At 71.7% G+C, this 55,631-nt stretch carries 56 protein-coding genes (2 of these 56 only partly in view); 38 read left to right on the top strand and 18 right to left on the bottom strand.

Annotated features, from left to right (window positions below; genetic code table 11):
• Positions 1-439, top strand: partial view of a TetR/AcrR family transcriptional regulator gene (locus ACIOD2_RS42515; RefSeq protein WP_400551059.1) — the 3' portion only. Its footprint begins 158 nt before the window's first position; only the last 439 of its 597 coding nucleotides appear in the window; its start codon lies off the left edge, out of view; the stop codon is at positions 437-439.
• Here ACIOD2_RS42515 and ACIOD2_RS42510 read toward each other — a convergent pair.
• Positions 400-1,194, bottom strand: a complete 795-nt coding sequence (locus tag ACIOD2_RS42510; RefSeq protein ID WP_400551058.1) for a helix-turn-helix transcriptional regulator — start codon at positions 1,192-1,194, stop codon at positions 400-402. The genes ACIOD2_RS42515 and ACIOD2_RS42510 overlap by 40 nt on opposite strands.
• An 82-nt stretch (positions 1,195-1,276) precedes the next feature.
• On the opposite strand from ACIOD2_RS42510, the gene ACIOD2_RS42505 reads away from it, so the two are divergent.
• The 5 genes from ACIOD2_RS42505 to ACIOD2_RS42485 all read left to right on the top strand — a co-directional run bounded on the left by ACIOD2_RS42505 (position 1,277) and on the right by ACIOD2_RS42485 (position 6,414).
• A complete protein-coding gene (locus ACIOD2_RS42505) occupies positions 1,277-2,350 on the top strand; it encodes an alcohol dehydrogenase catalytic domain-containing protein (protein WP_400551057.1) in 1,074 nt (357 codons plus the stop codon).
• A gap of 53 nt (positions 2,351-2,403) precedes the next feature.
• Positions 2,404-2,961 (top strand): PadR family transcriptional regulator, encoded by a 558-nt coding sequence (locus tag ACIOD2_RS42500; RefSeq protein WP_400551056.1) that lies wholly within the window; start codon positions 2,404-2,406, stop codon positions 2,959-2,961.
• Positions 2,958-4,283, top strand: coding sequence for an FAD-dependent monooxygenase (locus ACIOD2_RS42495; RefSeq protein ID WP_400551055.1), 1,326 nt, complete (start codon positions 2,958-2,960; stop codon positions 4,281-4,283). Before ACIOD2_RS42500 ends, ACIOD2_RS42495 begins: the two co-directional genes overlap by 4 nt.
• A 113-nt stretch (positions 4,284-4,396) precedes the next feature.
• Positions 4,397-5,704 (top strand): lipase family protein, encoded by a 1,308-nt coding sequence (locus tag ACIOD2_RS42490; RefSeq protein ID WP_400551054.1) that lies wholly within the window; start codon positions 4,397-4,399, stop codon positions 5,702-5,704.
• Between the two features lie 65 nt (positions 5,705-5,769).
• A complete protein-coding gene (locus tag ACIOD2_RS42485) occupies positions 5,770-6,414 on the top strand; it encodes a TetR/AcrR family transcriptional regulator (protein ID WP_400551053.1) in 645 nt (214 codons plus the stop codon).
• Here the strand turns inward: ACIOD2_RS42485 and ACIOD2_RS42480 are convergent.
• The gene (locus tag ACIOD2_RS42480; RefSeq protein ID WP_400551052.1) at positions 6,404-7,279 is read right to left on the bottom strand and encodes a LysR family transcriptional regulator; all 876 of its coding nucleotides are present in this window, start codon (positions 7,277-7,279) and stop codon (positions 6,404-6,406) included. The two genes, ACIOD2_RS42485 and ACIOD2_RS42480, sit on opposite strands and share 11 nt — an antisense overlap.
• 102 nt (positions 7,280-7,381) lie before the next feature.
• Here ACIOD2_RS42480 and ACIOD2_RS42475 point away from each other — a divergent pair, with 102 nt between their 5' ends.
• Complete coding sequence (locus ACIOD2_RS42475) at positions 7,382-8,281, top strand: TIGR03620 family F420-dependent LLM class oxidoreductase (protein ID WP_400551051.1); 900 nt, start codon at positions 7,382-7,384, stop codon at positions 8,279-8,281.
• 34 nt (positions 8,282-8,315) lie between these two features.
• Here ACIOD2_RS42475 and katG read toward each other — a convergent pair whose 3' ends face one another.
• The 3 genes from katG to ACIOD2_RS42460 form a co-directional block, all read right to left on the bottom strand.
• Entirely contained in the window at positions 8,316-10,535 is a 2,220-nt protein-coding gene (gene katG / locus ACIOD2_RS42470) for a catalase/peroxidase HPI (RefSeq protein WP_400551050.1), read from the bottom strand.
• 28 nt (positions 10,536-10,563) lie between these two features.
• On the bottom strand, positions 10,564-10,986 hold the full coding sequence (locus ACIOD2_RS42465) for a Fur family transcriptional regulator (protein WP_400551049.1): 423 nt from the start codon (positions 10,984-10,986) through the stop codon (positions 10,564-10,566).
• A gap of 75 nt (positions 10,987-11,061) precedes the next feature.
• On the bottom strand, positions 11,062-11,544 hold the full coding sequence (locus ACIOD2_RS42460) for a pyridoxamine 5'-phosphate oxidase family protein (RefSeq protein WP_400551048.1): 483 nt from the start codon (positions 11,542-11,544) through the stop codon (positions 11,062-11,064).
• Between the two features lie 128 nt (positions 11,545-11,672).
• Here ACIOD2_RS42460 and ACIOD2_RS42455 point away from each other — a divergent pair, with 128 nt between their 5' ends.
• Complete coding sequence (locus ACIOD2_RS42455; RefSeq protein ID WP_400551047.1) at positions 11,673-11,975, top strand: hypothetical protein; 303 nt, start codon at positions 11,673-11,675, stop codon at positions 11,973-11,975.
• Entirely contained in the window at positions 11,975-12,118 is a 144-nt protein-coding gene (locus tag ACIOD2_RS42450; protein ID WP_400551046.1) for a hypothetical protein, read from the top strand. Before ACIOD2_RS42455 ends, ACIOD2_RS42450 begins: the two co-directional genes overlap by 1 nt.
• A gap of 45 nt (positions 12,119-12,163) precedes the next feature.
• Here ACIOD2_RS42450 and ACIOD2_RS42445 read toward each other — a convergent pair whose 3' ends face one another.
• A complete protein-coding gene (locus tag ACIOD2_RS42445; protein WP_400551045.1) occupies positions 12,164-12,982 on the bottom strand; it encodes an IclR family transcriptional regulator in 819 nt (272 codons plus the stop codon).
• Positions 12,983-13,076: 94 nt separating this feature from the next.
• Here ACIOD2_RS42445 and ACIOD2_RS42440 point away from each other — a divergent pair, with 94 nt between their 5' ends.
• The 4 genes from ACIOD2_RS42440 to ACIOD2_RS42425 are packed head-to-tail and all read left to right on the top strand — an operon-like array spanning position 13,077 to position 17,683.
• Complete coding sequence (locus ACIOD2_RS42440; protein WP_400551044.1) at positions 13,077-14,186, top strand: mandelate racemase/muconate lactonizing enzyme family protein; 1,110 nt, start codon at positions 13,077-13,079, stop codon at positions 14,184-14,186.
• A complete protein-coding gene (locus ACIOD2_RS42435; RefSeq protein ID WP_400551043.1) occupies positions 14,174-15,679 on the top strand; it encodes an aldehyde dehydrogenase family protein in 1,506 nt (501 codons plus the stop codon). The genes ACIOD2_RS42440 and ACIOD2_RS42435 overlap by 13 nt, the downstream gene beginning before the upstream one ends.
• A gap of 2 nt (positions 15,680-15,681) precedes the next feature.
• Complete coding sequence (locus tag ACIOD2_RS42430) at positions 15,682-16,818, top strand: iron-containing alcohol dehydrogenase family protein (RefSeq protein ID WP_400551042.1); 1,137 nt, start codon at positions 15,682-15,684, stop codon at positions 16,816-16,818.
• Between the two features lie 40 nt (positions 16,819-16,858).
• Positions 16,859-17,683: a siderophore-interacting protein gene (locus ACIOD2_RS42425; RefSeq protein WP_400551041.1), complete on the top strand. Its 825-nt coding sequence runs from the start codon at positions 16,859-16,861 to the stop codon at positions 17,681-17,683.
• 1 nt (position 17,684) lies between these two features.
• Here ACIOD2_RS42425 and ACIOD2_RS42420 read toward each other — a convergent pair whose 3' ends face one another.
• A complete protein-coding gene (locus ACIOD2_RS42420) occupies positions 17,685-18,113 on the bottom strand; it encodes a VOC family protein (protein WP_400551040.1) in 429 nt (142 codons plus the stop codon).
• Between the two features lie 157 nt (positions 18,114-18,270).
• Here ACIOD2_RS42420 and ACIOD2_RS42415 point away from each other — a divergent pair, with 157 nt between their 5' ends.
• The gene (locus ACIOD2_RS42415) at positions 18,271-19,044 is read left to right on the top strand and encodes a PIG-L deacetylase family protein (protein WP_400551039.1); all 774 of its coding nucleotides are present in this window, start codon (positions 18,271-18,273) and stop codon (positions 19,042-19,044) included.
• Positions 19,045-19,052: 8 nt separating this feature from the next.
• Here the strand turns inward: ACIOD2_RS42415 and ACIOD2_RS42410 are convergent, their stop codons facing one another.
• Both ACIOD2_RS42410 and ACIOD2_RS42405 read right to left on the bottom strand, forming a co-directional pair.
• Positions 19,053-19,769: an SDR family oxidoreductase gene (locus ACIOD2_RS42410; RefSeq protein ID WP_400551038.1), complete on the bottom strand. Its 717-nt coding sequence runs from the start codon at positions 19,767-19,769 to the stop codon at positions 19,053-19,055.
• 2 nt (positions 19,770-19,771) lie between these two features.
• Positions 19,772-20,659 (bottom strand): DUF427 domain-containing protein, encoded by an 888-nt coding sequence (locus ACIOD2_RS42405; RefSeq protein ID WP_400551037.1) that lies wholly within the window; start codon positions 20,657-20,659, stop codon positions 19,772-19,774.
• A 102-nt stretch (positions 20,660-20,761) separates the two neighbouring features.
• Between ACIOD2_RS42405 and ACIOD2_RS42400 the strand changes: the two genes are divergently transcribed.
• The 5 genes from ACIOD2_RS42400 (at position 20,762) to ACIOD2_RS42380 (ending at position 25,263) form a co-directional block, all read left to right on the top strand.
• Positions 20,762-21,265, top strand: coding sequence for a CGNR zinc finger domain-containing protein (locus tag ACIOD2_RS42400; RefSeq protein ID WP_400551036.1), 504 nt, complete (start codon positions 20,762-20,764; stop codon positions 21,263-21,265).
• A gap of 4 nt (positions 21,266-21,269) precedes the next feature.
• Complete coding sequence (locus ACIOD2_RS42395; protein ID WP_400551035.1) at positions 21,270-22,973, top strand: MOSC domain-containing protein; 1,704 nt, start codon at positions 21,270-21,272, stop codon at positions 22,971-22,973.
• Between the two features lie 44 nt (positions 22,974-23,017).
• The gene (locus ACIOD2_RS42390; RefSeq protein WP_400551034.1) at positions 23,018-23,479 is read left to right on the top strand and encodes an SRPBCC family protein; all 462 of its coding nucleotides are present in this window, start codon (positions 23,018-23,020) and stop codon (positions 23,477-23,479) included.
• Between the two features lie 192 nt (positions 23,480-23,671).
• Positions 23,672-24,640, top strand: coding sequence for a ferritin-like domain-containing protein (locus ACIOD2_RS42385; protein WP_400551616.1), 969 nt, complete (start codon positions 23,672-23,674; stop codon positions 24,638-24,640).
• 134 nt (positions 24,641-24,774) lie between these two features.
• Positions 24,775-25,263: a beta-class carbonic anhydrase gene (locus ACIOD2_RS42380; protein ID WP_400551033.1), complete on the top strand. Its 489-nt coding sequence runs from the start codon at positions 24,775-24,777 to the stop codon at positions 25,261-25,263.
• Between the two features lie 7 nt (positions 25,264-25,270).
• Here ACIOD2_RS42380 and ACIOD2_RS42375 read toward each other — a convergent pair whose 3' ends face one another.
• The 3 genes from ACIOD2_RS42375 to ACIOD2_RS42365 all read right to left on the bottom strand — a co-directional run bounded on the left by ACIOD2_RS42375 (position 25,271) and on the right by ACIOD2_RS42365 (position 27,291).
• Positions 25,271-26,044 carry an IclR family transcriptional regulator gene (locus ACIOD2_RS42375; protein WP_400551032.1) on the bottom strand — a complete coding sequence of 258 codons (774 nt, stop codon included), beginning with the start codon at positions 26,042-26,044 and terminating at the stop codon, positions 25,271-25,273.
• A gap of 33 nt (positions 26,045-26,077) precedes the next feature.
• Entirely contained in the window at positions 26,078-26,461 is a 384-nt protein-coding gene (locus ACIOD2_RS42370; protein ID WP_400551031.1) for a DoxX family protein, read from the bottom strand.
• Positions 26,462-26,526: 65 nt separating this feature from the next.
• The gene (locus ACIOD2_RS42365) at positions 26,527-27,291 is read right to left on the bottom strand and encodes a MurR/RpiR family transcriptional regulator (RefSeq protein WP_400551030.1); all 765 of its coding nucleotides are present in this window, start codon (positions 27,289-27,291) and stop codon (positions 26,527-26,529) included.
• Between the two features lie 216 nt (positions 27,292-27,507).
• Here ACIOD2_RS42365 and ACIOD2_RS42360 point away from each other — a divergent pair, with 216 nt between their 5' ends.
• The 13 genes from ACIOD2_RS42360 to ACIOD2_RS42300 all read left to right on the top strand — a co-directional run bounded on the left by ACIOD2_RS42360 (position 27,508) and on the right by ACIOD2_RS42300 (position 43,109).
• Positions 27,508-28,641, top strand: a complete 1,134-nt coding sequence (locus tag ACIOD2_RS42360) for a C45 family autoproteolytic acyltransferase/hydolase (protein WP_400551029.1) — start codon at positions 27,508-27,510, stop codon at positions 28,639-28,641.
• 14 nt (positions 28,642-28,655) lie between these two features.
• Positions 28,656-30,290, top strand: coding sequence for an ABC transporter substrate-binding protein (locus ACIOD2_RS42355; protein ID WP_400551028.1), 1,635 nt, complete (start codon positions 28,656-28,658; stop codon positions 30,288-30,290).
• 4 nt (positions 30,291-30,294) lie between these two features.
• Positions 30,295-31,245: an ABC transporter permease gene (locus tag ACIOD2_RS42350; protein ID WP_400551027.1), complete on the top strand. Its 951-nt coding sequence runs from the start codon at positions 30,295-30,297 to the stop codon at positions 31,243-31,245.
• Positions 31,242-32,087, top strand: a complete 846-nt coding sequence (locus ACIOD2_RS42345; protein WP_400551026.1) for an ABC transporter permease — start codon at positions 31,242-31,244, stop codon at positions 32,085-32,087. Before ACIOD2_RS42350 ends, ACIOD2_RS42345 begins: the two co-directional genes overlap by 4 nt.
• Positions 32,088-32,091: 4 nt before the next feature.
• Complete coding sequence (locus ACIOD2_RS42340; RefSeq protein WP_400551025.1) at positions 32,092-32,874, top strand: ABC transporter ATP-binding protein; 783 nt, start codon at positions 32,092-32,094, stop codon at positions 32,872-32,874.
• Complete coding sequence (locus tag ACIOD2_RS42335) at positions 32,867-33,730, top strand: ABC transporter ATP-binding protein (protein ID WP_400551024.1); 864 nt, start codon at positions 32,867-32,869, stop codon at positions 33,728-33,730. The genes ACIOD2_RS42340 and ACIOD2_RS42335 overlap by 8 nt, the downstream gene beginning before the upstream one ends.
• Positions 33,727-34,563, top strand: coding sequence for an alpha/beta hydrolase (locus ACIOD2_RS42330; RefSeq protein ID WP_400551023.1), 837 nt, complete (start codon positions 33,727-33,729; stop codon positions 34,561-34,563). Before ACIOD2_RS42335 ends, ACIOD2_RS42330 begins: the two co-directional genes overlap by 4 nt.
• On the top strand, positions 34,560-35,717 hold the full coding sequence (locus tag ACIOD2_RS42325) for a DUF4149 domain-containing protein (RefSeq protein WP_400551022.1): 1,158 nt from the start codon (positions 34,560-34,562) through the stop codon (positions 35,715-35,717). Before ACIOD2_RS42330 ends, ACIOD2_RS42325 begins: the two co-directional genes overlap by 4 nt.
• Positions 35,714-38,416 (top strand): aminotransferase class III-fold pyridoxal phosphate-dependent enzyme, encoded by a 2,703-nt coding sequence (locus ACIOD2_RS42320; RefSeq protein ID WP_400551021.1) that lies wholly within the window; start codon positions 35,714-35,716, stop codon positions 38,414-38,416. The genes ACIOD2_RS42325 and ACIOD2_RS42320 overlap by 4 nt, the downstream gene beginning before the upstream one ends.
• Positions 38,406-39,164 carry an SDR family NAD(P)-dependent oxidoreductase gene (locus ACIOD2_RS42315; protein ID WP_400551020.1) on the top strand — a complete coding sequence of 253 codons (759 nt, stop codon included), beginning with the start codon at positions 38,406-38,408 and terminating at the stop codon, positions 39,162-39,164. Before ACIOD2_RS42320 ends, ACIOD2_RS42315 begins: the two co-directional genes overlap by 11 nt.
• Entirely contained in the window at positions 39,161-41,971 is a 2,811-nt protein-coding gene (locus ACIOD2_RS42310) for an aminotransferase (protein ID WP_400551019.1), read from the top strand. The genes ACIOD2_RS42315 and ACIOD2_RS42310 overlap by 4 nt, the downstream gene beginning before the upstream one ends.
• 31 nt (positions 41,972-42,002) lie before the next feature.
• A complete protein-coding gene (locus tag ACIOD2_RS42305) occupies positions 42,003-42,302 on the top strand; it encodes a hypothetical protein (RefSeq protein ID WP_400551018.1) in 300 nt (99 codons plus the stop codon).
• Between the two features lie 72 nt (positions 42,303-42,374).
• A complete protein-coding gene (locus ACIOD2_RS42300; RefSeq protein WP_400551017.1) occupies positions 42,375-43,109 on the top strand; it encodes a hypothetical protein in 735 nt (244 codons plus the stop codon).
• A gap of 37 nt (positions 43,110-43,146) precedes the next feature.
• On the opposite strand, the gene ACIOD2_RS42295 is transcribed toward ACIOD2_RS42300, so the two are convergent.
• Together ACIOD2_RS42295 and ACIOD2_RS42290 are read right to left on the bottom strand one after the other, a co-directional pair.
• Entirely contained in the window at positions 43,147-43,506 is a 360-nt protein-coding gene (locus ACIOD2_RS42295; RefSeq protein ID WP_400551016.1) for a nuclear transport factor 2 family protein, read from the bottom strand.
• Between the two features lie 27 nt (positions 43,507-43,533).
• A complete protein-coding gene (locus ACIOD2_RS42290; protein WP_400551015.1) occupies positions 43,534-44,241 on the bottom strand; it encodes an SDR family NAD(P)-dependent oxidoreductase in 708 nt (235 codons plus the stop codon).
• A 136-nt stretch (positions 44,242-44,377) separates the two neighbouring features.
• On the opposite strand from ACIOD2_RS42290, the gene ACIOD2_RS42285 reads away from it, so the two are divergent.
• The gene (locus ACIOD2_RS42285; protein ID WP_400551014.1) at positions 44,378-45,307 is read left to right on the top strand and encodes a LysR family transcriptional regulator; all 930 of its coding nucleotides are present in this window, start codon (positions 44,378-44,380) and stop codon (positions 45,305-45,307) included.
• Positions 45,308-45,311: 4 nt separating this feature from the next.
• Here ACIOD2_RS42285 and ACIOD2_RS42280 read toward each other — a convergent pair whose 3' ends face one another.
• From ACIOD2_RS42280 to ACIOD2_RS42265, 4 genes are all read right to left on the bottom strand, one after another.
• Complete coding sequence (locus ACIOD2_RS42280; RefSeq protein ID WP_400551013.1) at positions 45,312-46,451, bottom strand: Gfo/Idh/MocA family protein; 1,140 nt, start codon at positions 46,449-46,451, stop codon at positions 45,312-45,314.
• Between the two features lie 7 nt (positions 46,452-46,458).
• Positions 46,459-47,235, bottom strand: coding sequence for a sugar phosphate isomerase/epimerase family protein (locus ACIOD2_RS42275; RefSeq protein ID WP_400551012.1), 777 nt, complete (start codon positions 47,233-47,235; stop codon positions 46,459-46,461).
• Positions 47,236-47,295: 60 nt separating this feature from the next.
• On the bottom strand, positions 47,296-48,237 hold the full coding sequence (locus ACIOD2_RS42270) for a glycoside hydrolase family 6 protein (RefSeq protein ID WP_400551011.1): 942 nt from the start codon (positions 48,235-48,237) through the stop codon (positions 47,296-47,298).
• Between the two features lie 111 nt (positions 48,238-48,348).
• Entirely contained in the window at positions 48,349-50,565 is a 2,217-nt protein-coding gene (locus ACIOD2_RS42265; RefSeq protein WP_400551010.1) for a glycoside hydrolase family 9 protein, read from the bottom strand.
• A gap of 303 nt (positions 50,566-50,868) precedes the next feature.
• On the opposite strand from ACIOD2_RS42265, the gene ACIOD2_RS42260 reads away from it, so the two are divergent.
• The 5 genes from ACIOD2_RS42260 to ACIOD2_RS42240 form a co-directional block, all read left to right on the top strand.
• Complete coding sequence (locus ACIOD2_RS42260) at positions 50,869-52,158, top strand: extracellular solute-binding protein (protein ID WP_400551009.1); 1,290 nt, start codon at positions 50,869-50,871, stop codon at positions 52,156-52,158.
• A gap of 63 nt (positions 52,159-52,221) precedes the next feature.
• Positions 52,222-53,181, top strand: a complete 960-nt coding sequence (locus tag ACIOD2_RS42255; protein WP_400551008.1) for a carbohydrate ABC transporter permease — start codon at positions 52,222-52,224, stop codon at positions 53,179-53,181.
• Entirely contained in the window at positions 53,181-54,002 is an 822-nt protein-coding gene (locus ACIOD2_RS42250; RefSeq protein WP_400551007.1) for a carbohydrate ABC transporter permease, read from the top strand. The genes ACIOD2_RS42255 and ACIOD2_RS42250 overlap by 1 nt, the downstream gene beginning before the upstream one ends.
• Positions 53,999-55,321, top strand: a complete 1,323-nt coding sequence (locus ACIOD2_RS42245; protein ID WP_400551006.1) for a GH1 family beta-glucosidase — start codon at positions 53,999-54,001, stop codon at positions 55,319-55,321. Before ACIOD2_RS42250 ends, ACIOD2_RS42245 begins: the two co-directional genes overlap by 4 nt.
• A 55-nt stretch (positions 55,322-55,376) precedes the next feature.
• Positions 55,377-55,631 carry the start of a LacI family DNA-binding transcriptional regulator gene (locus tag ACIOD2_RS42240; RefSeq protein ID WP_400551005.1) on the top strand. The gene runs 747 nt beyond the window's last position, so only the first 255 of its 1,002 coding nucleotides appear in the window; its start codon is at positions 55,377-55,379; its stop codon lies beyond the right edge, outside the window.

Below are 55,631 nucleotides of genomic sequence, written 5' to 3'. Positions count from 1 at the left end.
GCCGAACCGCGCCGCGCTCGGCGTCGCCGCCTACCGGCACCTGGCCGAGGACACCCGGCGCCCGCCCGACACCGGCACCCTGCGCGGGGACGCCCTCGGGTTGCTGCGCGCCGTCAACTGCGACAGCTCCTCCCCCACCGCGCGGATCCTGCGCGGCCTGCTGGCCGGCGTCAGCGACGACCCGGAACTGCTGGCCCAGCTGCACGAGCAGGCCGGTGACGGCGGCACCGCCGCGTGGCTCACGCTCCTCGATCGCGCGGTGGCCCGCGGCGAGGCACCGCCGGAGGCCCGCCACCCGCGCGTCGCGACCGCCGCGCTCACCCTGCTGCGCAACGAATACCTCACGCGCGGACTGACCACAGTGGATGACGACGTGCTCGTGGAGATCGTCGACGAGGTCTACCTGCCGCTGATCCGCGGCCGCCGCACCGGCGCGTAGAGCGTCAACCGCAGCGCCGGGTCCTCGTTGGCCTGGAACGTCGCGTACTCGTACACCGATGGCTCCGGACGGTACAACGTCTTCCGGCCGGGTCCACTGTGGACGACGTCGTGGCGCTCCCACCAGCCCGCGAACTCGCGGCAGCCCGCGCGCAGGCGGTCGGCCAGCGCGGTGAACGCCGGGTCCGGCGCCCACAGGTCGTACGCGGCGTGAAACTGCGCCACCGTGTGCTCGGCCTGGGTCGCCCAGCCGGGCCCGAACAGCCGCCGCCCCCGGTCGCCGAGCAGCAGGAACACCAGCACGTTCCGGTCCTCTTCGGGCACCTTGCCGAAGTCGGTGAACAGCGCGACGGCCGCGCGGTTCCAGGCCAGCACGTCCCAGCGGCGGCCGGTGACGTACGCGGGCTGCGACAGGTTCTCGATCAGCCCCCGCGTCGCGTCGGGGACGGTCTCGCGGGTGAACGCCGTCCGCGCCGGGTTGCGGGCCAGTTCCCGCAGGTGGGCGCGCTCAGCATCGTCCAGCCGCAGAGCGCCGGCCAGCGCCTCGACCGTCTCGGCCGACGGGCTGACCGTGCGGCCCTGCTCGAGCCGGATGTACCAGTCGACGCCGATGCCGGCGAGTTCGGCGACCTCTTCGCGGCGCAGCCCGGGTGTCCGGCGGCGGCGCCGGTCCGGCAGCCCCAGCGTCACCGGGCTCAGCCGTTCCCGCCGGGACCGCAGGAACTCCCCCAGCCCGGCGCGGGCCACGTCCGCCATCGACGACCTCCGGGTGGCACGCAACAGTCCCAGGATGATACCAGGCCTGGCTACGGCGTCCGGGAACGCGAAGGCTGGTCTCATGAAAGCTGCGGTTCTCGAAGAATTCGGTACGTTGCCGTCGGTGCGCGAGTGGCCCGACCCGGTACTGGGCACCGGCGAGGTGGTCGTCGACGTCGTCGCGGCGCCCGTGCTGCCCTACGCCGGGGAGGTGTTCCGCGGCGAGCGGAACTACCTGCTGACGCTGCCGGTCGTGCCCGGCGCCGGCGCGGTCGGCCGGGTGCGCGCGACCGGCCCGGACGCGACCCGGCTCAAGCCCGGCGACTGGGTGCTGTGCGATCCGACCATCCGCGCCCGCGACGACGCTCGCACGCCGGACATCACGCTGCAGGGCCTGAGCGCGCGCGGTGAAGGCGGCCTGTTCCTGCAACGCCATTACGGCCATGGTGCCTACGCCGAGCAGGTGCTGGTCCCGACCGAGAACGCCGTCCCGCTCGGCCCGATCGACGCCGCGGACGCCGGGCGGTGGGCCGCGCTCTCCCTCTGCCTCGTGCCTTACGGCGGCCTGCTCGCGGCCCAGCTGCAGCCGGGCGAAACAGTGCTCGTCAGCGGCGCGACCGGCAACTTCGGCAGCGCCGGAGTGGCCGTCGCGCTCGCGATGGGCGCCGCGTGCGTGCTCGCGCCGGGTCGCAACACCGAGGTGCTGGCCGACCTGGAACGCCGGTTCGGCGCGCGTGTCCGGACGGTCCGGCTCACCGGCGACGACGACACCGCGCGCATGCGAGACGCGGCACCGGGCCCGATCGACGTGGTCCTCGACCTGCTGCCGCCGTCGGCGGGGGCGGCCGTCACGCGGACCGCGGCGATGACGGTGCGCGAGTACGGCCGGGTCGTGCTGATGGGCGGCGTCGGCATGCTCGGCGGTGACGACCTCGCGCTGCCCTACCCGTGGCTGATGCGCAACAACATCACCGTGCGCGGGCAGTGGCTGGCCCCGCGCGAGGCGAACGGCAGCCTGATCGCGCTGGCCCGCGTCGGCCTGCTCGACCTGGGCGGCTTCGCCGTCACGGAGTTCGGGCTGGACGAGATCACCGACGCCATCGGCCACGCGGCGAAGGAGCAGGCGCGGTTCGCGCTCACCGTCGTCCGGCCGTGATTACCGACTACTCGCGTTTGACTAGTTCCTAGTACTCGTGTTTGAGTAGTCACATGGGAGCAGTTCGGTTGTTCATCCTCGGCGCGCTGGCGCGGGGCGGCCCGATGCACGGGCACCAGATCCGGCGGGCGGCGCAGGTCGACCGCACCGAGCTCTGGGCGGACGTCAAACCCGGCTCGCTCTACGGCGCGCTGCGGCGGATGGCGGACGAGGGTGTCATCGAGGCGCTGCGCACCGAACGCGTGGGGAACATGCCCGAACGCACGGTCTACACGATCACCGACGAGGGCCGGCGCGAGCTTTCCGTGCTGCGCCACACCATCCTCACCACCACCAAGCTGCGCCCGGACCCGGTCGACCTCGCGCTGGCCTACACCGAAGACCTCGACGAGCCGGCCCTGCGGGCGTTGATCGAAGACCGCCGGGCCGCGCTCGTCGCGGAGCTGGCGTCCTGGCAGCACCTGCAGGAACACGCCGCGCCGTACCTCGGCGGCCTGGAGCCACTGGGGTTCGACCACGTGCTCATCCGCCTCGAAGCCGAGGTGACCTGGCACGACCGGGTGCTGGAAAAACTGACGGATCTGCTGGCCAACCGGGGAGAACGGACATGAGAGTACTGATCATCGGCGGCGGGATCGGCGGGCTCGCGACGGCCCAGGCCCTCACGGCGGCCGGCGTGGACGTCCAGGTCCACGAGCGCCACAACGAGGCGGCCGACTGGCTGCAGGGCTACCGCATCCACCTCAACCGGTTCGGCTGCCGCGCGCTGCGCCGCTGCCTGCCGGCCCCGCTCTGGGACGCCTTCGCCGCCACCGCCGGCGACCCGGGCGCGGGCATGAGCTTCCAGACCCACCACCTGCGCGAGCTGCTCTTCGTCGAGGAAGAGCTGATGACCGGCGGGACCGGCGACCACCGCGCGGTCAGCCGGATCGCGCTGCGGCGGCTGCTCCTGGCCGGCCTCGGCGCGAACGTCCACTTCGGACAGACCTTCGAGCGGTACGAGGTGAACCCGGACGGCACGGTGACGGCGCATTTCGCCGGCGGCGCCACCGCGACCGGCGACCTGCTGATCGGCGCGGACGGCGCCAACTCCCGGGTCCGCGCGCAGCTCCTGCCGCACGCGCACCGGGTGCCGACGGGCGCGGTGGGCGTGGCCGGACGGCTGGCGCTGACCGACGAAACCCGCGCTTGGCTGCCGCCGCGGATCCGCGGCGGGCTGAACATCGTGCTGCCGCCGGCCGGCAGTTTCCTGTTCACCGCGGTGTTCGACGGCCGGACGCGCACCACCGAAGCGGTCGGCGACGGCATCGACTTGACGGCGTTCGGCCTGAGCGGCCAAGACCTCCTCGACGACGTCCAGGACTACGTGCTCTGGGCGTTCGCGGCGAAACGGGCCGGTTATCCGTCCGATGTGGAGGATCTGGCGGGGACCGCGCTGAAGGACGTCGTGGGCGAGCACATCCGCGGCTGGCACCCGGACCTGCGCCGGATGGTCACCGAGTCCGATCCCGAAGGCGTGCACGCGATCGCGTTCAAGGCCGCCACCCCGGTCGAACCCTGGCCGACCGGCCCGGTCACCGTCCTCGGCGACGCCGTGCACAACATGACCCCGGTGATGGGCCTGGGCGCCAACACGGCGTTGCGGGACGCGGCACTGCTGGCCCACCAGATCAAGGCCGTGCACCGCGGCGAAGCCGGGTTGACCGACGCGATCGGCGAGTACGAGCGCCGGATGCTGGCGTACGGCTTCGAGGCCGTGAACACCTCGCGCTCCTTCGCCGACCGGTTCACCTCGGGCAACGTGCTCGCCCGCCAGGGGATGAAGACCTGGCTCCGGGTGTGCTCGGCCGTGCCGCCGGTGAAGCGGAGCAGCTTCACCGACGAGTGGACCGACGACCTCCCCGCGGCGAGCGGCGCGCTCGTCCGACCGTAACCGCAGGTCACCCGACCCGGACCCGAATGGTGTACGCCTCTGTACTTCATTGCTACTGGCTGGTAGGTTACCGATTCACCATTGTGATCCACTTCATGATTCAAAGGGGAGTCATGATCAAGCCTGCCCGCTTGCTGGCCGTCGCCGCGGCTCTCACGCTGACCGTCGCCGCGGCGCCGGCGGCGTCCGCGGCCCCGGCGGCCGATTCCTTCTACACCTACAGCGGCAGCGAACCGCTGTCGTCCTACGCGCCGGGTGCTGTGCTCAAGACCCGGACGCTGAGCTACCACATCGTCGGCATCCCCACGCCGCTGACCGCGATCCAGCTGCTCTACCGGACCACCGACGCGCAGGGGAACCCCGCCGCCAACGTGACGTCGGTGGTGCGCAGTCCCAACGGGGACAACAAGAAGGCCATTTCGTACCAGTCGGCCTACGACTCGCTCAACCCGGCGGACAGCCCGTCGCGGGCGATCGCCGGCGACGTCACCCTCGGCGGGCTGCTGCCCAACGGGGAGTCCCTGCTCGTCACGCCCGCTTTGCTGCTGGGCTACAACATCCTCATCCCCGACACCGAGGGGCAGGACGCGAACTTCGCGGCCGGGCCGGAGTACGGCACCAACACGCTCGACTCGATCCGCGCCGCGACCAAGGCGGGCGAGACGGGGCTGAACGACAGCACCAAGTTCGGTCTCATCGGCTACTCGGGCGGCGCCATCGCGACCGGGTGGGCGGCCGCGCTCGCGCCGAGCTACGCACCGGAGGTCAACAAGAACCTGGTGGGCTTCACCGAAGGCGGTGTGCTCGTCGCGCCGTCGCACAACCTGAAGTACGTCGCCGGCAGCCCGGTGTGGTCCGGCGTCATCCCGATGGCGCTCGTCGGGGTCGCCCGGTCCTACGACATCGACCTCAAGCCCTACGCGAGCGACTACGGCCTGAAGGTGCTCGCCGAGGTCGAAGGCGCGTCGATCATCAACGCGCTGGGCCGCTACCCGGGGCTGACGTGGGAGAAGCTCGTCAAGCCGCAGTATGCGAACCCGAACTCGGTGCTCCCGTTCGTCGACGCCGTCAACAAGGTCAACATCGGCTCGGCGCCGACGCCGTCGGTGCCCGGGTTCATCGCCCAGGGCAACAACGGGCTCCTGGAAGGGACCTTCGGCAACCCGCCGGGGATCGGGACCGGTGACGGCGTGATGGTCGCCGGCGACGTCCGGGCGCTGGCCCGGCAGTACTGCGCCGACGGCAACCGCGCCATCAAGTACGAGCAGTACGACCTGCTCAGCCACGTCGGCGGGGCGGTGCGCTGGGCACCCGGCGCGATCGGCTGGCTGAACGACCGGTTCGCCGGGAAGGCCGCGCCGTCCAGCTGCGGGCACATCGCGGCGGGCAACTCGCTCGCCCCGGAGGTCCCGACTTCCTGACACTCACGAGCTGACGATCACTGTGCCCGGCCGGGTCTTCCGGCCGGGCACAGTACGGTCTGCACGTGACAGCGCACCGGAAGCTGCCGAAGGGCCCGCACAGCCTCAGCCGTGACGAGGTCGCCGGCACGCAGCGCGCCCGGCTGGTCGACGCCGTGCTGGAGAACGTCGGCGCCCGGGGGTACCTCGGCACCACCGTCGGGCACATCACGGCGACCGCCGGTGTCTCGCGCACCTCGTTCTACCAGCAGTTCACCGACAAGCAGGACGCCTTCCTCGCGGCGTACCGCGTGCTCAGCAACGACTTCATCGACCAGGGTGTCGCGGTGGCCGCCGCGGCCCCGGACCCGCTCGCGGCGGTCGCGGCGTGCGGGGACTTCCTCGTCGACTACGTGCACCGCCGCCCGACGGCCGTCCGGGCCGTCCTGCTCGAGATCTTCGCGCTCGGCGACGCCGGGCTCCAGGCCCGCGAAGAGGTTCTGCGGGCGGGCGAGGCCGTGTTCGACCGGACCGTCCTTTGGTTGCGCAGCACCGAACCCGCGCTGCCGGCGCCACCGCCGTTCACCGCGCGCGCCGTGGTCGCCGCCACGATCGAGCTGATCACCCAGGCCATCTGGCAGGCCACCGAAGACGCCTACGACCAGGCCAGGGAAGCCGTCCGCCACGTCTGGCTGCTCGGGCTGTTCGGCCACCAGAGCCTCACCCGGTGAGACACGCTTCGGCGCACTTGCGGAAGGCCGCCACCAGCCGGTTGCGGTCGCCCGCGCGGGTCGCCACGGCCACGTGCCCCGGCTCGACGTCCGCCAAGGGGACGATGGTCAGGTCCGGGCGCAGGCCGGTGCCGCCGACGGCGGGACCGGCCGGGATGATCGCCACCGCCTGACCGCTCGCCACCAGCTCGATCTTGTCCTCGATGGCGGTGATGAGCGGCCCGTCCGGCGCCGGGCGGCCGTCCGGGCGGGGGTCGACGCGCCAGAACGCGTCCCACTCGGTGTCGGACGCGCGGGGCAGCGGCTCGTCGGCGATGTCGTCCAGCGTCACCGATTCCTTGCCCGCCAGGCGGTGGTCGCTCGGGATCAGGAGGACACGCGGCTCGTCGTAGAGGACGGTCACGTGCAGCCCGGTGCTGGGCAACGGCAGCCGGACCACGGCCGCGTCGACGCGGTGGTCGAGCAACGCCGCCCGCGCGTCGTCCCAGTGCAGGTGCAGCGCCCGCACGTCGGCGTCGGGGTGGCGGTGGCGCAGGGCGCGGACCGCCGGGGTGACGATCAGGTTGCCGGTGTAGCCGACGGTGATCCGGCTCGGCCGCGCGATCGACCGGGTGTGGGCCACCGCCGAAGCGGCCGAACGCAGGACGTCGGCAGCGAGCGGCAGGAAGGCTTCGCCGGCCTCGGTGAGGCAGGTGCCCTGCGGGGTGCGGTCGAGCAGCCGCGCGCCGACCTGCTGTTCCAGCCGGGTGATCTGCCGGCTCAGCGACGACTGCGTCAGGTGCAGCTCGGCGGCCGCGCGGCCGAAGTGCCGGTGCCCGGCGACGACGGTGAAGCTGCGCACCAGCCGGAGATCGAGGTCGTCCACCGGGCCAGTCTAGCGCCGTGAACTGCGGTGATGCACAGATCGCAACACGCGGCGCGAAACAGTCATTGGACGGTGGCGGTCCGGCGGCGCCACCGTGGAGGCATGGACCACATCACGACGGCTCGCGCGGCGCTCGGCCCGCTCGGCGTCTACCTGCCGATCTCGTTCACCCGTTCCGACTCGGCCGACGACCAGCGAGAAGGCGCGCGACGGCTGGAGCGCGCCGGGTACCGGGCCGCCTGGACCAACGAGGTCGTCGGCGGCAAGGACGCCCTGGTGCAGCTCGGCGTGCTGCTCGCCGCGACCGAGCGGCTCACGTTCGGCACGGGCATCGCGAACATCTGGGCCCGCGAACCGCAGACGCTGCACGCGGGCGCGGCCCAGCTGGCCGACGCGTACCCGGGGCGGCTCGTGCTGGGGATCGGCGTCGGCCACGCGCCGCAGGCCGCCGGGGTCGGCCGCGAGTACGGCAGTCCGGTCAAGACGCTGCGCGACTATCTGGAGCGGATGACGGCGGAGACCTGGCCGCCGGCGCCGTCCGCGACCTACCCGCGGATCCTCGGCGCGAACGGCCCGAAGATGCTGGCGCTGGCCGGCGAAGCCGCCGACGGCGCCTACCCGGCGAACCTGCCCCCGGCGTACACGACCGAAGCGCGCAAGACACTAGGCGCGGACAAGCTGCTGGTGGTCGGCCTGACGGTCGTCACGGAAGCCGACCCCGCGGCGGCGCGCGTCGCAGCGAGGGAAAAGGTGTCCGCCAGCCTGGGCCTGCCGTGGTACGGGAAAGCCATGGAGCGCCTGGGTTTCGACGTGTCCGACCAGGACACGCTGGCGGACGCGGTCGTCGCCCACGGCGGCCCGGACGCGATCGCGGCGAAGGCCCAGGAACACCTGGCTGCGGGCGCAGACCACGTCCTGCTGATGCCCCCGACGACCGACGACTTCCTCGCCGACGTCGCGGAGCTGGAACGACTCGCGCCCGCGTTCGGCACCCTCGGATGAAGGCACCGGACGCGGGCGCGGTGAATCAGTCAGCTCAGACCAGGTCGTACCGGTCGGCGTTCATGACCTTGTGCCACGCGGCCACGAAGTCCCGGACGAACTTGTCCTTGGCGTCGTCGCTCGCGTAGACCTCGGCCAGCGCGCGCAGCTCCGAGTTGGAGCCGAACACCAGGTCGGCGCGGGAGCCGGTCCACTTGACCTCGCCGGTCGCGCGGTCGCGGCCCTCGAAGGTCTCCTGGTCCTCCGACGTCGACTTCCACTCGGTCTCCATGTCGAGGAGGTTCGCGAAGAAGTCGTTCGTCAGGGCACCCGGCGTCGAGGTCAGGACACCCAGCGAGGACTGGCCGTGGTTGGCGCCCAGCACCCGCAGGCCGCCGATGAGGACGGTCAGCTCCGGCGCGCTCAGGTCGAGCAGGTTCGCGCGGTCGATCAGCAGGAACTCCGACGGCAGGCGGTGGCCCTTGCCGCGGTAGTTGCGGAACCCGTCGATCGTCGGCTCGAGCGGCGCGAAGGACTCCGCGTCGGTCTGCTCCTGCGTCGCGTCGGTGCGGCCCGGGGTGAACGGCACCGTGATCTCGACACCCGCGTCCTTGGCGGCCTTCTCGACGGCGGCCGCGCCACCGAGCACGATCAGGTCGGCCAGCGAGATCTTCTTGCCACCGGCGGAGAAGGACTCCTGGACGCCGGCCAGCGTGCGCAGCACCTGCGCGAGCTGGTCGGGCTCGTTGACCTCCCAGCCGCGCTGCGGCTCGAGGCGGATGCGGGCGCCGTTCGCGCCGCCGCGCTTGTCGCTGGCGCGGAACGTCGAGGCCGACGCCCACGCGGTCGAGACGAGCTGGGCGACGGTCAGGCCCGAGTCGAGCAGCTTGGCCTTGAGGTCGGCCACGTCGGCGTCGGAGACCAGCTCGTGGTCGACGGCGGGGACGCGGTCCTGCCAGATCAGGGCTTCCTGCGGCACCAGCGGGCCGAGGTAGCGCTGGATCGGGCCCATGTCGCGGTGGGTGAGCTTGTACCAGGCGCGGGCGAAGGCGTCCGCGAACTGGTCCGGGTTCTCGTGGAAGCGCTTGGAGATCTGCTCGTAGACCGGGTCGACGCGCAGCGCCAGGTCGGTCGTCAGCATGGTCGGCTTGCGCGCCGGGTCACCGGCCTCCGGGCCGGGGATGGTGTCCTCGGCGTCCTTGGCCACCCACTGGTGGGCGCCGGCCGGGCTCTTCGACAGCTCCCACTCGTAGCCGAACAGGTTGTCGAAGAACTGGTTGCTCCACTGCGTCGGCGTGGAGGTCCAGGTGACCTCGAGACCGCTGGTGATGGCGTCGCGGCCCTTGCCGGAACCGAAGGTGTTGTTCCAGCCGAGGCCCTGCTCCTCGAGGCCGGCGCCCTCGGGCTCCGGGCCGACGTGCTCGTCGGGGTCGGCCGCGCCGTGGGTCTTGCCGAAGGTGTGGCCACCGGCGATGAGGGCGACGGTCTCCTCGTCGTTCATCGCCATCCGGCCGAACGTCTCGCGGATGTCGCGGGCCGAGGCCAGCGGGTCCGGGTTGCCGTTCGGGCCCTCGGGGTTGACGTAGATGAGGCCCATCTGGACCGCGGCGAGCGGGTTCTCGAGGTCGCGGTCACCGGTGTAGCGCTCGTCGCCCAGCCAGGTGCGCTCCGGGCCCCAGTACACGTCCTCGTCCGGCTCCCACACGTCGGCGCGGCCGCCGGCGAAGCCGAAGGTCTTGAAGCCCATGGTCTCCAGGGCGCGGTTGCCCGTGAAGATCATCAGGTCGGCCCACGAGATCTTCTGGCCGTACTTCTTCTTGACCGGCCACAGCAGGCGGCGGGCCTTGTCCAGGTTCCCGTTGTCCGGCCAGCTGTTCAGCGGCGCGAAGCGCTGCATGCCGGCGCCCGCTCCCCCGCGGCCGTCGTCGATGCGGTAGGTGCCGGCGCTGTGCCACGCCATGCGGATCATGAACGGCCCGTAGTGCCCGAAGTCGGCGGGCCACCACTCCTTCGACGTGGTCAGCACCGCGTCGACGTCCGCGGCGAGCGCGTCGAGGTCGACGGTCTTGAACGCGGCGGCGTAGTCGAAGTCCTCGCCCAGGGGGTTGGCCACGGCGGGGTGCTTGCGCAGGATCTTCAGGTTGAGCTGGTTCGGCCACCAGTCGCGGTTTCCCGCGCCCTCGGTCGGGTGGTTGCGACGCCCGGCCGAGACCGGGCAGCCGCCCGCGGTCTCCTCGTTCATCTCGCCAACAACGGCGTCAGGGCTGTCAGACACAGGAATCCTTCCGGGAATCAAACGGTGTTCAGGAACTCGAGCAGGCGGGGCACAGGCCCCGGTAGACGACCTCGGCCTCGTCGATGACGAAACCGTGGGCCTCGGACGCGGTCAGGCAGGGCGCACTGCCGACGGCGCAGTCGACGTCGGCGATGGCCCCGCAGGACCGGCAGACGACGTGGTGGTGGTTGTCGCCGACACGGGCTTCGTAGCGCGCCACGGAGCCCGGCGGCTGGATGCGCCGGAGCAGCCCGGCGCCGGTGAGTGCCCGCAGGACGTCGTAGACGGCCTGGTGGGACACTTCCCCGAGATCGTCCCGCACGACCCCGATGATCGAGTCGGTGTCGGCGTGCGGGTGGACGTGTACCGCGGTCAGCACCGCCAGCCGTGGACGCGTGACGCGCAGGGAGGCCCCGCGCAGCATCCGCTCGAACTCCGAAGTGGTGGGCACGGCGGCGAGTCTGCCCGATAATCTGGAATGAATCAAGATTGAGTTCGCGGAAGCCACCCGTCCGGGTCTTGACCGCTACAGCTCGGCCCGGTGGTCGTCACCCCGGCCGTGCAGCGCGCACGGCTGCCCGGGCTCGCGCGGGCACAGCACCCACATCTCCGCCGCGGTCACTTCGTAGAGCCGGTACGACGACGGCTCGATCACGTCGTCGAGGCCGATCGGCGACGCACCCCGGGCGTCGTTCCGGGGGTAACTCCCGAGTGCCCGGTCGAGGTCGTCGCCGGCCAGCGCCCGGGCCTCGCCGGACGCGTAGACGGCGCGGCCGTGGTACGGCGCCACCGTCGAGTCGAAGACGACCAGGCTCACCGCCGGGCGCTCGGCGAGGTTGCGGGAGTGGCGCGCCTCGACGTCGGAGACCCAGAGGAACGTGCGGTCGCCGGAGGGGGCGAAGTAGACCGGCGCCAGCCACGGACGGCCGTCCGGGTCGACCGTGCCCAGCGTCAGGTAGAGGTTCGCGTCGATGAGTGCCCGCGCGTGGGCCCGGAGGTCGTCGGTCATCGGGCCATCCTGCCGCACCACCCCGATCCGGTGAGACGGAGATCACCAGTGCCCGCGTTTACCCCGGATCGGGCCGGGTAACCGGTTACCGTTCGAGTTGGTTTTACCGCTCTCCCAGGAGTTGCCTGATGACCAGCGTGCTGTCCGGTGCCCGCCGCGTACCCCCGCTGCAGCGCCGTCCGGACGGGGGCGACCCCCTCGCCGACCTGGCGCGGTATTCGGCCGCGGCCGACCTCGCCCGGCGTTCGACGCCGCCGCTGCTGCACCGCGCGATCCTCGCCGGCGCCGACCCGGTGAGCGTGGCCGCGGCCGCGAAGCTCGGTGTCGGCCAGGCCCACATCCGCTGGCACGAGTGGGCGGTCACGACGGTCCCCCTCGACGAGTACCTCCGGGTGCACACCGCCTTCGCCGACGCCCTCCAGGAGATCTGATGCCCCCGACGACCGACGCCCCGCCCGCTCCCCCGGCCCGGGCGACGCTGGCCGAGCTGGCGGCCCTGGGCGAAGCCGCGACGGGGCTGCTGGCGGAGATCACCGAGCACCTGGCGCAGCTGGACCCGCCCGCGAAGGGCTGAGGGCTCGGTTCGCACGCCCAACCGGCCGTCCACAGTGGACGGCGCTCAGGTGAGCCGGGTCCGGGGTGGCGGGGGTTTGCTCGCCGCCGAGAAGCCCAGGTGTTCCGACACCTGCGCGGCCGCCTCCGCGGTGCTGCGACCCGCGGCCTCCAGCTGATCCGCCAGGCGGGCGGCGGGGGCCGAGATGTTGACCGCCGCCACCACGCGGCCGCGGAAGTCGCGAACCGGGGCCGAGACGCCGACCAGGCCCTCCTCGAACTCCTCGTGGACGCGCGCGAAGCCGTCGCGGCGGCACTCCTGGATCTTCGCCCACAGCTGCGGCAGCGTGCGGACCTCGGAACGCGGGTCGTCGGCGTCGAAGTCGGGGAAGCGGACGTACAGCTCGTCCGGGCTCGCGTCGAGCAGCAGGACCCGCCCCGCCGACGTGCAGTACGCGGGGACGCCGCGGCCCTCCCAGTCGTGCGCGCGGAACGAGTGCCCGGACACCGAGAGCAGCGTCAGCACCTCCTGCTCCCGCAGGACGCACAGGTGGCTGGTCTCCTCCAGCTCCGCCGACAGCGTGTGCATCACCGGCTCGGCGGCGCGCACCAGCCGATCCTCCACCGTGCGCGCGACCAGGGAGAACAGCCGCCAGCCCAGCCGGTAGCCGAGGGTGTCCGGGTCGCGCTCGACGATGCCCTCCTCGGCGAGGGCCTTGAGCGCCCGCGAGACCTGGCTCTTCTCCCGGCCGGTCAGCTGCGCCAGCCGGACGACACCGAGCCCGCCGGCCCGCTGGGCCTCGGGCGAGGCCAGCGCCTCCAGCAGGTCCAGGTCACGGCGCAGGCCGTGGCCCGGGGGCCGGGCCGCGTCGTCCGGGAGCGTCATCTCCGGACGCTAACAGTTGGTCTCAGCGCAACGCGCGTTGCGATGTGCCGCCGGTGCTTGCCGCGGCTCGCGGCGGCTCTTAACGTCGAGATCGATGAAGATCACCGACATCGTCCTGGACCGGCTGCGGCTCGACCTCGACCCGCCGCTGCGCGCGGCGTGGGACCCGCGGCCGCGGCGCCACTTCGACGCGACGATCGTGCGCGTCCACACCGACGAGGGTGTCACCGGCATCGGGTCCGGCGACACGATGGCCGGGTTCGACGCCGTCAAGGACCTGTTCCTCGGCGAAGACCCGCTCGACATCGTGCGGCACGTGAAGGCCATCGAGACGGCCAACTTCCACGGCGGCCGGTTCTGGCCGCTGGAGGCCGCGCTCTGGGACGTCATCGGCCAGGTCGCCGGCCTGCCCGTCGCGACCCTGTTCGGCAACACGGCCCAGGCGGTCCCGGCGTACGCGTCCTCGGCCGAGCTGAAGCCGCCCGCCGAACGCGCCGAGACCGCGCTGCGGGCGCGGGAAGCCGGGTTCCGGGCGATGAAGATCCGCATCGACCGGGACCACGTCGCCGACGGGATCGCGGCCGTCACCGCGGTGCGCGACGCGCTCGGGCCGGACTTCGCGATCATGGTCGACCTCAACCAGTCCTGGCGGATGGCCGGGGACACGGCCCCGGCGTCCGATCTCGCCAAGACCCGCGGGATCGTGCGGCGGCTGGCCGAGCTGGACGTCTTCTGGGTCGAGGAACCGCTCCCCTACGAGGACGTCGACGGCTTCCGGACGCTGCGCGCGGAGAACCCGGGTGTCCGGATCGCGGCCGGCGAGATGCACCACTCGGTGCCGGAGCTGCTGCGGTACCTGGAGCACGACGTCCTCGACGTCTACCAGATGGACGTCGTGCTCGCGGTCGGCATGCACCGGGCACGCACGCTGGCGGAGGTGGCGCAGCTGAAGCACCGGGCCTTCACCCCGCACAGCTGGACCAACGGCATCGGCGTGCTGGCCAACCTGCACGTGGCCGCCGGGGTCGGCGGCGGGCCGTTCTTCGAGTTCCCGTGGGACCCACCCGGTTGGACGCCGCAGCGGCGTGACTTCATGCTGGCGGAGCCGCTGATGATCACCCCCGAAGGCACCCTTGAGGTCCCGGCGCGACCGGGGCTCGGCATCGAACTGGACGAGGAGGCGGTGGCCCGGTGGCGGATCTGACGCACCAGGACTGGCAGGCACTGGCGGGCAAGCTCACCTTCGAGGCGCGGCCGTTCGTCGGCGGCCGGGCGATCGAGTCCACTTCGGACACGACGTTCGCCAGCACGTCCCCGCGCGACGGCCGGGAGCTGACGCGGATTCCCTCCGGCAGTGCCGAAGACGTCGACCGCGCGGTGCGTGCGGCACGTGAGTCCTTCGAGGACGGCCGGTGGCGCGACCTCGCACCGCGGGAGCGCAAACGCATTCTCCTGCGGTGGGCCGAGTCCATCATGGACAACGCGAACGAGCTGGCGCTGCTCGACTCCCTCGAGATGGGCAAGCCGGTCGGCGAGGCGCGGCGGGTCGACGTCACCAAGGCCGCCGAGACGATCGCCTGGTACGCCGAGACGATCGACAAGACCTACGACGAGGTCGCGCCCACGCCCGGCGACGCGCTGGCGTGGATCACCCGGGAGCCGCTCGGCGTGATCGGCGTCGTCGTCCCGTGGAACTACGCGCTGCTCATCACGTCCTGGAAGCTGGGCCCGGCGCTGGCCACCGGCAACTCCGTCGTCGTCAAGCCCGCCGAGCAGACGACGCTGGCCACGCTGCTGCTGGCCCGGCTGGCGAGCGAGGCCGGGCTGCCCGGCGGCGTGCTCAACGTCGTCCCGGGCCGCGGCGAGGTCGTCGGCCAGGCCCTGGGGCGGCACCCGGACGTCGACAAGATCGCGTTCACCGGCTCGGCGGAGGTCGCGCGGCTGTTCCAGGTCTACGCCGGGGAGTCCAACGGCAAGCAGGTCGCCGTCGAGGCGGGCGGCAAGTCGCCGCAGCTGGTGCTGCCCGGCGCCGATCTCGCGGCAGCGGCTTCGGCGGTCGCGTGGGGCATCTTCTACAACGCCGGGCAGACCTGCAACGCGGGTTCGCGCCTGGTCGTGCCCGCTTCGCTGAAGGACGAGCTGCTCGCCGAGGTCGTCTCGATCACCGACGCGACGTTCCGGATCGGTGACCCGCTGGACCCGGCGACCGTGCTCGGCCCGCTCGTCGACGACGTCCAGCTGGACCGCGTCCTGGGCTACCTCGACGGTGCGCGGGCCGACGGCGCGACGATCGCCCACGGCGGCGGCCGGGTCCTCACCGAGACCGGCGGCACGTACCTCGAACCGACCATTGTGGATGGTGTGCGGCCCGGGATGGCCATCGCCCGCGAGGAAGTGTTCGGGCCGGTCCTGTCGGTGCTCACCTACGACGGTGACGTCGGCGAGGGCGTCCGGCTGGCCAACGACAGCGACTTCGGGCTGGTCGCGTCGGTCTGGACGCGGGACGTCACCACCGCCCACCGCGTCGCCCGGCGGCTGCGCGCCGGGACGGTGTGGATCAACACCTTCGACGCCAGCGACGTCGTCACCCCGTTCGGCGGCTTCAAGGCGACCGGCGCCGGCCGCGACAAGTCGTTGCACGCCTTGGACGCCTACACCGCCCTCAAGACCACCTGGCTCGCGCTCCCGGAGGACTAGCCGTGCGACTCAGCATCGAACCGACCGCCCGGACCGAGTTCGGCCCCGGTGTGGTCACCGATCTCCCCGCCTACGTCGACACCCTGACCCGCACCCGCGCGTTCGTGGTCACCGACCGCGGCCTGCGGGCCACCGGGATCGTCGGGCGCGTCGAGAAGATCCTGGCTTCGGCCGGGCTCGAGCACGCCGTCCACGAGGACGTCGGCCCGAACCCGTCGACGGCCGAACTCGACCGCGGCGCCGCGCGGCTGCGCGAGTTCGGCGACGCCGCCGTGATCGCCCTCGGCGGCGGCTCGGCGCTGGACGCGGCCAAGGGCATCTCGCTGCTGGCCGGCAACCCCGGCGCGGCCGCCGCCGACGCGGACCGGCTGTGGGAAGCCCAGGCCGGGCTGCCCCTGATCGCCGTGCCGACGACGTCGGGCACCGGCGCCGAGACCAACGGCTTCGGCGTCACCGAAGACCCGTGCGCGCGCCGGAAGGTCTACATCGGCCACCCGTCGGTGAAGCCGCGGATCGCGGTGCTGGACCCCGAGCTCACCATCAGCCTGCCACCGGCGGTGACCGCGGCCACCGGCCTGGACGCGCTCGTGCACGGCATCGAATCGCTCGCCTCGCGCGGGTCGAGCCCGGTGTCGGCGGCCTACGCGGCCCAGGCGGTCACGCTGATCGGCCGCTGGCTGCCGGTCGCCCACCGCGACGGCGGCGACCTGGAGGCGCGGTCGCAGCTGATGCTCGGGGCCCACCTGGCGGGGCACGCGCTGACGCTGTCCGGTCTCGGGCTGGTCCACGGCCTCGGGCACGCGCTGACGGCGCACACGGGCACTCCCCACGGCGTCGCGCTGGCGGCGGTGCTCGAGGAGGTGCTGGCCTTCAGCGCCCCGTCGGCCCCGGCCGCGTTCGAGGCGGTGGGCCGCGCGCTCCACGTGACGCCGGAGCCGGATTGGGCGGAAGCGTCGATCGCGGCGGTCCGGGAGGTCTCGGGCGCGCTCGGGATCAAGCGCCCGCTGCGTGAGCTGGGTGTCACGGCGGACCTGGTCCCGGCCATCGCGGCGGGCGCGCTGGCCGACGCGGTGACGAAGAACGCCCCGCGGCAGCCGTCCGAAGGGGAGACGGTGGACCTGCTGCGCTCGGTGTTCTAGGCTGAAAGAAAGGGCAGCCTAACCTAACCGGGGAGTCGAGATGGCGCGGCAGAACCTCACGGCCACCCGGGTCAAGCCGGAGACCGCCGAGCTGCTCACCCTCCGGGTGCTCCGCAGCGAACGGCTCTCGCCGCACTTCGCGCGGGTGACGATCGGGCAGGACGACATCGGCTCCTTCACGCCGATGGGGTTCGACCAGTGGTTCCGGCTGTTCATCCCGGTGGCCGAAGGGTCCCTCGAACGGCTGCCGAACAAGCTCAACGCGCTGGCGTACGCGAAGTACCTGACCATCGCCAAGACGAGCCGGCCGGTGCTGCGCAACTACTCGGTCCGCGCCTATCGCTCCGACGGCCCCGACGGGCCGGAACTCGACGTCGACTTCGTCCTCCACGGCTCCGCCGAGGACGGCACCGCGGGTCCCGCCGCGACCTGGGCGCAGCACTGCGCGCGGGGTGACGCCGTCGCGATCCTCGACGAAGGCATCGGCTTCAACCCCGCACCCGGCCGCGAGCACTTGCTCCTCGTCGCGGACGAAACCGGCCTGCCGGCGATCGCGGGCGTGCTGGCCTCCCTCCCCCGCGACGCCACGGGGCACGCCCTGATCGAGCTGCCCGACGCCGAAGACCGGCAGGTTCTCGACGCCCCGCCCGCCGTCGAGGTCACCTGGCTGCCCCGCAGCCGCGGGGCCGTCGCCGGCCGGGCCGCGCTGGCGGCCGCCCAGGACCTGCCCGTGCCGCCGGCCGCGGCGCACGGCTGGGTCGTCGGGGAATCGGCCATGGCGGCAGCCCTGCGCCGGCACTGGGTGCGAGCCGGGATCCCCAAGAACGACATCATGTTCTGCGGTTACTGGAAAGCACGGCACTGAGTCACCGGCGTTCCTGGACGACCCACGTGTTGCCGTCCGGGTCGGCGAAGTCCAGGAAGCTGGCGTAGTCCCGCCGCCGCGGATCCGGCCCCGGCGCGAAGTCCCCTTGCCAGTCCGCTTGCCGGTCCACGGTCTTCTTGTGCCGGATCGCGCCGACGGGGACACCGCGGCCGGCCAGCTCACGGTGCGCGGCTTCGATGTCGGCCACCACCAGGTAGCCCGCGCGGGCCGAACCGGGGGCCGCGTCGGTGAGGCCGGTCCCGAACTGGATCGAGCACGCCGACCCGGGCGGGGTCAGCTGCACGACGCGGAACTCCTCGTTCGGCCGGTAGTCGACGTCCAGGGTGAAACCGGCCTGCTCGGTGTAGAAGCGGGCCGCCCGGTCGACGTCGGCGACGGGCAGGGTGAGGACTTCGATGCGGTAGTCCATCAGGCACCGCCCTTGGCCAGGCGGCGAAGCACGCGCGCAGGCAGCGTGGGTTTCCGTGTGCGCCGCCGCGGCACGTGCACAGCCGGGCTCAACAGGGACATGAGTACTCCTCCTTGCGGTTCGAGGTCTGTGGTCTCGGAGACAGCCGTGCGGCAGGATGCCGGGCATGCCAGCAAAGGTGCCCGCCCTGCCCGAGGACTCCTTCCGGCGCGTGCTCTGCGTCGTCGCGCACCCCGACGACATGGAGTACGGCCTGTCCGCGGCCGTCGCCCGCTGGACGGCCCGGGGCATCGCGGTCGGCTACCTGCTGCTCACGCGGGGCGAGGCGGGGATGCCCGACCCGCCCGAGGAGACGGCCCGGCTGCGCCTGGCCGAGCAGCAGGCGGCGTGCGAGATCGTGGGGGTCGAGGACCTGACCGTGCTCGAGCACCCCGACGGTGTGCTCGTCTACGGCCTGGACCTGCGCCGCGACATCTGCCGGGAGATCCGCCGCTTCAAGCCCGACCTGGTGCTCAGCTACGGGCCCGAGGTCGAGACGCCGATGGGCTTCAACCACGCCGACCACCGGGTGGTGGCCCTCGCGACCCTCGACGCCCTGCGGGACGCGGCCAACCGGTGGGTCTTCCCGGAGCAGATCGGCGAACTCGAGCCGCACGACGTGCGCCTGCTCGCCTTCCCCGGGCTCCCCGGCTACCCGAACGTCACCCACGGGGTGGACGTCACCGGCGAGCCGCTGCGCCGCGGTGTCGCCTCCCTCGAGGCCCATGCCGCGTACCTGGCCGCGCTCCCCGGCCACCCCGCGCCCGCCGAGTTCATCCCCGAGTTCACCGCCCTGAGCGGCAAGGCCATGGGTGTCGACCACGCGGTGCTCTTCCGCGTCGTCGATCTCCAGGCGGCGCCGGAGTTCGCCGGGCCGGACATGGACTACTGAGCGCGGACTCAGACAAGAGGCTCACCTCCGTCGACACCGAGTGTCACGCCCGTCAGGAAACCGGCGGTGAGCGCGAAGACGACCGCGTCGGCGATGTCTTCGGTCCGGCCGATCCGGCGTGCCGGGTTGGTGGCGGTGCGCGCCGCGAACAGCTCGGCCTTCTTCTCCGTGCCGAGGCCGTCGTAGGCGCCGGTGTCGATCGTGCCCGGCGAGACCGCGGTGACGCGGATCGGCGCCAGCTCGACCGCGAGGCCGCGGGTCACCACGTCGACCGCCGCGTTGGTCGCGCCCACGGCGAGCATGCCCGGGGCCGGTTTGCGGGCGGACGAGCCCGAGAAGAAGACGAACGAGCCGTCCTCGGGCATCCGTGGTGCGAGGTACTTGGCCAGCAGGATCGGGCCGAGGACCTTGACCTCGAACGACTTCAGCACGGTGTCGTGGCCGAGGTCGCCGAGCGCGCCGCGGGCCCGGGCCGACGCCGTCGACACCACGTGGTCGACCCGGCCCAGCCGTTCGGCCAGCGCGGCGACGCCGGCTTCGTCGGTGAGGTCGACCTGCTCGGCCGTGACGCCCGGGTCGTCGTAGGCCGCGGCGAGGGCCTCCGGGTCACGGCCGGCGACGACGACCGCGGCGCCGGCCTCGCGCAGGGCCAGGGTGACGGCGCGGGCGATCCCGCTGCCGCGGCCGACGACGAGCACGCGGCGGTCTTTCAAGGTGGTGGACATGGTCACTCCGTTCCGGTGAGGACGCCCGCGGCACGCGACCGCAGCTCGTCGGGATCGAGGCCCCGGTCGATGCCGTGCGGGGTCACGGCCTGGCCCGGTTCGAGGGCCAGCTTCCGGTCGTCGAGCCACACGTCGACGACGTCCGGTTCGAACGAGACGAACCCGGACACCCGGGCCACCTCGGGCCAGGCCTCGGGGTAGGACCAGGCGGCGCGCCCGCGCGAGCCGATGTCGAAGTAGCCGGCCAATCCCTTGTAGGGACAGAAGGTCTGGCCCTCGACCGGTGTCAGTGCCGTCTGGTCGATGTCTTCGCGTGGCACGTACCAGCGCGGGGCGAAGCCGGACTCGTAGAGCACCACGGGGCGCCGGGTCTCGGCGACGACGCGGTCGCCGTCGCGCACCACGAGGTGCCGGGACGTCTGCCGGATGTCGACGCGGTGGTACGGGTCGGCCGCGTGCCCGAGGATCCGCTCGTCCTCTTCGTAGAAGGCGTCCATCGCCCGCCAGGCGAAGGCGACGCGGTCACGCAGGACACCGGCGTGGTCCGGCAGGCCGGTGTACGCCCAGGCCGCCCGCGGTGCCTCCTGCTCCCCCGCCCGCACGGTGAACCAGGCGGCCGGGCCGAGGTCGCGGTGGGTCGTCGTGCGCGGCTCGGCGTCGAGCACCCCTTCGGCCACGTCGGCGCGCGGGAAGTACGCCACCGGGTAGCGGTTCGGCTCGTGCAGGAGCACGACGTCCTCGCTGTCGGCGACCCACTGCCCGCCGAAGCGCACGCGCATCCGGCGGCGGAGCGGCTCGGCGAACAGCAGCCGCTCCGGCAGCGGCTGCGGCACCAGGAAGTGCCCGACCGAACGCTCCGAGAGCGGTCCTTGCTGCCATGCCAGTCCCATGACCTGCCCCTTTCCGGCTAACCGTTCTGAATTGCCTTACTGGTTAGACACAGAACCACGGCAGGGTGTAACCTGTCAAGCACGAGTTGGGAGGTTAGACCGATGAGCTACGAGAAGCTGCTGCTCGACCTGCTGAACAGCACCCCCGTGCGCAACGGCGCACCCGAGGACGACCTGGCCGACGCGGCATCGGGCCGCGGCTGGCTCGCCGCCCACGACCAGCCGGACTCCGAAGAGGAGTGGCACGCGGTGCGCGAGGCGCGTGCCGTGCTGCAGCGGATCGTGCGCGGCCAGGACGCCCCGGTGGCGGCCGCGCCGTTCGTCGAAGGCCTGAGCTACAAGGCGCACTTCGCGGACGACGAGATCCAATGGGAGCTCGATCCGGCGCCGGGCCACGCCGCCGCGTCCCGGGTCGTCCTCGCCTGGGCTGAGCTCACGAAGGCGGGCGGGAACCGGCTGCGCCCGTGCGCCAACCCGGACTGCCGGCTGTTCCTGATCGACCACAGCAAACCCAACAGCGCGCGCTGGTGCTCGATGGCGGTCTGTGGCAACCGCATGAAGGCACGCCGGCACTACCAGCGCTCCCGCGCCGAATCCACGGAGTGAAGCCGTGCCGAAACTGCTGTCCCTCAACGTCGGGAAACCGAAGGACGTGCCCTGGCAGGGCCGGACCGTCCACACCGGCATCTTCAAGTACCCCGTCGACGGCCCGGTGATGGCCCGCCGGCTCAACATCGACGGCGACGGGCAGGGCGACCTGGGCGGCCACGGCGGCGAGAACCGCGCGGTGCTCGTCTACCAGCGCCAGTCCTACGAGTTCTGGCGCGACGAGCTGGGCCGCGACGACCTCGAATACGGCCAGTTCGGCGAGAACTTCACCGTCGACGGCCTGGCCGACGACGAGGTGCACATCGGCGACCGCTACCGGATCGGGGAGGCCGAGTTCGAGGTCACCCAGCCGCGCGTCACGTGCTTCCGGGTGGGGATGCGCCTCGGCGAGCCGCGGATCCCCGCGCTGCTGGTCGCGCACCACCGGCCCGGCTTCTACCTGCGGGTGATCCGCGAAGGCCGGGTCCGGGCGGGTGACGAGATCGTCCGCACCCGGACGGGGCGTCACGAGATGAGCGTCGCCGCGATCGACGCGCTGCTCTACCTGCCCGGCCGGGACGCCGCCGACCTCCGCAAGGCCGTCGACATCCCGGCGCTCAGCCCCGGCTGGCAGGGGTCGTTCCGCGAGCTGCTCGACGAGCGGGCGCCGGAAACCCAGGCCTGGGCCGGGTTCCGCGAGCTGCGTGTCACCCGGCTCGTGCCGGAGAGCACGACCGTCACGTCGATCCACCTGGCCGCGCCCGACGGTTCGCACCTCCCCCGGCCCGAACCCGGCCAGTTCCTCACCCTGCGGGTCCCCGGGGCCGGCGACCCGGCGCCGGTGCGCAGCTACTCGCTGTCGGCGGGCGCGTCGGATGCGGAGTACCGGATCAGCGTGAAGCGCGACGGCGCCGTGAGCGGCTACCTCCACACCCACCTGGCTCCCGGCGCGCTGCTGCCGGTCGCCGCGCCGCGCGGCGACTTCGTCCTGGCCGACGACGACTCCCCGGTGCTGCTGATCTCCGCCGGCATCGGCGTCACGCCGGTACTGGCGATGCTGCACGCGCTGGCCGCGGCGGGCGCCAAGCGGGACGTCCGCTGGCTGCACACCACCCGCTCGGCCACCGAGCACGCGTTCGCCACCGAAGCCCACCAGCTGCTGGCGAGTCTCCCCCAAGCCCGCGAAGACGTCTTCTACACGGCGGAAACCCCGCCGCCCGGTACGCCCGGCGCGCGCCGGGGGCGTCTCGACCGGGCCGCTTTGTCTACTTTGGACCTGCCGGCCGACGCGACCGCATACGTTTGCGGCCCGGAGGCGTTCATGACCGCGACGCGGGACGCGCTCGTCGAACTCGGCCTGGCGCCGGGCCGTGTCCACAGTGAACTGTTCGGCGCGCTGCCGGCGATCAACCCCGGGATCGTCGGCGCCGTGCACCCGGCGCCCCACCCGCCGGCGACCCCGCCGGGCACCGGCCCCCGGGTCACGTTCGCCCGCAGCGGCCTGACGGTGCCGTGGAGCGAGCAGTACCCGAACGTCCTGGAGTTCGCCGAGGCGTGCGACGTGCCGACCCGCTGGTCGTGCCGCACCGGCGTCTGCCAGACGTGCGTGACGCCGGTCCTGTCCGGCACCGTCGAGTACGAGCCCGATCCGCTGGAGGATCCACCACCGGGCACGGCACTGGTGTGCTGCGCCCGGCCGGGGAGTGATCTGGTCCTGGACCTCTGAGCCCTGAGCGGCGTGCCCGCCGCGGCCGTGGCAGTCTCGGTGTCATGACGGCAGAACGGTTCGAAGTGACCCGCAAGGTCGAGGCACCGCCGGCGAAGGTGTTCGCCCTGCTGAGCGACCCGCGGGGGCACGTCGCCATCGACAGCTCGGGGATGCTGCAGTCGGCGGACGGCGAACCGGTCCGCGGGGTGGGTGACGAGTTCGTCGTCCACATGGACCGCGAAGCCCTCAACGACGTGCCGATGGGCAAGTACGACGTCACGGTGATCATCACCGGGTACGAGCAGGACGCACTGCTGGAATGGACCATCTCCGGCACGATCCAGCCGCCGATCCGGCACCTGTACGGCTACCGGCTGGCACCGGACGGCGACGGCACCCTGGTCACGTCGTACTACGACTGGAGCCGGATCGAGGACCGCTACCGGGACAAGATCGGCTTCCCGATCATCCCGGAAGCGGCCCTGCGCGCGACCCTCGGCATCCTGGCCCGCACGGTGGAGTGACACCATTCGCCCGTTCAGGCGACAACTTGTCCTTTGTGGACGAAACGGACGGGAAGCCGACCAATCCGCGGCCGTCGCGGCGCCGAAAGGGTGAGGTCCACGAAGGATCCACCCCCGGTTCCGGGTGCCGCCCGGCCGCCGGGTACGCCCGTGGTCGCGCAGCGCCGCGCGCGGGCGGGAAGGAGATCGCCCGTGTTTGGCAAGAATTTCGCCGCGTCGATGATCAACCGCAGCGCCGAAAACGACCAGGACCGCCGCCGCTTCCTCAAAGCAGCCGGCATGACCGGACTCGGCGTCGTCGGCGCCGGGGCGCTGGGTGGCCTCACCGCCGGAACCGCGTCCGCGTCCGCGGCCACCGCCCGACCCGCCGCAGCAGCCGCCGCGCCGAGCGGGGTCAGCGACGGCGCCGTCCTCAACTTCGCCCTCAACCTCGAATACCTCGAAGCCGAGTTCTACCTGCACGCCGTCAGCGGCCGAGGCCTCGACGACGCGATGACCACCGGCACCGGCAACCGCGGCGGCGTCACCGGCGGACGCGCCGTCCACTTCCAAACCAAAGCCGCCAAGCAATACGCCCAAGAAATCGCCGGCGACGAGAAAGCCCACGTCCAGTTCCTGCGCTCCGCACTCGGCTCCGCCGCCGTCAGCCGTCCCGCCATCGACCTGCGGGCGAGTTTCACCGCGGCCGCTCAGGCCGCCGGACTCGTCAAACCCGGGCAGACGTTCGACGCGTTCTCCTGCGAAGAGAACTTCCTGCTCGCCGCATTCCTCTTCGAAGACGTCGGCGTCACCGCCTACAAAGGCGCAGCCCCGCTGATCACCAACAAAACCTACCTCGAAGCCGCCGCGGGGATCCTCGCGGTGGAGGCCTACCACGCGGCGAACATCCGCAGCGCGCTTTACCAGCGCGGCGAAGGCAAGGCCACGCTCAAACTGTCGGCCGCCCGCGACAGCCTCGACGGCCCGACCGACGACGACCAAGGCGTCATCGACAGCCACGGCAACGCCAACATCGTCCCCACCGACGCCAACGGCATCGCCTACAGCCGCTCACCCGGCCAGGTCCTGAACATCGTCTACCTGACGAACAAGGCCGCCACCTCCGGCGGGTTTTTCCCCAAGGGCGTCAACGGCGAGGTCAACACCAGCGCCGCCAACTGACCGGCGCCGTCCGGCCGGGTCCCGGTGACCCGGCCGGACGGGCGGTCACCGGTCCCAGGACATGGGCACGGTTGCGCATGGGTGCATCCGAGGGGTCCACTCGGCCGAGCCATCCCTACCGCGGAAGGACCACCATGTCGGTCACCGACGACCTCCTGGCCAACAACGCCGAGTACGCCGCCCGGTTCTCCGGACCGCTGCCGCTGCCGCCCGCCAAGCACGTCGCCGTCCTGGCCTGCATGGACGCGCGCATCAACGTCTACGGCGTGCTCGGCCTCAACGAGGGCGAAGCGCACGTCATCCGCAACGCCGGCGGGGTCGTCACCGAGGACGAGATCCGGTCGCTCGCCATCAGCCAGCGGCTGCTCGGCACCGAGGAGATCATCCTCATCCACCACACCGACTGCGGCATGCTGACCTTCACCGACGACGACTTCAAGAAGTCGATCCAGGAGGACGTCGGCGTCAAGCCCGCCTGGGCCGCCGAAGCCTTCACCGACCTCGACACCGACGTGCGCCAGTCGATCGCGCGGATCAGGAACAGCCCGTTCATCCCCAAGAAGGACTCGGTGCGCGGGTTCGTCTTCGACGTCGCGACCGGGAAGCTGAACGAGGTCGCCTGACCGGCGCTCAAGCCTCTTTCGCGAACAGGATCCCCAGCTCCGCGCACGTCTCCAGCAGCCACGGCACGGAGGCCCGCATCCGGGCCTCCGTCCAGCGCTCCGCCGGACCGGACACCGCGACCGACATGCCGCCGTCACCGTCGAATGTGGACGGAACGGGCGCGGCGATGCCGTGCACGCCAGGGTGGTCCTCGCCGAACGACAGGACGTACCCGTCGGTGCGGGCCTTGGCCAGGGCCGCGCGCAGCTCTTCGGCGTCGTCGGCCTGGCCGGCCAGGCGGTCCGCGTCCCGGACGGGCAGGGCGGCGAGGATGGCCCGGCCGCTCGCACCGCGGCCGAGCCGGGTCGTCTCGCCGATCGTCGCCGCGCGGCGGAGGACCTCGGCGGTGCTTTCGGCGCCGAGCACCAGGACCGCCCGGCCGCCGCTGCGGACGTGCAGGGTCGCCGTCTCGCCCGTGGTGTCGGCGAGCGCGCGCAGGGCCGGGGCCGCCGCCTGGTGCAGCGCGGCCTGCGGGAGCACCGCCGCGGCGACGCCGACCAGGCGGCTGCCGGCGAAGTAGCCACCCGAGTCGATCCGGTCGACGTAGCGTTCTTCCTGCAGCACCCGCAGCAGGCGGTAGCAGGTGCTCTTCGACAGGCCGACCTGCGCGACGAGGTCCGGCAGGCCGACCGGCTCCCCGGCCGCCACGACGGCTTCGACGAGCCGCAGCGCGCGCCGGGCCGTCTCCGCGCCTTCCGTGTGGTTCGACACGTCGTCCTTGTCCCCACCTGGTTCCACCATGTGGATCCCGATCTTACTCGCCGGTGCGGCCGTTCAGGCGAAAGACGCGGGACCGAACCGGCCCCACGCGAGGAAAGCCGCGAGCGCGAGGTAGGTCAGGTTCAGGGCGACGAACTTGGCGGCGCCGTCGTGGCGGAGGTGGGTGACCATCGCGCCGATCATCAGCAGCACCCAGCAGGCCGCCGTCACCGGCACGAGAACCGGTGCGACGCCGACGAGGGCGGGCAGGACCAGCCCGATCGCGGCCAGCAGCTCGAGGATCCCGAGGGTCTTGACGAAGCCGGCACCGAAGTCGCCGGTCCACTGCCCGCCGGGGATCGCGGCGAGTTTCTCCTTGGGCACGAACGTCTTGCTGACGCCGCCGGTCAGCGCGACGACGGCGAGCAGCCCGGCGACGATCCACAGTGCGAGGTTCACGTTTCTCCTTGAGGTCTCGGTGATCGACCTCAAGATGCCGCTCGATCGCGGTTTGTGACAGCGGGTCAGAATCCCATCTGCTGACGCAGGGTGTTGAGCGTGTGCGAGTACTCGACGGTGGTCTCGACGTCGGAGGCGGCGACCCCCTGGATCAGCGCGTCGGCGACGACCATCGCCGTGGCGGCGTCGCCGGTGAGGCCGGTCGGCGAGTGCGGCGCGATCAGGACGACGTCGACCGCGTCCTTGAGCTGGTCGGCCAGCTCGGCGGTGACGAGGACGCAGCCGGCGCCGACCGTCCGCACCCGGTCGAGCAGCACGTCGACGTCGACCAGCAGCCGGCCCGGGTCGAACGCGATCACGACGTCGCCGCGCTCGATGCCGAGCAGGTCGTCGGGCAGGCCGAAGCCGGACGAGCGGATCGTGCGGGCCCGGCGGCCGAGGCGCCGCAGCTTGAACGTGAGGTGCTCGGCGACCACGAACGACGCGGCGAACCCGAACGGCACGATCTCGCGCGCGCTCAGCATCAGCTCGACCGCGCGCTGGTAGGCCTCGACGGAGAACCCGTCGCGCATCAGCTTGATCCGGTCGGCCCACTCGGTGGTGACCATCTCCCAGACGTTCGGCAGGTCGCCCTTCGTCGCCTCGACCCGGCTTCGCGCGCGCACCTCCGGCGGCGTCTGGTCGGTGAAGGGGCGTGCGATGGCGGTCTTCAGCTCGGCCAGGCCGGCATAACCGAGGGTCTGGAGCGTGCGGACGACGGTCGCGTTGCTCGTGCGCGTCTCGGCGCCGAGCTCGACGGCGGACCGGTAGAGCAGCTGCTCGGGCGTCATTTCCCCGAGGAGCCGGCACACCTCCTGTGCGGCGGGCGAGAGCCGCTCCCAGTGCTCCCGGATGCGGGCACGGAGATCCGTGATGCCCTGATTTCGCGTTAAGTCTGTTACAACCGGGGCCGCTGGCGTATGGTCTCGTTCCATCACGAACGCAATCGTACAACAAGATGGACGTCTGTAACGAGATTTACGCACCTGGTTCAGGGAGTGACCCCCATGCCCAGCCCCAGAGTCATCGAGGTATCGAGCGTTTCGCCGCTCGAGCGCGGCAAGCAGTACGGCGCCGAGGCCGCCGACCTCATCGTGGCCGCCCTCGCCTACTACCGCGAAGGCTTCGCCCGCCAAGCCGGCCTGAGCTGGGCCGACGCGCTCGCGCACTGCCGGCCGTGGCAGCGGCTCGTCGAGCAGGACTTCCCCGAGATCTTCGAAGAGATGGCGGGAATCGCCGAGGGCGCGGGCGTCGAGACGGCCGACGTCGTCGCCCTCAACTGCCGCGGCGAAATCATGTACGACAACTGGTTCGCCCGCGTCGACGACCCGGACGGCGCGCGCGGAGCGGTCGAGGGCTGTACTTCTTTCTCCCTCACCGACGGCGCCGCCGGCGACGGGCACGTCTACGCCGGGCAGAACTGGGACTGGCGCCACGCCATCCGCGACACGGTCGTCGTGCTGCGGGTCGTCCAGCCGCCCAAGCCGACGCTGATCATGCAGCTGGAAGCCGGCCAGATCGGCCGGCACGGCGCCAACTCCCTCGGCCTGGCGCTCAACGCCAACGGCCTCGGCGGCCGGATCGACGACTCGATCGGCATGCCGCAGACCGTCATCCGGCGGGCCGTGCTCGACGCCGGGAACGTCGCCGACGCGCTGAAGACGTTGACCTGGACGAAGGCGCACATCCCGAGCAACGCCCTGCTGACCCACCGCGACGGCTTCTCGATCGACGTCGAGACCACGCCGGGCGGGCACGGCTGGGCCTACCCCGACGACACCGGGCTCCTCGTGCACGGCAACCACTACGAGGCCTTCGACCCGCCCCGGCCGGCCGGGCACCACCGGCCGATGTCCCCGGACTCGCTCGTCCGCGTGCCACAAGCGCGCCGCGGGCTGCGGAAAGCCGCGCGGGCGGAGAAGTCCGCCGACGTCCGCGCCGCCATCCACACCGCGATGTCGGACCACCTGGGCCACCCCGACTCGCTCTGCACCCACCCCGACGAGCGGGCCCCGGAGATCGACCGCTGGTCGACCACCCTGTCCAGCTGCGTCGACCTCACCTCCGGCGACTACTACGTCGCGCCGGGTTCTCCCTGCGAGCACCCCTACGAGCTCGTTCCGTTCAACCTGTACCAGTGACGAGGAGCACCGCCATGCCCGCATCCTCCGCCAGACACCGTGTTTCCGCCGGTGTCGCCCTCTGCGCGATCGCCACGCTGACGGCGGCGTGCAGCGGCGCGCCCGGCCCGGCCGCCGCCGACGCCAAGGCGAACGTCAAGCTGGCCGACGCGACCCCCGCCGCGGCCGGCCCGCTCGAGAAGGCCACCTGGCTGATGTCCAAGGAGCCGACCAACCTCGATCTGTCCAATTCGGACGCCAACGACCAGTCGGACCTGATCATGGCCAACGTCTGCGAGCGGCTCAACCAGCTCGAGCCGGACATGAGCGTCGGGCCGGGGCTGGCGAGCAAGTACGAGTGGAAGACACCGACCCAGCTCGTGTTCACCCTCCGCGACAACGCCACGTTCCACGACGGCGCCCCGGTGACCATGGACGACGTGGTGTGGAGCATGAAACGCAACGCCACCGACGGCAACGCCGAGTCGGACGAGTTCCCCAACGTGGCCTCGTTCGCGCAGACCGGCCCGCACGAGCTGACCTTCACGATGAAGCAGCCCGACGCGGTGTTCGTCGAGGCGCTCGCCGGCGACGCGGGGCTCATCCAGGAACGCAAGGTCGTCGAGGCCCGCGGCAAGGAGTTCGGCACGCCGTCGAGCCCGGACGCGTGCTCGGGACCGTTGCAGCTCAAGGAGTGGAAGCCCGGGACCAGCGTCGTGCTGGCCAAGGCCGCGAACTACTGGAACGCGGCCAAGGCGTCGAAGGTCGGCGAGATCACCTTCAAGTGGGCCGCCGACGACGCGATCGTCAACTCGCTGGTCACCGGATCCGCGCAGGGGTCCTACATCGAGAACATCTCGTCGGCGGCGCGGCTGGTGAAGTCCCCCGACATCACGGTGAGCCAGGGCCCGGACACCCGGGTCTGGAGCTACATGGTCACCGAGCGCGGCGGGCTGGCCGACCCGAACGTCCGGAAAGCGCTGTCCCTGGCCCTCGATCGCGACGGCGTCAACCGGGCCGCGTTCGCCGGGCTCGGCCAGCCGTGGAAGGAACCGGTCGGCTCGGGTGCCTGGGGTTACGAGAAGTCGACGTTCCAGGCCGCCTACGACAAGCTCGGCGGCTCGCCGGACAAGCCGTCCGACGCCGACATCGCCGAGGCCAAGAAGCTCGCGACCGGGGCGGCCAAGCCGATCGTCGTCGCCAGCGACGGTTCCTCGATCCGCGACACGCTGGCCAACGCCCTGGTGTCCGCCGCGCAGAAGATCGGCCTGCAGGCGTCGATCACGCAGATCCCGACCGTCCAGTACGGCGACTTCTACGACAACCCCGATCTGCGCGCCAAGGCCGACGTCTACATGGACGACTACTTCGTGTCCAAGAGCGACCCGGTCGGCTTCTACAAGAACGGCGCCTCCACCTCCTCGGTGCAGTGGGTGCTGAAGGACCCGGCCTACGACAAGCTGGTGCTCGACGGGCGGGCAGCCCTCGACGACGCCGCGCGCGCGAAGATCGCGGTCGAGCTCGCGCAGCGCTGGGCGGACGCGAAACCGTGGATCAGCGCGATCCTCAGTCCCAGCACCGTCGCGATGTCCTCGAAGGTGACGGGGGTGCCGGCCTCCGGCGCGTTCCGCTACTACCCGTGGGCGGCCGATCTGGGCACGAAGGGCTGACGCGATGCTCACCCTGGCCCGGCGGCTCGGCGCCCTCGTCCTCACCCTGGTCGTCAGCTCGTTCGTGATCTTCGCGGGGATGTACGCCGCCCCCGGTGATCCGCTGACCTTCCTGATCAAGAACCCGGAGGACCGGACGCCGGACCGGGTCGCGGCGGTGCGCGCGGCCTACCACCTGGACGACTCGTTCCTGAGCCAGTACCTGTCGTGGCTCAAGGGGGTCCTGCACGGGGACCTCGGCACGTCGTTCGTCTACAAGCAGCCCGTGGCGGACCTGATGACCAGCCGGCTGCCGGTCACGCTGACGCTCGTGGCCATGGCCGCGCTGCTGTTCGTCGTGGTCGGCGTCCTGCTCGGCGTGGTGTCGGCGTTGAAACGGGGGTCGACGGTCGACGCGTCGATCACCGGGGTCACCACGTTCCTCACCTCGATCCCCAACTTCGTGGTGGCGCTGGTGCTGGTGTCGGTGTTCGCGGTCCAGCTCCGGTGGTTCGACGTCTCCGGCAGCGGCGAGGGCTTCGGCGGCCGGCTCTACCACCTGACGCTGCCCGCGATCGCCCTGGCGATCGGCGCGTTCGCCGTGGTGAGCCGGGTGACGCGGCAGACCATGGTCGAGCAGCAGAGCCTCGAGCACGTCGACGTCGCCCGCAGTTTCGGGCTGGCGCGCCGCAAGATCGTCCGGCGGCACGTGCTGCGCAACTCGCTCGGCCCGGTCGTGACGATGTGCGGCCTGATCATCGCGAGCATGCTCGCGGGCACCGTCGTGATCGAGTCCGTGTTCGGCCTCAGCGGGGTCGGCAGCATGCTCGTCGACTCCATCAACGCGCACGACTTCCCGGTGGTGCAGGCGATCCTGCTCTACATGGTGCTGGCGTACATGGCCGTGACGGTCGTCGTCGACCTCCTGTACCCGCTGATCGACCCCCGCACGCTCGAGAGGAGTGGTGCCGCATGACGGCCGTCGGCGCCCCGGTCCTGGCCGTCCCGCGCAAGCGGCGCGACTGGGCGTTCTACCCGTGCCTGGCGATCCTCGCGATCGCCGTCGGCGCGGCGGTGCTCTCACCGTGGGTCACGCCCTACGACCCCGCCGCCACCAGCTTCGACGCGATCTGGGTGCCACCGAGCCCGGCGCACTGGCTCGGCACCGACCAGCTCGGGCGCGACCTGCTGTCGCGGGTGGTCGACGGCGCCCGGCCGACCCTGCTCGGCTCGATCGCCCTGCTGGCACTGGCCACGGCGCTCGGTGTCCTCATCGGACTGACCGCGGCGTTGCACCGCGGCTGGGTCGACACGCTGCTGGCGCGCATCACCGACGTCATGTTCGCCTTCCCCGGCCTGCTGTTCGTGATCATGATCATCGCGGTGTTCGACAGCGGGACCGTGACGGCGGTGATCGGGATGGGGCTGGCCTACGCGCCGGTCATCGCGAAGTTCACCCGGGCCATCGCCCTGGAGGAGCTGGCCCGGCCGTACGTCGACTCGTACCGGCTGCAGGGCGCGGGCGGGTTCGAGCTGTGCCTGCGGTACGTGCTGCCCAACATGCTGCCGACGCTGCTCGGCTACCTCGTGGTGCTGTTCGGCGACGGCCTGATGAGCCTGGCGACGCTCAACTTCCTCGGCTTCGGCTCCCAGCCGCCCAGCTCGGACTGGGGCCTGATGGTCGAGGAGAGCCGGACCGGCGTCATCCAGGGTGTGCTCGGGCCGGCGCTCGTGCCGGGGCTGACCATCGCGATCGTCGTCGTGGCGACCAACGTGGTCGGTGTCCGGCTTTCCGACAAGCTCGCGGTCCGGAGGTAGGCCCATGCTGCTCACGGTGGAAAACCTGTCCCTTTCGGTGCCCGGGCACCGGATCCTGCAAGACGTCTCCCTGGAGGTCGGCACCGGCGAAGCCGTCGGTCTCGTCGGCGAGTCCGGGTCGGGCAAGTCGACGACGGCCCGCGCGGTCCTGCAGCTGGTGCCCGACGGCGCGCAGACGTCCGGCTCGATCTCCGTCTGCGGGCACTCCCCCGCCGACCCGGACAGCTGCCGCGCGATCCGCACCGAGCACGCGGCGATGATCTTCCAGGACCCGCGCTCGTCGCTGAACCCGGTCCGGCGGATCGGCGACTCGGCCACCGAGCGCCTGGTCCACGTGCACGGTGTGCCGAAGGCCGAGGCGACCCGGCGGCTCGTCGACCTCATGGCCGAGGTCGGCCTGCGGGATCCGGAGAACCTGCTGCGCCGCTACCCGCACCAGCTGTCGGGCGGGATGCTGCAGCGCGTCGTCATCGCCGCCGCGCTGAGCACGGATCCGAAGGTGCTGCTGGCCGACGAGGCGACCAGCGCCCTCGACGTGACCACGCAGGCGGAGGTGTTGGCTCTGCTGCGGCGATTGCGGCGCGAACGGGAGCTGGCCGTCCTGTTCATCACGCACGACCTGCTGCTGGCCGGCGCGTTCTGCGACCGCGTGTACGTGATGAAGGACGGCTCGATCGTCGACGAGCAGCCGGGCAAGACGGTGTTCGTCGACCCGGCCAACCCCTACACCAAGGCACTGGCCGACGCGACGCCGCGCCTGCCGGAACGGGAGCCCCGCCATGCCTGACGCACTCGTGGCGGACGGCCTCACCAAGACCTACCCCGCGCGCCGCGGCGGCACCGCGGCGGTCACCGCGGCCAAGCGGATCGGCTTCCGGCTGCCGAAGGGCGGCTCGCTCGGCCTGGTCGGCGAGTCGGGCTCCGGCAAGACCACGCTCGCCCGGATGATCGTCGGCCTGGCCCGGCCCGACGCGGGCACCGTCACGATCGACGGCCGGGACCGGCAGTGGCGGGCCCGCGGCCGGAAGGCGCGCCTGGCCCGGGCGCGTGAGGCGCAGATGGTGTTCCAGGACCCGTACGGTTCGCTCGACCGGCGGCTCACCGTCGAAGACGCCCTGCGTGACGTCCTTCGCCGACACCGCCCCGACTTGACGTCGGCGGGCGCGGCCGGGCACGTCCGGACGTTGCTGGACCGCGTCGGGCTCGGCGAGTCCAAGGCCGGCTCGCGGCCGCACCAGCTGAGCGGCGGCCAGCGCCAGCGGGTCGCGATCGCCAAGGCCCTCGCCGTCGACCCGGCGGTGCTCGTGCTCGACGAGGCCGTGTCGGCCCTCGACGTCTCGGTGCAGGCCCAGATCCTGGCCCTGCTCAACGAGATCCGGCGCGAGTCGGGTGTGAGCCTGGTCTTCGTCAGCCACGACCTGGCCGTGGTCGCCGAGGTGACCGACCAGGTGCTCGTGATGTACGAGGGCGAGTGCGTCGAGCATGGCGCCACCACCGACGTGCTGTGCCGCCCGCAGCACCCCTACACCGAGATGCTGCTGTCGTCGGCACCCGGACCCGACTGGCAGCCCGAGCGGGTCGCCGAGCTGCGGGCCGTGTTCGCCGCGACCCGCCGTGAGCCTGCAAGGAGTTCGCTCGCATGACCCCACCCGAACCCACGTCCGCGCGCTGGAGCCGGGGCAGCACCCCGGTGTTCGCCTCGCGCCACGACCAGCGCTTCAGCTACTGCCTCCACGTCCCGGAAAACCTGGCTCCCGGCACGCCGATCGTCGTGGTCGTGCACGGGACCGAGCGCAACTTCCTGCTCTACCGCGACCACCTGCGGCCCTTCGCCGAGGAACACGGCGTCGTCGTGCTCGCGCCGCTCTTCCCCGCGGGCATCATCGACCCCGGGGACCTGCACAACTACAAGTTCCTCGACTACCAGGGCATCCGCTACGACCAGGTGCTGCTGTCCATGGTGGACGAGGTCGCGCAGCGCTACCCGGTCGACGCCGGGCAGTTCTACCTGCACGGCTTTTCCGGCGGCGGCCAGTTCGCGCACCGCTTCTTCTACCTGCACCCGGACCGGCTGGCGGGGGTGTCGATCGGCGCGCCCGGCCGGATCACCCGGCTCGACGACACGCTGCCGTGGTGGCTGGGCACGGCGGACTTCGAGAAGACGTTCGGCCAGCCGATCGACGTCGAGGCGTTGCGGCGCGTGCCCGTGCTGATGGTGGTCGGCGACCAGGACGTCGAGACCTGGGAGATCACCAACCCCGGTGAGCCCAACTGGATGGCCGGCGCCGAGCTGACCGGCGACACCCGCGTCGAACGCCTGAAGACCCTGGAACGCGACTTCACCGCCCACGGCATCACCGTCCGGTTCGAGCTGGTCCCGGGAGTCTCGCACCACGGTTCCCAGGTCCTGTCACCGGTGCGCGACTTCTTCGCCGAACTGATCGACGCCCGGCGTCGCGGAGAGGAACCCTCATGACCGTCCTGGCCGCCGCCGTCGACACCGACGTCATCCCGCCCCTGTGGCGCCTGGTCACCAAGTTCGGCTACTTCGCCGGGCTGGCCGCCGTGATGGGCTCGACCCTCGTCCACACGGTGGCCCTTCGGCCCGCGCTGCGCGACGCCGATCCCGAGGACCGGACCGTCCTCACCAGACGGTCGGCGTTGGTGATGGCGTGGTCGGGGGTCGTCCTGCTGGCCGCGCTCTACCCGCAGCTCGCCGGCAAGGCGGCGCGGGCGACCGACGGGATGTCCTTCGGGGAAGCGCTTTCACCGTCGGCGATCTGGGCCTACCTGACCGTGCCCGGCAAGGCGTCGGTCTGGGTCGCGCCCAACCTCTTGGTGCTCATCACGTACGTGCTCTTCGCCGTGTCGGCGATCCTGCCCCTCCTGCTGTTCCGCACGTCCTTGCGCGATCGTGCCGACACGATCGCCGCGGTCACCTTCCCGCTTCTCGTCGTCGCGCAGCTGGTCACGGCCATCCCGGGCACCCTCGACGGGCAGACCGCCGACACCTGGACGATGACCGTGCTGAGCTACGCGCACCCCATCGCGGGCTGCACGTGGGTGGGCGGGATCGTGACGCTGGTCGTGCTGGCCGGGGCGCGCTCGCGGCTCGGCGAGTCGGCCGGACCGGTCTGGGGCCGGGTCTGGCGGCGCTTCAGCGTCGTCGCCGAGGTCTGCGTGGGCGTCGTGATCGTCTCGGGCCTGTGGCTCGGCTGGAAGTCCGTCGGCTCGCCCGCCCAGCTCTGGGAAACGCCGTACGGCCGGTTCCTGCTGCTGAAGATCACGCTCGTCGCCGTGCTGCTCGTCTGCGGCGCGGTCAACGAGTTCGTCCTGCTCCCCCGCATCGCGCGGCTGCGGGTCGCCGGCGACACCCGCTCGGTGTTCGCCGTCGCGGTCGGGCACTTCCCGCGGATCGTGACGCTGGAGGCCGTGGTGGGGGTCGCGGTGATCGCGGTCGTGCCGTTCCTCAACGGCTCCGCGCGTGAACAAGCGGGCGGAGCGGCCGAGCCACCCGCCACCGGCGCGCTCTTCACGGCGGTGTTCGTCCTGCTCGCGACGGTCGTGGCGGCGTTCTTCGCCAACCTCAAGCTCCACGAGCGCATCGACAACCCCGAGGTCGCGCGATGACCGTCCTCGACGTGCTGAAGGACCACTACGGGCTGACCGGCGTCGACGTCTTCCCGCTGGGCGGCGAGCTGGACGAGAACTCCGTCGTGCGGCTGGACGACGGGTCCCGGGTCGTCGTGAAGGTCTCGCCGCCCCGGGCCGACGTCGCGCGCATCCGGTGGCAGCACGAGCTGATGCGGCTCGCCGACGCCGGCGGTGTCCGGGTGCCTCGCGTGCGTGCCGCCCTCGACGGCGAGTCCCTGGTGGTCACCGGCCGCCGCGCCGTCACCGTGCAGTCCTGGTTGGACGGCCCGACACTGTCCGAACTGGACAGTCACGCCCCGGAACTCCTCGAAGAGCTGGGCGCCACGGCCGCGCGGCTGGTGGGGGCTCTGAAGGACGCCCCGAAACCGCCGGACTCGCCGCCTAGCCACTGGGACGTGCTCCGGGCCGCGGAGGCGATGACCGACGACGCCGTCGACGATCACGTGTGGCGCATCGTCGCGAGGTACTCACAAGCCTTGGAGCGGCACGGCTCGGCGCTGCCGCAGGCGGTGGTCCACCAGGACTTCAACGACTTCAACGTCCTGGCCCGGCGCGAGCCGGACGGCCGCCACCACGTCCACGCCGTGCTCGACTTCGGCGACGCGCTCCACACCGCCCGCGTCGGCGAGCTCGCGGTCGCCGTGGCCTACGCGATGCTGCGCAAGGCCGATCCCCTCGCCGCCGCGGCGGCCGTGGTGCGCGGCTACACCGCCGAGAGCGCGCTCGAAGACGCGGAACTGTCGGTGCTCTTCCTCATGGCGGCCGCGAGGCTGTGCGTCAACGCCGTCACCTGGACGCGGCGGGCGACCGCCTACGGCGACGAGCGGATGCGGCACACGCGGCCGGCGATCGCGGCGCTGGCCGCGACCCCGCCGGAGCTGGCCGAGGCGGTGCTCCGCGAGGCCGCGGGCCGTCCCGCCACGGTCTGGACCGCACCGGCGGCGGGCGCCCCGCCGAAACTGCCCGCCGGAGTGAGCTGGGGACGCCACCTCGAGCCCCGCTCGCCCGTGCGCCGGACCACCGCCGGCGGCGAGGCTGCGACGCTCCGGCTCGGTCTCGTCCTCGAGTCGCCGGAGCCCTTCACCGTCTACTCGCCGTTCGACGCGGTGGTCGTGCGCGGCGAGCCGGCGACGGTCCTCCTGCGCCACGACCGCCCGGAGCCCTTCTGGTCGCGCTGGACCGGCGTGACCACCCCCCACCGCGACGGCGACCCGATCGCGGCCGGCGCCCCGATCGGCCGGGCCGGCGCGGCGGTCCGCGTCGCGCTCTTCCGTTCCGCCGAGACGGCGGCCCTGGCGCCCGGCCTGGTGCCCGCGTCCCAGGCGGCCGCCTGGGCGAGCGTGTCCCCGGACCCGGCGGAGTTCCTCGGCCTCCCCGCGGCGCCGCGGGGCGAGACCTGGGACGTCGAGCGGGTCGTGACGTCGCGCAGCGTCCACTTCGCCCGGTCGCAGCGGTCGTACTACCGGCGTCCGATGAACCTCGTCGGCGGCCGGGGGAACTGGCTCCACGACGACCGGGGCCGCGCCTACCTCGACGCGATCAACAACGTCAGCCACGTCGGGCACGCCAACCCCCGGGTGGTGGCCGCGGCCACGGCGCAGCTGCGCAAGCTCAACACCAACAGCCGGTTCGTCTACCCCGGGATCGCCGAGTACGCCGAGCGGCTCACCGCGACACTGCCGGAGCCCCTGCGGGTGGCGTTCTTCGTCTGCAGCGGCAGCGAGGCCAACGACCTGGCGGTCCGGATGGCCCGGCAGGTGACCGGGCGGCGCGACGTCCTGGTGGTCGACGGCGCCTACCACGGCAACACGTCCGTGCTCACCGGCCTGAGCCCCAACCGCTACAAGGGGCCGGGCGGGACCGGGCCGGACCCGTCGACGCACGAGGTCGAGCAGCCCGACCGGTACCGCGGCCGCCACGGTTACGGCGATCCGGCGGCCGGGCGTGCCTACGCCGCGGACGTCCGGCGGCAGGCCGACCGGCACCCGCCGGCCGCCTTCATCGCGGAGTCGGCGATGGGCACCGCCGGCAGCGTCTTCTACCCGGACGGCTACCTCGCCGAAGCCTTCGCGGCGGTGCGCGCCGCGGGCGGGCTCTGCATCTGCGACGAGGTCCAGGTCGGGTTCGGGCGGTTCGGCGACGTCTTCTGGGGCTTCGAAAGCCAGGGTGTCGTGCCGGACATCGTCACGATGGGCAAGCCGATCGGCAACGGCCACCCGCTGGCCGCCGTGGTGACGACCCGGGAGATCGCCGACGAGTTCGACACCGGGATGAAGTACTTCAACACCTTCGGCGGCAACCCGGTTTCGTGCGCCATCGGCCTGGCGGTGCTCGACGAGATCGCCGAGCAGGGCCTGCAGCGGCACGCGGCGGAGACCGGCCGCCACTTCAAGGACGTCCTCGACGCGCTCGCCGGGCGCCACGAGCTGATCGGCGACGTCCGCGGGCACGGGATGTACCTCGGTGTCGAGCTGGTCCGGGACCGCGTGACGAAGGAGCCCGCCGGCGCCGAGGCACTGCACGTCAGCGAGCTGATGAAGGACGAAGGGGTGCTCGTCTACCCGACCGGCGCGACCGGCAGCGTCCTCAAGATCAAGCCGCCGCTGACGTTCACCACCGAGGACGCGGACCTGTTCGGGGCCACGCTCGACGAGGTGCTCGGCCGTGCCTGGTGAGCCGCTGGCCGGCCTGGTCGCCGTGGTGACCGGGGTCGGCGGGCCGCGCGGGATCGGCTTCGCGACGGCCGCCGCACTGGGCGCGCTGGGTGCCTCGCTGGTGGTATCCGCGAGCAGCGAGCGCGTCCACGAGCGGGCGGCGGAGCTCCCCGCCGGGACCGGTTCCCACGTCGGCGACCTGACCCGGCCGGAGACCGCCGACGACCTGGTCGCCACGGCGCTGACCCGGTTCGGCCGGGTCGACGTCGCGGTCCACTGCGCGGGCATGACGTCGGTCTTGTCCACAGTGGACGAATCCGGCCGGGCCGCGGACCTCACGTTCGGGATCTGGCGCGCGAGCCTGGCCCGCAACCTCGACACCGCGTTCCTGTTCGCCAGGGCCGTGCTCGACGCCGGTGCACGGCGGCTCGTCATGGTGGCCAGCCTGACCGGGCCGGTGATGGGCATGCGCGGCGAAGTCGCTTACGGCGCCGCCAAAGCCGGGGTCGTGGGCCTGGTCCGCGGCCTGGCCCTGGACGCGGCCGGCGAGGGTGTCACGGTCAACGCCGTGGCACCCGGCTGGATCGCGACCGACTCCCAGACCCCGCACGAACACGCCCAGGGGCTGCGCACGCCGATGGGCCGCAGCGGCACCGCCGCCGAGGTCGCGAGCCTGATCGCCTACCTGTGCACCCCGTCCGCGTCCTACGTCACCGGTCAGTGCCTCGTCGTCGACGGCGGCAACTCGATCGCCGAGGAGCGAGCATGACCTTCTTCGACCAGGAATCCTTGACCACACCGAAGCTTTCCGCGGCCGACGCCGAAACCCTCGTCCGCGAGCGCTACGGCGTCGACGGCGTCGCCGAGGAGCTGGGCAGCCAGCAGGACGCCAACTTCCGGATCGTGTCCCCCGCGGGCACGTTCGTGCTGAAGGTGTCGAACCCGGCGTTCACCGCCGAGGACCTCGACGCCCAGGACCGCGCGGCCGTGCACGTCGCCCGCTCCGGGATCCTGGCACCGTCGCCGGTCCCCGGTCTCGACGGGCGCACGGTCCAGCCCGTCGAGCTGCCCGGACTGTCCACAGTGGCGCGGCTCGTGACGTACCTCGAGGGTGCTTCCCTGAGCACGAGCCGGTATCTGGCCCCGCCGGTCGTCGCCGCGCTCGGCGATCTGGCGGGCCGCACCTCGCGCGCCCTCGCCACCTTCGACGGGCCACTCCCCCACCGAGACCTCCAATGGGACCTCCGCCACGCGCACGACGTCGTCACGCGGCTGGCGGAGTTCGCCCCCAGGCCGGACACCGTGCGCGAGGCGGCCCGCGCGGCCGCCGGCGCGCTGGCACCGTTCGCGGACCGGCTGCCGCTGCAGGCGGTGCACGGCGACCTGACCGCGGACAACGTCATCGCGGCCGTCGGCGACGACGGACGACGGCACCCGGCCGGTGTCATCGACTTCGGCGACCTCATGCGGAGCTGGGCGATCGCGGAGCTGGCGGTGACGTGTTCTTCGCTGCTGCCGTACGGCGATCCGGCCGTCCTGCTGCCCGCGATCCGCGCGTTCGACCAGGTCCGTCCGGTCTCGGACGACGAGCTGGCCGCGTTGTGGCCGCTGGTCGTGCTGCGTGCGGCGTCGCTCATGGTCAGCGGCCGGCACCAGGCGAACATCGACCGGGCCAACCGGTACGCGGCGAAGAACCTCGACGAGGAGTGGCGGATCTTCGAGGCGGCGACCGCCGTCCCGATCGAGGTCATGACCGAGCTGGTCCGCTCGGCGGTCCGGCCCCCGGCCGCGCGCCCGGTGGCCGCGGGACGGCCGCTGTTCGGGCCGTGCGACCCCGTCGACCTGTCGGCGATCAGCCCGTTGCTCCACAATGGACGGTTTCTCGACGTCGAGGATCAGCTGACGACGGGCATGGCCTACGTCCCGTTCCTGCAGCCGCGGCTGACCCGGACCCGACTGAACTCGCCCCTGCAGCCCGCGACCGCCGGGCTCGGTGTCGAGGTGTTCGGTGCCGGGCCCCTGGAGATCCGGGCGCCGTGGCCGGGCACCGTCGAGGTGCACGACGACGCCGTCGCACTCCGCGGTGAGCAGACCCTGTGGCTGTCCGGGCCGGTGCGGCCGGCCGGTGACGTCGTGCAGGCCGGCGATGTCCTCTGCCGGGTGGACGCGGGATCGGTGCGGATCCAGGTCACGCGCCTCGAGAGCCGGCCGCCGTTCTTCGTGACGCCCGCGATGGCCGGGGCGTGGGCGCACGTCTGCCCGGACCCGACGCCGCTGATCGGGCGGGCCCCGGACGTCACCGAGGCACCCGGCCTGCTGCGGCGGCGGGGGTCGGCGTTCGCGCCGGTCCAGGAGCACTACTACGCCGAGCCGCCGCGGATCGAGCGCGGCTGGCGGCAGCACCTGTTCGACGTCGGCGGCCGCGCCTACCTCGACATGGTCAACAACGTGACGATCCTCGGGCACGGGCACCCACGGCTGGCCGATGCCGTCGAGCGCCAGTGGCGGACGCTCAACACCAACTCGCGGTTCCACTACGAGGCCGTCGTGGAGTTCTCGGAGCGTCTCGCCGCGCTCCTGCCCGAGCCGCTCGACACCGTGTTCCTGGTCAACAGCGGCACCGAGGCGGACGACCTCGCGCTGCGCCTGGCCTGGGCGAACACCGGCCGCCGGGACGTCCTGACCGTGCGGGAGGCCTACCACGGCTGGTCGGACGCGACCGACGCCGTCTCGACGTCGGTCGCCGACAACCCGAACGCCCTGGCGACCCGGCCGGCGTGGGTGCACCCGCTCGCCGCGCCCAACACGTTCCGCGGCGAGTACCGCGGCGCCGAGGCGGGGCGCTACGCCGAAGACGCCGTCGCGTACATCCGCGGCATGGACCGGCCGCCGGCGGCGTTCCTGGCCGAGCCGTTCTACGGCAACGCGGGCGGCATGGCCCTGCCGGACGGTTACCTGGCCGCGGTGTACGACGCCGTGCGCGGCGCGGGCGGACTGTGCATCGCCGACGAGGTGCAGGTGGGGTACGGCCGGCTCGGCGAGCACTTCTGGGGGTTCGAGCAGCAGGGTGTCGTGCCGGACGTCGTCACCGTGGCCAAGGCGATGGGCAACGGGCACCCGCTCGGCGCCGTGATCACCACGAAGGCGATCGCCGAGGGCTACCGCGGCCAGGGGTACTTCTTCTCCTCGGCCGGCGGCAGCCCGGTCAGCTGCGCCGCCGGGCTGACCGTGCTCGACGTGCTGCGCGACGAGGGCCTGCAGGAGAACGCCCGGGTCGTCGGCGCGCACCTGCGGCAGCGGCTGCTGGAGCTGGCCGAGCGGCACCCGATCATCGGCGCGGTCCACGGCCTGGGGCTCTACATCGGCGTCGAGCTGGTGCGCGACCGCGAGACCCTCGAACCGGCGGCCGCGGAGACGGCCGCCATCTGCGAGCGGATGCGCGAGCTGGGCGTCGTCATGCAGCCGACGTCGGACCGCCTGTGCGTGCTCAAGGTCAAGCCGCCGCTGGGCATCACGACCGCCGACGCCGACTTCTTCGCCGACACGCTTGATCACGTGCTGACCGAGGGCTGGTAACGGAACGAGCACCTGCGGCCACCGGTTCGGCGTGCCGGACGGCGACGGCATCGGCCCGGCGATCGTGCCCGCCGCGACCCGGGTCGTCGACGCCACGGTCGAGACGGCAGGCCCAGGGCCGGCCGGGTTCCGCCGCCGCTGGGCCGCGCGGCCGATCGCGATGATCCTCTCGGGTTCGATGCTGCCGGATCGGCCGGCGGAGCATCACGTCGACGGCGTCCTCGGCGACCGGCAAGGCGCTGACGGAGGGCTGGTAACGGAACGGGCCCGTCCGAGGTACCCGAAGCGTAACTTTCGGGCGACGAGGGTGATCTGCACCAACAGGGCGTAACGGATCACCCGCTTGGTCGATACTCCGTTCGTGTCCGGGACGCCCGGACCTTCACGAGGGGACCCATCGCTCATGTCTCGACTCCACCTGGGAGCGCTCATCGCCACCGGGGCCGTCGCCGCCCTGATCTGCACGGGGTGCTCGGGCACCTCCGGCAGCGCCGCCCCGGCCACCGTGTCCGCCGCTCCCGCGGCCGCCTCCACCTCCGCCGCACCCGCGCTCGACGCCAAGGTGGCCGGCACCGCCGTGGTCGAAGCCGCGAAGCAGGCCAAGGCCGTGCACGTCCGGGGCACCATCTCCTCGGGCGGGAACATCAACCTCGACCTGCAGCTCAACCCGGACAGCGCGAGCGGCACCATCGTCAAGGACGGCACCGAGGTACCGGTCCTGCGCGTCGGCGACAAGTACTTCTTCCGGTTCAGCGACTCGCTGATCAAGGAGGCCGGGATCCCGGCCTCGGTGGGCAAGCTGCTCAAGGACAAGTGGGTCCCCTCGACGTCCCAGATCGGCGCCGGCGTCGGCGCCGCGTTCAAGCAGTTCCTCGACTACAAGACCTTCACCGACAACACCATCGGCCAGCTGGACTCGACGAGCTTCTCCGGCGGCGAGCAGACGACCGTGGCCGGCGTGCCGGCGCTGAACTTCACCAGCTCCGACGGCACCGCGACGGTGGCCGCCGGCGAGCCGCACTACCTGCTGCGCATGGCCGACCCGAAGAGCGGCACGATGGAGTTCGGCGACTGGGACAAGCCGACGACGGTCACCGAGCCGAAGGCCTCGGAGATCTACTCCGGCCCCGGCGCCTGATGTGGCACGGACCGCGCCCGGCGGGCGCGGTCCGTTTTCAGAGCCGTGAGACCTGGTAGTGCGCGATCAGCCAGCTCTCACCGACGCGGCGCACGACGACGCTCAGGTTCACCGTCAGCGTCGGCCGGTCCGTGAAGCCGAATTCGACGCTCAGGTAGCCCAGGACCAGGTCGTCCGCGAGACGCCGGGTCTGCAGGATCTCGTAGTCCGCCGTCAGGCCGAGGGGCTGGGAGTCGTAGTACGCCGCGACGCCCTCCCGGCCGACGCTGTACGGGTGCAGGCCCTGGAAGATCGCGTCCTCGGTGAAGTACGCCGCGACACGCTGGGGCTCGTGGGCGCCGACCGCCGACTTCCAGTCGTCCAGCACGGCGGTGAGGATGTCCGTCTCGGTACTCATGCCGGTTTCCCTTGCTGCCGAGGGACTTCAGTGACCGGCGCTCTGGCCGCCGTCGACGTGCAGGATCTCACCGGTGACGAACGGCGCGCCTTCCAGGTACACGATCGCGTCGACGATGTCGGAGACGTCGCCCATCCGCCCGACGGGGTGCAGGCCCGCGAGCGCGTCGTGCGTTCCGGCCGGGTGCATCGGGGTGCGGATGATCCCGGGCGACACCGCGTTGACGCGGATGCCGCGGCCGGCGTACTCGATCGCCAGCGACTTCGTGACGGAGTTCAGGCCGCCCTTGGTCAGCGACGCCAGTGCCGAGGGGACGGCGCTGTTCGCGTGGTCGGTCAGACTGGTCGTCACGTTGACGACGTGACCGCCGCCGTTCTCGAGCATCGCGGCGATGGCGCGCTGGGTGACCTCGAAGAAGCCACGCAGGTTCACGCCGGTGATCTGCTCGAAGTCGGCGCCGGTGTAGTCGGTGAACGGCTTCGCGACGAAGACGCCGGCGTTGTTGACCAGGGCGTCGACCCGGCCGAACCGGGCCAGCGCCTGCTCGATCACGCGGGCACCGACGGCGGGATCGGCGATGTCGCCGGGCACGGTCAGGATCCCGGCGTCCCCCGACGGGGTGATGGACCGCGAGTTCGCGACCACGGCGTAGCCGAGCTTGCGGTACGCCTCGGCCAAGGCCGCGCCGATGCCCTGCGACGCACCGGTGACGACCGCGACCTTCTGGGTGTTCATGGGTGTGGGACCTCCTCGTGGCGGACGGGCGCCGTGCCCGTCCTGAAGCGATCGTGAGCCCGGGGCGAGGGCCCTCGCCACGACCGGTTTCCTCGCACCTGGGAGGCCCGCGCTCCCACCGCATTAAGCTCGGCATATGGAGCTACGCCAGCTTCGCTACTTCGTGACCGTCGCCACCGAACTCAACTTCGGGCGCGCCGCGGAGCGGCTGCACATCGCCGGACCGTCGCTGTCCCAGCAGATCAAGGCCCTCGAACGGGACCTGGCCTGCCGGCTATTCGACCGCGACCGCCGGTCGGTCACGCTCACCGAGTGCGGCGAGACCCTGCTGCCGAAGGCGCAGTCGCTGCTCACGCAGGCGGACGAGCTGCGCCGGACGGCCGCCGGGATGGGCGCGCGCGAGCCGGTACGGCTGGGGTACGTCAACTGGCGCCCCGACGACCTGCTCGACCGGGTGGCGGGCGTGGCGCAGCTGCACGTCGACACGTGGGTGCTGCCGTCACACGCCCAGGTGCGCCGGGTCGCCGACGAGAGCATCGACCTGGCGATCTGCTGGGTGACCGCCGGCGACCTGGCCGAGCACGGCCTGCGGGCCGACCTGATCGGCGCGGACCGGCTCTACGCCGTCGGCACGGGCACCGGTTCTGGTGACGTCCGCGCATCGGACACGCTGGTGCTCGTGGACGGCGACACCGCGAGCTGGGCGTCCTGGAACGTCTACGCCGAGGAGTTCGCCCACGCCACGGGCGCGCGGATCGTCCGCACCCGCGACGGCGGCATCACCGGCCCGGGGTTCTTCGACCACGTCCGCAAGCTGCGGCACCCGGTGCTCAACTCGCCGAAGGGCCAGACCACCCCGATCCCGCCGGACCTGGCCCGGAGGGAGATCGTGGCGCCGTCGCCGTACTGGACGTGGTCCCTGGTGTCCCGCCAGGACGAGACCCGCGCGGCGGTCCTGGCCACGATCGCCGCACTCACCGCTCGCGTCGGCACCCTCGGCCTGGACACGGGCACACCGTGGCTGCCCGCCGACGACCCGCACGCGGCGGCCACTCCCACGGCCTGACGGCTCAGCCCAGCTCCACCCGCCGCCCGGTGCGGGACGACTCCAGCCCCGCCTCCGCCAGGCGGATGCCCCTCGCCCCGGCCTGGAAGTCGTACGGGTGGGGCTCGCCGGTGACCACGTGGCGGACGAACTGCTCCCACTGGGCCTTGAAGCCGTCGCCGAACTCGGCGTTGTCCGGCACCTCCTGCCACTGCGCGCGGTAGTCGCGCGTCTCCGGCAGGTCCGGGTCCCACACCGGCTTCGGCGTCACCTCGCGCGGCTGGACCACGCACTTGTGCAGGCCGGCGACCGCGCTCCCCCGCGTGCCGTCCACCTGGAACTCGACCAGCTCGTCGCGGTGCACCCGCACGCACCACGACGAGTTCAGCTGCGCGACGATCCCGCCGTCCAGCTCGAAGATCGCGTACGCGGCGTCGTCGGCCGTCGCGTCGTAGGCGTCACCTTGTTCGTCCACTCGGGACGGGATGTGCGTGACGGCCCGGGCGGTCACCGCGCGGACCGCGCCGAACAGGTTCTCGAGCACGTAGTTCCAGTGGCAGAACATGTCCACGACGATGCCGCCGCCGTCTTCGGCCCGGTAGTTCCAGCTCGGCCGCTGCGCGGTCTGCCAGTCGCCTTCGAAGACCCAGTAGCCGAACTCGCCGCGCACGGACAGGATTCGCCCGAAGAACCCGCTGTCCACCAGCCGCGCGAGCTTGCGCAGGCCGGGCAGGTACAGCTTGTCGTGCACCACGCCGTTCTTCACCCCCGCCGCGGCCGCCTGCCGTGCGAGCGTCAACGCGCCTTCGACGGACTCGGCGAGGGGCTTCTCGGTGTAGATGTGCTTGCCCGCGTCGATCGCCCGCGAGATCGCCTTCTCCCGGACCGACGTGAGCTGGGAGTCGAAGTACAGCGGGAAGCCGTCGTCGGCGAGCGCGGTGTCGAGGTCGGCCGTCCAGCGGGTCAGGCCGTGCCGGCGGGCGATCTCGGACAGCTTGTCGTCGCTGCGGCCGACGAGCAGCGGTTCGAGCTGCACGCGGGAGCCGTCGGCGAGCAGGACGCCGCCCTGCTCGCGGATCGCCAGGACCGAGCGCACCAGGTGCTGGCGGTAGCCCATCCGGCCGGTGACGCCGTTGAGCACGACACCCAGAGTCTGCTTCGTCATTTCCACCTCAGTGTTCGGGGAGCGCGTACCGGCCGAACCAGGCCGCGGCCGCGCGCAGGGGGACGTCGATGGCGGCGAGGTCCGGGTACCAGGCCTTCTCCCACTCCAGGGAGATCCAGCCCGACCACGACCGCAGGAGCTCGCCGCACTCGGAAAGCGGGATCGCGCCCTCGCCCGGCGGGACCGGGGTCGGGTCGTCGCGGCCCACGGCGTCCTTGACCTGGAAGTAGCCGAGGTAGCGGCCCAGCACGTCACGGGTGACGGCCGGTTCCTCCCCGGCCCGCCACGGGTGCACCGCGTCCCACAGGACAGCGACCAGGTCCGGGTCGCCGAACGGCTCGACGACCTCCAGGGCCGCGGCGCCGGTCGGCCGCGAGTCGTGGGTTTCGAGCAGCAGCCGCACGCCGGAGTCACGTAGGTCGTCCAGGACGGCTTCGATCCGGGGATGCGCGTCGCCGTCGCCACCCGGGAAGACGCGCACCGCCGAAGTGCCGATCCGGTGCGCCAGCTCGATCAGCGCGCGCAGCTCGCCGACCACCGGGCCGTCGGGGCCGGGGCGGCAGACCTTCGCGTACCCGGCCAGGCACGCGACGGCCAGCCCTTGGTCTTCGAGAAGGGAACGGAGGTCGCCGACGGCTGTGCTCGAAAGTCCTAAGTGGACTTCCTCATCCGGGTGCACGCGCAGCTCCAGGCCTTCACACCCGTGCGCCAGAGCCGTCCTCGCGGCCTCGCGCACCGGGATTCCCGGCATGCCCAGCGTGCTCACGGCGAACCGCCAGTCCATCGGCGACCTCCCTCGCTCAGCCTCCTTTGTAAGCGCTTACAGTATTACCTGTCAAGGGTTTCACGTCCCGTCGATCAGCCGGACGGCGATGTCCGGGCTGAACGTCCCCGCGGGCACCGTCGGCGCGATGCCGCACTGGCCGTCGGACACCCCCGGCGTCTTCACCCACAGGAGCATCTCCGCGCCGCCGCCGGTCTGCGCGGTGACACCGAGCTTGCGCCCGGCCGGGTTGCACCAGTTCCCGTTGGAGCCGTTGGCGTTGCGGCTGGTGTCGACGACGAACTGCGCGCTACCGCCCACCCCCGACTTCACGGAGTTGGCGTAGCTCACCGACTGGCTGGTGGTGTAGTAGTTCGACACGTTCACCGCGAAGCCACGGACGTTGGCCACACCGGCCGCCTTCAGGCGGCTCGCCATGGTCGCCGCCGCCACCCAGCCGGCGTTGCCGCCGTCGAGGTAGGCGTAGGTGTTCGGCGCCTTCTGCTGGAACATCTGCGTGGCGTAGGTGAGCATCGTGTTCCGGTCGGCGATCTGCGCGCTGCTCATGCAGTCGAAGTCGCCGAGGGCGTCCGGCTCGATGATCACGACGGCCGGGTGGGTCCCGACGCCGGCCGCGAACCCCGAGATCCACGTCTTGTACGCGCCGAGGCTCCCGGCTCCCCCGCCGGACTCGCCGCCGCAGGCGTCGCGGCCGGGGAGGTTGTAGGCGACCAGCACCGGCAGCTTGTCGTGGCTGTCGGCGGCGCCGACGTAGCTCGCCACCGAGCTGCCGATGTTCGCGTCGTTGCCGAACCACTTCGCGATCGGCTTCGACGCGATGGACGCGGTGATCTTCGAGGCTCGCGAGTCACTCGAATGCGACGCCACCCACTGGGCGGGCGCCGAACCCGTGTTCACGTAGAAGCCGCTGGTCATGCTGATGGGACTGGCCGCGCTCGCGGGCACGGCGGTGCCGACGAGCAAGAGTGCCGACACCGCGAGGATGCGGGCTGTCCACCGCATTGTGGACCTCCTTCTTTCCGGGGGAACGGGCTGCCGCGGGGCCCAGGGGTCGGCACCACCGCACCCGGAACGAGTGCGGCGGTCCCTGCGGCGGGTGGGTCTGCGTGGTCGTCAGCGGGTACCCGTGCCGGCGGCGAAGGCCGCGATCCAGGCGAGCGACGAGTTCCAGTTGATCGCCGTCTCGTTCGTGGAGTAGGAGAAGATGTCGTCGATGTAGCACTTCGCGGGTGCGCAGCCCGGCAGGTTCTGCTGGGCGACGGGGTCCTGCAGCCCGTTGTTCGGGCCGCCGGCCAGGGAGCCCGGCGGCGGGGGCGGCAGCTTCGGGTCGAGCTGGTGGGCCCAGATCCGGCCGTGCTCGTTGGTGCTGGCGCGCTCGCCGTAGCCGGTGACGAACGACTGGTTCAGCCCGTTGCGGCCGAGCAGGTAGTCCATCGACTCGAGGACGGCGTCCCGGTACCCCGGCCGGTGCGTGAGGTCGTAGGCCGTCGCGATCACCAGGGCGTTGTTGGTGGCAGAACTGGTCGAACCCCACGGGTAGGCCGCCGCCTTGAACGGGTTCGGGTAACCCTGGCTGTTCACGTTGCGCACGAACTGGTCGGCAACGCTCAGCACCCGCTGCCGAGCACCCAGAACGCGATCCAGGGGGAACCGCCAGGGCAGCCGGGCGATCGTCAGGTCGGTCAAGGCGCCGGTGTCGCGCCACGAGAACCCGTCGGCGGTGATCTTGCCGGTCATGGACTTCAGGTAGGTCCGGTCACCCGTCGTGGCGTACAGCTCGGTCGCCGCCCAGGAGAACTCGTCGGTGACGTCCGTGTCGTCGTACGCGCCGCCGCCGACGCTGTCCTCGTCGGGTGCGTAGATCGCCGGGTGGGCGAGCGCGGCCTGCCACGCCGTCTTGGCCGCGGCCAGGCACTTCGCCGCGAACGCGCGGTCGTAGGGCAGCCAGACGCGGGCGCACTGGGCGGCCGCGGCGGCCAGGTTGAGCGTCGCCGCGGTGGACGGCGGGTGCAGGTAGCGCGGCTGCGCGTCGGCCAGCGGCTGGGTCGGCAGGGCGGTCCAGGCGAGGTCGTGGATCTTGTGGTGGGCCATGCCCGCGAGGGGCTGCCCGGCCGGGACCTGCATCTTGAGCAGGAACTCGACCTCCCAGCGGGACTCGTCGAGCACGTCGGGGACCCGGTTGCCCGCTTCGGGCACCTTCAGCAGGCCGTCCTTCAGGCTCGCCCAGTCCCCTGTGGACAGTGACCGCTCGTAGCTGTCCATCAGCTGCCACGCGGCGAGCGCGCCGTTGACGACGTACTTGCCCTGGTCGCCGGCGTCGTACCAGCCGCCGCTGACGTCGAGGGAGTAGTCGCAGGTCCCGGGCAGGCAGGGCACGGACGTGTCACCCTTGTTGGGCGCGACACCGAGATGCCCGGCCGGGCGGGCGTAGGCGTCACCGGCGTAGGCGGCATCGATCGGGGTGCCGCTGCGGACGAGGTAGAAGTACTCCAGCGAGTCCTTGCGCAGGCCGTCGTACGGGTTGCGCGAGATGTCGAACGGCTCGCTGACCGCCGAGCCGACCGCGAGGGTGTAGCCAGTCCCCTCCCTGCGGTAGTCGCCGAAGTCCGCGATGTGCACGTGATCGCCGGACGCGGCGTCGTCGCCCCGCACCTGGGTCCGGCCCTTCTTCACGACTTTGCCCGCGCTGTCGCGAAGTTCCCACGGCACCGGCTTCGCCGAAGCGTCCACGATGGACGCCTGCTTCGGCCCGGACACCGCGTACCCGAGCTGATTGACCCGCACGGGTGAGCCGTAGTCCTTGCCGCCGCCCGGCGCGATGGCGCCGCCGGTCAGCGAGACGTCGTCGACGCAGATCGTGTAGGGCTTCGCGGCGCCGCCGAACTGGAAGTTCACCTGGCCGCGCAGGGTGGACAGGCTGGAGTTGCCGGTGAAGGTGAACGTCTTCGGGGTGCTCGTGACGGCGGCGGTCTTCGAGAACATCGTCGTGCTCGGGGCGACCGCGAGGCCGAGGCCGGCGTGGATCGTGACGTCGGCGGTGGCCGTCGCGGTGAACCGCAGCGTGTAGGGCTGGCCCGCTTCGAGCGGGATGTCGTTCTCGCCGAGCATCGAGTCCCACGGGTTGACCGTGCCGGCGGGGACGTCGGCGCACAGGCGGCCGGTGTCGATGCGGGACGGGGTGTTCCCGCTGCTCCACCAGGGGGCCTTGGTGGTGTCGAAGGTGCCGTTGAGCACGCGTTCGTACGGCGCGTCGGCGTGCGCGGCCGGGGCCAGCGAGACGACGAGCACGACGGGCAAGCAGGCTGCGAGCAGCCTGGGTCTTACGGACATACCGGAACTCCTGGGATCGAAGTCGGGGATCGAGGAGGCCGGCACGCCACAGCGTCAGCGGGGATGGTGCGCCCGGGACGGCCGGTGTGTCAACCGTCCCGGGGTCTTGACAGCTGCCTCTTCACAACCGCGCCAACTCCGGGTTACAGTCCTGTAAGCGCTTCCAATTCTGGCGCAAGCCAGCCAGCGTCCCACCGGCACAGCCGCAGCGTCGCAGCAGGTGAAGGTGTTTTCACAAAGTCGTGATGTAGGCCGTACGGGCTGTTAGCGGTTCCGGAAACGGCCTCGCAAGTGGAGGATTTCATGCCTGCCAGACTCAGGCGAACACTGCTGGCCACCGCCATGGCCGCCACCCTCACCGCCGCCGCGGCCTGCGGCGGGGCGAGCGACGATCAGCAGAGCGCGTCCGGCCCGGTCACCCTCGTGGTGAAGACGTTCAGCCAGTTCGGCTACGACGCCCTGTACAAGCAGTACGAGGCCAGCCACCCCGGCGTCACCATCAAGGAGGAGAACATCGGGAAGCTGGGCGACTACTCGCCCAAGCTGCAGCAGTGGATGACCGCGGGCTCCGGGGCCGGCGACGTCGTGGCGCTCGAAGAGGGCATCATCAGCCAGTACGTCGCGAAGCCGGACAAGTTCGTCAACCTCCTCGACAAGGGCGCGGACTCCCTCAAGCCGGACTACCTGGACTGGAAGTGGAACCAGGCCCTGACCGCCGACGGCAGGACGCTGATCGGGCTCGGCACCGACATCGGCGCCCAGGGGATGTGCTACCGCAAGGACCTGTTCCAGAAGGCCGGGCTGCCGGTGGATCGCGACCAGGTCGGCGCCCTCTGGCCCACCTGGGACGCCTACCTGGCCACGGGAAAGCGCTTTCTCGCCGCGAACACCGGTGCGAAGTTCTACGACTCCTCCAGCGGCATGTACCAGAACATCCTGATGCAGCAGGGTGATCACACCTACTACGACAAGGCGAACGCCTTCGTCGCGGACACCAACCCCGCCGTGCGCAGCGCCTACGACCAGACCGTCGGGATGATCCAGGGCGGGCTGTCGGCGAACCTCGACCAGTACAGCCCGCAGTGGAACGCCGGGTTCAAGAAGGGCACGTTCGCCACCATCGCGTGCCCGTCGTGGATGCTCGCGACCATCCAGAAGCAGGCCGGCCCGGAAAACGCCGACAAGTGGGACGTCGCCAAGGTGCCGGGCAACGGCGCGGTGCGCGGCGGCTCGTTCCTCGCCGTGCCGAAGCAGAGCAAGCACCAGGACCAGGCCGTCGAGCTGGTGAAGTTCCTGACCAGCGCGAAGGGCCAGATCGGCGCGTTCCAGGCGAAGGGCAACTTCCCGTCGTCGCCGCAGGCCATCGACGACCCGGTCGTGCAGGGGCTGACCAACGCCTACTTCGGCAACGCGCCGGTCGGGAAGATCTTCGGCGCCAGCGCGAAGGCCGTGAAGCCGGTGTACCTCGGCCCGGCGAACGTCGCCATCGGCGACCGGTTCACCAACGCGCTGCTCGCCGTCGAACAGGGCAAGCTCCAGCCGGACGAGGCGTGGGCGAAAGCCATCGACGAAGCCCGGCGCCTGGTCAAGTAGCCCCCGGGCGGGGCGCGTGCTCAACCCGCGTGCCCCGCCCGGCCTCCACAAAGGACGTCCAAGTTGGTCACCCAGCAACGGCCCCGCGCGGCCGCGAAACCCCCGGCGCCGCCGCGCCCCCGGGAACGCGGCAGCCTGCTGTCCCGGTGGGACCTCAAGGCCTCGCCGTACCTGTACATCGCCCCGTTCTTCGTCCTCTTCGCGGTCTTCGGCCTGTTCCCGCTGCTGTACACGGCTTGGGTCTCCTTGCACAACTGGGACCTGGGCGGCGACGGCGGCTTCATCGGCCTCGGCAACTACGCGACCCTCTTCGGCGACCCGGACTTCTGGAACGCCGTCGTCAACACCCTCGGCATGCTGGTGCTGGCCACCGTGCCGCAGCTGCTGCTCGCGATGGTCGTCGCCGCACTGCTGAACCAGCAGCTGCGCGCCCGGCTGCTGCTGCGGATGGGTGTGCTGCTGCCGATCGTCACGTCGGTGGCCGCGGTCGGCATCGTGTTCAGCCAGATCTTCGACCGCGACGCGGGCATGGCGAACGGCCTGCTCCACCTGGTCGGCATTTCCCCCATCGACTGGCGCGCGGACAAGTGGTCGTCCTGGGTCGCCATCTCGACCATGGTCGACTGGCGCTGGACGGGCTACAACTCGCTGATCTACCTGGCCGCGATGCAGTCGATCCCGCGCGAGCTGTACGAAGCGGCCACTGTGGACGGCGCGTCCAAGATCCGGCAGTTCCGCAGCATCACGGTGCCGATGATCCGCCCGGCGATCGTGTTCACGGTGATCATGTCGACCATCGCCGGCATGCAGCTGTTCACCGAGCCGCTGATCTTCGGGCAGGGCACCTACGCCATCTCCGGCGGCTCGCTGCGGCAGTTCCAGACCGTGTCGATGTACATGTTCGAGAAGGCCTTCCGCGACGCCGACCTCGGGTACGGCTCGGCCATCGCGTGGATGATCTTCCTGCTCATCACCATCCTCGCGGTCGTCAACTTCCTCATCACCCGGAGGTCGTCGAAGTGATGCGGAAGACCTCGCCCCTGGTCTACGTCACGCTGCTGGCCGGGATCGCGCTCTCGGCGTTCCCGCTGTACTGGCTGTTCGTGGTCGCCACCCGGACCAACGACATCGTCGGCGACTGGCCGCCACCGCTGCTGCCCGGCGGCAACCTCTTCGACAACATCGGCCGGCTGTTCACCGCCGAAGACGCGAACTTCCTGCTGGGCATGGTGAACTCGGCGATCGCGTCGGTGGTCGTCACCGTCTCCGTCGTCTTCTTCAGCACCCTGGCCGGGTTCGCCTTCGCCAAGCTGCGCTTCCGCGGCCGCAACGGCCTGCTGGTGGTCATCCTCGGGACGATGATGATCCCGGTGCAGATGGGCATCATCCCGCTGTACATGATCATGGTGCAGCTGGGCTGGCAGAACCGGCTGCAGGCGGTCATCGTGCCGTTCCTCGTCTCCGCGTTCGGCGTGTTCATGATGCGGCAGTACGCCGAGCGCTCGGTGCCGGACGAGCTGATCGAGGCCGCGCGCATCGACGGCTGCTCGACGTTCCGGATCTACCTCACGGTCGTGCTGCCCGCGCTGCGGCCGGGCGCGTCGGTGCTCGCGCTGTTCACGTTCATGAGCACCTGGAACGAGTTCCTCTGGCCGATCGCGGTGCTGGAGAACGACAACCCGACCGTGCAGTTCTCGCTGAACCAGCTGTCCACGAGCTACTACACCGACTACACGCTGATGTTCGCGGGCGCGCTGGTCGCCTGCGTCCCGCTGCTGCTGGTCTTCCTGGCCTTCGGCAAGCAGATCATCGGCGGCATCATGGAAGGAGCGGTCAAGGCGTGAGCACGTTCGAACCCGGTTTTCTCTGGGGCGCGGCGACGTCGAGCTACCAGGTCGAAGGCGCGACGGCCGAGGACGGGCGCGGACCGTCCATCTGGGACACCTTCGCCGCGACCCCGGGCAAGGTCGACCACGGTGACACCGGCGACGTCGCCGCCGACCACTACCACCGCTACCGCGACGACGTCGCGCTGATGAAGGACCTCGGCCTCGGCGCCTACCGGTTCTCGGTCGCCTGGCCACGGATCCAGCCGGCCGGGTCCGGCGCGGTCGAGCAGCGCGGCCTCGACTTCTACCGCCGGCTCGTCGACACGCTGCTGGAGCACGGCATCCAGCCGTGGCCGACGCTCTACCACTGGGACCTGCCCCAGCCCCTGGAGGACGCCGGTGGCTGGCCGAACCGCGACACCGCGCAGCGGTTCGCCGACTACGCGGCGATCGTGCACGAGGCGCTCGCCGACCGCGTCACGCACTGGACGACGCTGAACGAGCCGTGGTGCTCGGCGTTCCTCGGCTACGCCACCGGACGGCACGCGCCGGGACGGCAGGAGCCCGGTGCCGCCGTGCGGGCCGCCCACCACCTGCTGCTGGGCCACGGCCTCGCCGCGGAAGCCATGCCGGACAGCACGGTCGGCCTCACCCTCAACCTGACGCACGTCTCCCCCGCGTCCCGTGCCGAACCCGACCTCGACGCGGCCCGGCGGATCGACGGTATGCAGAACCGGCTGTTCCTCGACCCGGTGCTGCTCGGCGAATACCCCGCCGACGTCGAGGCGGACCTGGCCGGGGTGACGTCGTTCGACCACGTCCTGCCGGGAGACCTCAAGACCATCTCGGCGCCGCTGGACTTCCTCGGCGTCAACTACTACTCCCCCATGCTCGTCGCCGGCGGCGGCGCGCCCCGGCCGTCGGCCTACGTCGGCTCGGACCGGGTCACGCAGGTCGACGGCGGGCGCCCCCGGACGTCGATCGGCTGGGAGATCGACGCGCAGGGCCTGCTGTCCCTGCTGACGCGGCTGAAACGGGACTATCCGGCCATTCCGCTGTACGTCACGGAAAACGGCGCGGCCTTCGACGAGCCCGTGCACGACCGGGCGCGAGTCACCTATCTGGACGGTCACCTGCGGGCCTGCGCGGCCGCGATCGCCCGAGGCGTCCCGCTCCAGGGGTATTTCGCGTGGTCGCTGCTCGACAATTTCGAGTGGTCCTACGGGTACGCGCAGCGGTTCGGGCTCGTCCACGTCGACTACGAGACGCAGCAGCGCACGCTCAAGGACAGCGCCCGCTGGTACGCCGCCGTCATCGCCCGGCACGGCCTGTGAGCGCTCACAGTCTTGTTAAGCTGATTGTCCGATCAACTTGGGGGAGGCGAGCACGATGAGCAACCGGCCGTCGACGCTCGAGGAAGTGGCGCGCCTGGCCGGGGTGTCCACCGGCACCGTGTCCCGGGTGATCAACAATGCCCCGCACGTCAGCACGAAGTCGCGCGAAGCGGTGCAGCGGGCCATCGAAGAGCTCGGGTACGTGCCGAACACCGCGGCCCGGTCGCTGGCCACGGCGCGCCGTGGCGCGGTGGTGCTGGCCATCTCCAGCGACGACCCGGCGCTGTTCGCCAACCAGTTCTTCGCCGAG

The organism is Amycolatopsis sp. NPDC088138 (genome assembly GCF_044741685.1).
Lineage (GTDB): Bacteria > Actinomycetota > Actinomycetes > Mycobacteriales > Pseudonocardiaceae > Amycolatopsis.
The sequence above is the reverse complement of the archived record's forward strand: the minus strand, read 5'-3'. Positions and strand labels throughout refer to the sequence as shown.

Bases quoted from the DNA above. Each gene is read 5' to 3' on its own strand.
- ACIOD2_RS42510 (WP_400551058.1), bottom strand. From the start codon at position 1,194: ATGGCGGACGTGGCCCGCGCCGGGCTGGGGGAGTTCCTGCGGTCCCGG.
- ACIOD2_RS42505 (WP_400551057.1), top strand. From the start codon at position 1,277: ATGAAAGCTGCGGTTCTCGAAGAATTCGGTACGTTGCCGTCGGTGCGC.
- ACIOD2_RS42500 (WP_400551056.1), top strand. From the start codon at position 2,404: ATGGGAGCAGTTCGGTTGTTCATCCTCGGCGCGCTGGCGCGGGGCGGC.
- ACIOD2_RS42495 (WP_400551055.1), top strand. From the start codon at position 2,958: ATGAGAGTACTGATCATCGGCGGCGGGATCGGCGGGCTCGCGACGGCC.
- ACIOD2_RS42490 (WP_400551054.1), top strand. From the start codon at position 4,397: ATGATCAAGCCTGCCCGCTTGCTGGCCGTCGCCGCGGCTCTCACGCTG.
- ACIOD2_RS42475 (WP_400551051.1), top strand. From the start codon at position 7,382: ATGGACCACATCACGACGGCTCGCGCGGCGCTCGGCCCGCTCGGCGTC.
- ACIOD2_RS42460 (WP_400551048.1), bottom strand. From the start codon at position 11,544: ATGACCGACGACCTCCGGGCCCACGCGCGGGCACTCATCGACGCGAAC.
- ACIOD2_RS42455 (WP_400551047.1), top strand. From the start codon at position 11,673: ATGACCAGCGTGCTGTCCGGTGCCCGCCGCGTACCCCCGCTGCAGCGC.
- ACIOD2_RS42450 (WP_400551046.1), top strand. From the start codon at position 11,975: ATGCCCCCGACGACCGACGCCCCGCCCGCTCCCCCGGCCCGGGCGACG.
- ACIOD2_RS42445 (WP_400551045.1), bottom strand. From the start codon at position 12,982: ATGACGCTCCCGGACGACGCGGCCCGGCCCCCGGGCCACGGCCTGCGC.
- ACIOD2_RS42440 (WP_400551044.1), top strand. From the start codon at position 13,077: ATGAAGATCACCGACATCGTCCTGGACCGGCTGCGGCTCGACCTCGAC.
- ACIOD2_RS42425 (WP_400551041.1), top strand. From the start codon at position 16,859: ATGGCGCGGCAGAACCTCACGGCCACCCGGGTCAAGCCGGAGACCGCC.
- ACIOD2_RS42420 (WP_400551040.1), bottom strand. From the start codon at position 18,113: ATGGACTACCGCATCGAAGTCCTCACCCTGCCCGTCGCCGACGTCGAC.
- ACIOD2_RS42415 (WP_400551039.1), top strand. From the start codon at position 18,271: ATGCCGGGCATGCCAGCAAAGGTGCCCGCCCTGCCCGAGGACTCCTTC.
- ACIOD2_RS42410 (WP_400551038.1), bottom strand. From the start codon at position 19,769: ATGTCCACCACCTTGAAAGACCGCCGCGTGCTCGTCGTCGGCCGCGGC.
- ACIOD2_RS42405 (WP_400551037.1), bottom strand. From the start codon at position 20,659: ATGGGACTGGCATGGCAGCAAGGACCGCTCTCGGAGCGTTCGGTCGGG.
- ACIOD2_RS42400 (WP_400551036.1), top strand. From the start codon at position 20,762: ATGAGCTACGAGAAGCTGCTGCTCGACCTGCTGAACAGCACCCCCGTG.
- ACIOD2_RS42390 (WP_400551034.1), top strand. From the start codon at position 23,018: ATGACGGCAGAACGGTTCGAAGTGACCCGCAAGGTCGAGGCACCGCCG.
- ACIOD2_RS42380 (WP_400551033.1), top strand. From the start codon at position 24,775: ATGTCGGTCACCGACGACCTCCTGGCCAACAACGCCGAGTACGCCGCC.
- ACIOD2_RS42375 (WP_400551032.1), bottom strand. From the start codon at position 26,044: ATGGTGGAACCAGGTGGGGACAAGGACGACGTGTCGAACCACACGGAA.
- ACIOD2_RS42365 (WP_400551030.1), bottom strand. From the start codon at position 27,291: ATGACGCCCGAGCAGCTGCTCTACCGGTCCGCCGTCGAGCTCGGCGCC.
- ACIOD2_RS42360 (WP_400551029.1), top strand. From the start codon at position 27,508: ATGCCCAGCCCCAGAGTCATCGAGGTATCGAGCGTTTCGCCGCTCGAG.
- ACIOD2_RS42355 (WP_400551028.1), top strand. From the start codon at position 28,656: ATGCCCGCATCCTCCGCCAGACACCGTGTTTCCGCCGGTGTCGCCCTC.
- ACIOD2_RS42350 (WP_400551027.1), top strand. From the start codon at position 30,295: ATGCTCACCCTGGCCCGGCGGCTCGGCGCCCTCGTCCTCACCCTGGTC.
- ACIOD2_RS42345 (WP_400551026.1), top strand. From the start codon at position 31,242: ATGACGGCCGTCGGCGCCCCGGTCCTGGCCGTCCCGCGCAAGCGGCGC.
- ACIOD2_RS42340 (WP_400551025.1), top strand. From the start codon at position 32,092: ATGCTGCTCACGGTGGAAAACCTGTCCCTTTCGGTGCCCGGGCACCGG.
- ACIOD2_RS42335 (WP_400551024.1), top strand. From the start codon at position 32,867: ATGCCTGACGCACTCGTGGCGGACGGCCTCACCAAGACCTACCCCGCG.
- ACIOD2_RS42330 (WP_400551023.1), top strand. From the start codon at position 33,727: ATGACCCCACCCGAACCCACGTCCGCGCGCTGGAGCCGGGGCAGCACC.
- ACIOD2_RS42325 (WP_400551022.1), top strand. From the start codon at position 34,560: ATGACCGTCCTGGCCGCCGCCGTCGACACCGACGTCATCCCGCCCCTG.
- ACIOD2_RS42320 (WP_400551021.1), top strand. From the start codon at position 35,714: ATGACCGTCCTCGACGTGCTGAAGGACCACTACGGGCTGACCGGCGTC.
- ACIOD2_RS42310 (WP_400551019.1), top strand. From the start codon at position 39,161: ATGACCTTCTTCGACCAGGAATCCTTGACCACACCGAAGCTTTCCGCG.
- ACIOD2_RS42300 (WP_400551017.1), top strand. From the start codon at position 42,375: ATGTCTCGACTCCACCTGGGAGCGCTCATCGCCACCGGGGCCGTCGCC.
- ACIOD2_RS42295 (WP_400551016.1), bottom strand. From the start codon at position 43,506: ATGAGTACCGAGACGGACATCCTCACCGCCGTGCTGGACGACTGGAAG.
- ACIOD2_RS42290 (WP_400551015.1), bottom strand. From the start codon at position 44,241: ATGAACACCCAGAAGGTCGCGGTCGTCACCGGTGCGTCGCAGGGCATC.
- ACIOD2_RS42285 (WP_400551014.1), top strand. From the start codon at position 44,378: ATGGAGCTACGCCAGCTTCGCTACTTCGTGACCGTCGCCACCGAACTC.
- ACIOD2_RS42280 (WP_400551013.1), bottom strand. From the start codon at position 46,451: ATGACGAAGCAGACTCTGGGTGTCGTGCTCAACGGCGTCACCGGCCGG.
- ACIOD2_RS42275 (WP_400551012.1), bottom strand. From the start codon at position 47,235: ATGGACTGGCGGTTCGCCGTGAGCACGCTGGGCATGCCGGGAATCCCG.
- ACIOD2_RS42270 (WP_400551011.1), bottom strand. From the start codon at position 48,237: ATGCGGTGGACAGCCCGCATCCTCGCGGTGTCGGCACTCTTGCTCGTC.
- ACIOD2_RS42265 (WP_400551010.1), bottom strand. From the start codon at position 50,565: ATGTCCGTAAGACCCAGGCTGCTCGCAGCCTGCTTGCCCGTCGTGCTC.
- ACIOD2_RS42260 (WP_400551009.1), top strand. From the start codon at position 50,869: ATGCCTGCCAGACTCAGGCGAACACTGCTGGCCACCGCCATGGCCGCC.
- ACIOD2_RS42250 (WP_400551007.1), top strand. From the start codon at position 53,181: ATGCGGAAGACCTCGCCCCTGGTCTACGTCACGCTGCTGGCCGGGATC.